This window comes from Magnetococcales bacterium (genome assembly GCA_015228935.1).
Classification (GTDB): domain Bacteria; phylum Pseudomonadota; class Magnetococcia; order Magnetococcales; family DC0425bin3; genus HA3dbin3.
This window is the reverse complement of the sequence record JADGCO010000028.1, coordinates 1-45196: the sequence shown is the minus strand read 5'-3', so window position 1 is coordinate 45196 and position 45196 is coordinate 1. Positions and strand designations below refer to the sequence as shown.

Here is a 45196-nt window from a genome sequence, read left to right as displayed (position 1 = left end):
TGTGTACTCAGCGACACCACCGATACGACAATTACAGCCAACTTTACTGTGACCTACATGCCCTGATTTCCTGGCATGCTTTTGCGGTTGATGGCGTTTTGTCCAGGGATGTTCATGTATTCGATGGCAGGTGTCATGCGTCAGGTGGTGCTGGAATGGGAAGCCAGGATGGCATCACCTGACTGTGGGTTTTTCGGGCAGGCGGCAAAGGGTTTTGGTTGATATTGGCTGATTGAATGCCCGGGTGTGCGGGTGGTGGCAAAGAGATGTTGCGCAAGTATCTGGTAGGGCTTCTTTTTGGTGGTTCACTTGCCCTGTTCATGTGGGGCTTTCTCAAATCCCAGGTGGAAGTCAGTGGTGAGGCTTCGCTCCTGGGGTTGGTCAAACGCCTGCATGATGCCAGTGCCGCCAATGCCGTTCTCTGCATCGCCGGGGAAGATGGGTGCCAGGCCATTGAAGATTGCAGCCAATTGCGAATTCTTCTGCCACCGCGCAGCATCTCCGGCAGCTATCGGGTGGAGGAGAAACCCATAGCACCCTGGGAAGCAGCCACTTGCACCCTGACCCATACCGGGATCGACATGTCCGTCAAAGTCAGAATTACCGGGACCCGCGCCCATTGAGTCGAAAGCGTGGCCCGTCCCGGAGAGGGCAGGAGGGTCCGATGCGATCCATCCGTGCAGAATGCGGCTTCACCCTGATCGAATTGATCATGGTGATCGTCATGATTGGCATCCTGGCGGTTTATGCCGCAGCCAAGTCACCCGGCAACATCATGGAATTGCGCAGCAAGTCCGATCAGTTGGCCATGGATATCCGCCAGACCCAGGCCCTGGCCATGTCCAATACCGGCAGCGGTGATTATACCATCCTGCGAACCGCGACCGATACCTACGAAATTCGCGATCCTTTGGGAACTACTCTTTCCACAGCGACTCTGAGTGGTGTAACCCTCTCCAATTTTACCGTCACTTTTGGCGGGCGAGGTGAGCCAACGACCGGGACCACCACCATCACATTGACCATGGGAACGAGTACCGCCACGGTGGAAGTGGTGGCCACTACAGGTCTGGTGCGCTGAAATGAAAGGAAGATTTTCCATACCATCGACAAAAGGTTTCACCCTGATCGAACTGATCGTGTTCATCGTCGTCGTGGCGGTCGTGATGGCAGGCATCGTACCACTCTATCTTCAGGTGACCCTGGGATCGAAAAATACCCGGGAAATGCTTCAGGCACAATATCTGGCCCAAGAACGCATCGAGCAAATGGAGGCTGAAAAATCCAAGGGGGGCGGGTTTACCAGTGTGACAACCACCAATTTTCCGAATGAGACGAATATCAATATCGGGGCCAGCCTGAATTTTGATCGGACAGTGGCTATCCAAGGTGCAACCCTGGCCGGAGGTACCTTGACGTGTGATGGGACCAATTACACGAGTGGCGATTACAAGTGCATTTTTGTACAGGTATACCGGACCGGAACAACGGCGGCCAATGTGTTGGGTGCGGCACAGACCATCATCACCAACTATTGATGGGATCGTCATGATGCGGCGTGTGGGAAAAAGGACTGGATTTACCTTGATCGAGATGGTCATCACCATCACGCTTTTGGGAATCCTCATGAGTGCCGGGGGGAGCATGTTGGCCGATGCCTATCGTGCCTATCTTTCCAGCATGCACCTGACCCCCATCCCATCCCAGGCCAAGGCGATCATGGAGAGAATGATCCGGGAGCTGCGGGGCGGCACGGCATCCACCGTGACCCAGCCAAGCGGCTCCGGCAGTATTCAGTTTACCAATGATCAATCCGCCACGGTCAACTTCAATCAAAGCGGTGCATCCGCCACGACCATCTATATGATTCTCAGCGGTACCTCAAATGCCCTGGCGGAAAATATCAAACAAAACTCTCTCAGTTTTACCTGGAACAGCACGTTAAAGCTTGTCACAATCAGTTTTACCATACAAAAAACCTTGAGCGGGCTGGGTGGATCCACTGTGGATGTCCCTTTTCGGACCTCCGTTTTTGTGAGGAACTAGTCATGGGTACGAAGAAAAAAATACAAAACAGGCAGCAGGGGTCGTTGGTCATTGTGGCCATCGTCCTGATGACGGTGTTGGGGGTCATCGGGGTCGTCATGTCCAAAATGTATGTGTCGGGCAACAAAGCCAGTGCGGAAAACGTATCGGGTGACAAGGCATTGAATCTGGCTGAAGCCGGTACCCAGTCGATACTCAAGCAGTTGAAGGATAAAAATTGCGATCCGACCCAGCTCTCAGGGGCAGTCCAGAGTGGCAGCGACGTTGTGGTGACGCAGACCATCGCCGGTCAGGGACAATTCTCGGCAACCTTCAAATCCACAGGACCAAGTCAGTGGACCGTGACCTCGGCTGGCACCAACAATCGGCGCGTCACCGAATTTCCTGGCTTGTCATGTGGCAGTTCCAGCAGTGGGTCCTGCGATTATGGCGTTATCGGCAACAGCCTGTTGTCAGTGGATAAGAATAATGCAACGATCAATGGAAATACCATTACGGCATGTAACGCTTCTTCCTCGGACAAGGACGATAGCAAATCCGGGGATAGCAAGTCTGGGGATAAGGATAGCGGGAAGTCCAGTGAACTCCCGGATCACTTGTGGAAGAAATGGTTTGGGTCGCTTGTGATAAAACCCGCCTTTGCCGAGAGCAAGGATAAAGACGATGGCAAAAGTGGCGGTAGCGACAAGAGTGGCGATAGCGACAAAAGCAGCAGCACCAGCGCCAGTTGTAATGTCTTGACCAAAGCCGGCAAGTTGGAATCAGGTACTGTCGCTATACCCGCTTTGTCCGCCTTTGTGGCCAGCACTGAGGCCAGTGGTGACGTGACCGTCAGCAGTGATACATCCAGGGGAACCGGTGAGTATAAAACAGTCACGATCAACAATAACCAAGCCCTCACTTTCAATGTGTCAGGTGGGACATACAAAATCAAGACTCTGACTCTTGGCAATGGTGCGACACTGAATATGGCCCCTGGGACATATTATATTTCCACACTGACTGCGAATCAGAATTCAAAAATCAAAGTCACGCCAAACGGTGTTGTTAAAATATACGTACAGACTGCGGACATACAGAACAATGTCGAAATCAACAAGGGAGGAACTGTTGCCAATCTTGGTATCTATTATTATACCGAGTTTAAATCCAAAAACGGCGCGGACATCGACGCTGTGATCTATGCATCTTCCAGTACTGCAAAATCCGAATTTGACAACAATGTGAAGTTGCATGGATCGGTCATTTCGGCAGGTGAGGTCACACTGAACAAAATCGCGATCACCTTTGATGCTGCCGTGACGACAGCGGTGGCGTCGCTCGCCCCGGGCGTCACCTGCACGGGCGGCAGCAGCAGTGGTGGTGGCACCATCACCCCCGGGTCGTGGAAAGAAAAATTTTGAGATGCAGGGTCACTCGATCCCCGCATGAATGAGTGAACATCTCCCCGGAAGCATGCTTCCGGGGAGATTGCTTTTGGTGTGTCAGGTGGCACAATCAAAGGGCGGAATTCGTGGTCATGAAAGTTTGTCTGTCGTATCTGGAGAAGGCATGAAGCCGACGATTGTTTTTCATGGAAATTGCCAATCATTGGCTTTTTACGCAATGGCCATCAAGGATCTGGAACTGGTCGAGCAGTATACCATCGCGTTGCTGCGGGTTTCGGATGATCCTGAACCGGATCGCCAATTTGAAATACTCAGCAATGAACCAGCCACAGCCAGGGAACTCTTGTCGAACTGTGCATATTTTTTTCAACAAAAAAGCTTTTGGGAAAATACCTGCGACTACGCGGACCGGCTGCCGTCCCGGTGTCGCAAGGTCAGTTTTCCCATGCTCTCCCTTGAGCTGCTGTGGCCCTTTTTCATGTATCGCCCCTATCCGCGACCTTTTGGCCGCGAAGACAATCGACGTGGCCATGGGGATCGGAATTTACATAACCTGATCAAAAAAAAGTTGCCTCCCCTGGAAACCCTGGCCCGTTTCATGACGACAGATATCAAAAAATTATTGGATCTGGATCGTTCCCGTGATCTCTTTTTCGACAAGCTGCGTGCCCTGGACAAGGAAGTGGATATACCGGTGGCCGGCTTGATCGAGGATCTTTTTTGTTCCAGACAATTGTTCCTGGACGCCACGCATCCGACCGCTCCCCTGTTTTATTACGTGGCCGCCAGACTTTTTCATCATGTTGGTCTCATGGAAAAAAATATCGATCATAACTGGGAGGGGCATTTCAGTTTCACTCCCACTTTTCCGATCCATCCTCAGGTGATTGATCATTACGGGCTGCAATGGGTGAATCATGGTACTCGTTATGGTTTTCATGTACCCAAGCCCTACATGAACAGCGTTTATGTCGAAAAATACCAAACCTGGGATGGGGATTATGGATATCTGGCAGGTCTGCGTCGGCATTTGGAAATGCCGGATGCAACCCTCTGTCTCGGCGAGGGAGGGTCTGAGCGGATCCACTCCCTGCACGGGGAAGTGGCCTTCTGGGATGCCCTGCCAAAAGGACCCATGGCCAAAACAATCGCTGCCTGGCAAGCTGAATTGTTGACAGTGCTGGGCGATTATCATCTCCGTGCGGGGGAATTGGATCAGGCCAGAGCCTTGTATCAACGAGCCATGGAACAAAATACCGCGATCCATTCCCTGCTGCCTTCGCTGTTGAAGTTCCTGGATCGGGAAGATCGTTTTGATGAGGCCTTGACGCTGTTGATTGGTTTTATCAATGGTCCCAATTTTTATTATTGTTCTCATGATGAAAAATTATTTCTGGCGGATTCTTGTGTCAAGTTTTGTGAGGCTCTGGCGAAGCAATGCTCGGCAGTCAATGATCCGAATCGCTCGATGTTTCTGCAACGCAGCATTCCGTTGGTAAACGCCTGCCTGAAGCGCATCATGGAGGTTGCGGAGAGACAAATCGTGCCGCCTCTGGAAAACCTGGCCAAACGTCTGGGCCAATCCGGGGACCCGGTTGGCCAAAGTGTTCAGGGGATGATCTGGTCCTATGAGCCATTTTATGGAAAAGATGATCAGGCAAATAATATAAAGGATTCAATCTGAAAATTTCCGGGCAGCCTGTGGGGTGCTACTGAGTTGTCGCACATTTGGATGATCATCCTGCCGATCCTCTCCGGTTATTGCGGGGTTGGCTACGAAGTGTTGTTCGGGCGCGTCCTGGGTAACCAGGCCGGGGACCAGTTTGTCGTCAGTGCTGCCATTTTGATCACCTTCCTGTGTGGTATCGGTATTGGTGCGGTGTGGGCCTATCGTCTCTGGCGCTGGCTGTGGGCCATTGAACTTGCCATTGGCCTGTGTGGTATCGCCTTTGCCTTGGGTGGCGACGGACTCCATGCCGCCCTCTATGCCCCACCCCTGGTGTTGGGAAGATCGCTCCAAACCTCGATTCTGTTTTTGATCCTCCTCCTGTCCCTGCCCGCCATCCTGATCGGCTGTACACTGCCCCTTATGGCGGGTTATTTGGAACAACGTCTGGGAGGACACAATCCGTTTGCCCGGGCCTATGCCCTCTACAATCTGGGGGCCATGGTCACGGTCCTTGTGGTCGAGTTTTTTCTGGTCACCCGGTTTGGCCTGCGGATCACTTTGCTCTCCCTGGCAGGGGTCAATATTCTCACGGCCATCCTGTTGTGGTTCTTTTTTGCCCGGGAACGACACAATCCCCCGCCCGTCAGGGCACCAGCAACCGTTCCTCCCCATGTGCTGGCCAGTCTGGTCCTGGCGAGCATGGCCTCGGCCATCTTCCAGTTGCTCATGGTCAAACTGACCGAGTTTGTCTACGGTCCCTTCCGGGAGAGCTTTGCCCTGGTTCTGGCCGTCATTTTTCTGGGGTTGACCCTGGGTGCCTGGGGGGTGCAACGGTGGCGGTGGCGGTATGGCACGGCCCTGCTGCTGACCATCGTCGGCGTGGGCTGGTTGTTGTTGACCTTCTCGGACCTGAGCGCTCTTTATGCGCAATATGTCACCCTGTTTGCCGCCATGGGCCAGGCGGGCGGCCTCTTCTGGAAGAGTGTCATTCTGATCCTGCTTACGGGCCTGATCGCCACCGGGTATGGTGCCCTGCTTCCCGCACTGTTGAAAGAACATCTCCACCTGGCACGGGATGCAGGCCACTGGCTCTTCATCTCCTCCCTGGCCAATGTTGCCGGGTTTCTCGGCATGGTGTTTTTCCTGCACGTCCATCTGCGCTATGGAGAAATACTGGTCGCCATCGCCCTGCTGTCGCTTATTGCCTGGGGAATTCAACACACCTCCCGACTGCCCAGGCATGCTTTCCCGGTACACCTCCTGGCTGGAATCCTGATTGCCAGTGCCACCCTGACGGCGACCTGGGAATATTTTTGGCAGGAAAATCATCTTTTTGTCGGGCATCGCCATTACGGAAATCCCGAAAAGCTCCGCAAGGCCCGTGCCGACCTCCAACAGGTGGCCAGTTATACCCATGGCCGGGATCTCCTGGCCATCATCCATCTTGATCAAAGACCCTATTTTCTCATCAATGGCTACATCAGCATTCCCCTGGATCTGGCCTCCGAAACCCTGGTCGGGGCCTATGCTGCCGTGCATGCCCCACGGACCGGGAATGCCCTGGTGTTGGGCGTGGGATCCGGCAAGAGCGCCGGTGCCGTGGCCCGCCTGTTCCAGCACACGGATGCCGTCGAGATCAATCCCGCCGTCCTGGAACAGTTGCCGCGCATGGAGCCTTACAATCAAAATCTCAGCCAGGTGACCAACATTCGCTACATCCTCGATGACGCCATCCATTTCACGCAAAGGTGTTCCCGGACCTATGATCTGGTGGTCAATACCGTCACCTCGCCGCTCTACTTTAGTTCCTCGAAACTCTATACGATTGATTTTCTGGATGCCGTCCGGCGTTGCCTCGCCAACGATGGGGTCTACATGACCTGGGTGGACAATCGCGTGGGCGAAGAGGGTATCCGCATCATCTTGAAAACCCTGGAATCCCGTTTCAAACACGCCGGATTGGCCCTGGTCCGTTCCGGCTATTTTCTCATTCTGGCCTCCCAGGAACCCTTGCGTGTCCATCACCCGGACCTCGTGACCCGGGAAGCGGTCTTGGCGCGTTATTTCACGGACAAACTGGTCACCCTGCCGGCATGGATTCCCTATGCCCTCTTGACGACCCGACCGTTCGCTTATGTCGCTGGACAGGATATCCCTCTCAACACCCTGGACCGCCCCGTGCTGGAATTTGCCATGGCTCGCCCCCATGCCCGGGGATACGATCTTTTTCAGAAGTGGCTCAAATCCCAAATGCGCCTGGAAGATGTCCAAACAGTCTGGAATGACAACGATACCTGGAATCCGGCCCATCTGGTGCTGCACACCCGCGCCCTGGACAATAAATCTGCCTACGCCCAACGCTGGCAGGAACTGGCCACGGCCCGGGACGACCAGTTTCAGCACCGTCTCGACGCCGCTCGCACCATGCTGGACGAAAAACGACAACAGGTCCAATCGCCATGATCCATGCAGATTTTGATTCAGTTGGTTACGATCATCTTTCCGAAAGGATGCATCTGGAAGGATTTTGTGGTCTAATGGAGTGAATACTTTTTTGGAGAACTTGCCTGCTTCTGGAGAATTTAAATGGTGACGGTCAGTGTGGTGCAGGCCAAAGCACACATGGGTGAATTCACATATTCTCCATGGAGCAAGCCAAGTGTTCAATTGTTGCGGGAGATGAGGGACGAAGATTTGTAGATGTTTTATTTTGGATTTTCAATAGGGTTTATCATACTGATAGGGTGCCATGACACACGATCCAGAAGAAATTGTCCGACGGCGGACTTTTGCCATTATTTCCCACCCTGATGCCGGAAAAACCACCCTGACTGAAAAATTGTTGCTGTTCGGGGGGGCCATTCAGTTGTCCGGAGAGGTGCGGGCGCGGGGACAGCAACGCCGCTCGGCGCGCTCCGACTGGATGAAGGTGGAACGGGAGCGGGGCATCTCCGTCTCGGCCTCGGTCATGACCTTTGAATTCGGCGGGTGCATCTTCAACCTTCTGGACACACCAGGGCATGAGGATTTCAGCGAGGATACCTATCGCACCCTGACGGCGGTCGATTCCGCCATCATGGTCATCGATGCGGCCAAAGGGATCGAAGAACAAACCCGCAAATTGTTCGAAGTGTGCCGCTTGCGCAATGTGCCCATCATGACCTTCATCAACAAGATGGACCGGGAAGGTCGGGATCCGTTCACCCTGATGGACGAGGTGGAACAGGACCTGGCCCTGGAAGTGGTCCCGGCCACCTGGCCCATCGGCATGGGACGCGAATTCCTGGGCTGTTATGACCTGGTGAATGACCAGTTGCTCTTCATGGAACGAGGCCGCAACGATCATGTTCCGGAAGCCATTGCCTGTCAGGGATTGACCGATCAACGCCTGGATGAACTCCTGCCGCCGGAAGCGGCCCAGGGGTTGCGGGACAACGTGGAGATGGTGCGCGGTTTGTGTCCGGAATTTTCCCTGAACTCCTATCGCGACGGGCACCTGACGCCGGTATTTTTTGGCAGCGCCCTGTATAATTTCGGCATTCGGGAACTCCTGGAAAGCGTGGTGCGTCTGGCCCCGCCGCCGCGCCCCCAACCGGCCCGGGAACGTCTGGTGGATCCGGGCGAGGAAAAAGTGACCGGATTTGTCTTTAAAATCCAGGCCAACATGGATCCCAAACATCGCGACCGGATTGCCTTTCTGCGCATCTGTTCCGGGCATTTTCGGCGGGGTGGCAAGTTGCGGCATGTCCGGTCAGGGAAGGTGCTGACCATCCACAACCCTTTGCTCTTCCTGGCCCAGGATCGTGGTCTGGTGGAGGATGCCTGGGGGGGGGATATCATTGGCATTCCCAATCACGGCAATCTGCGCATCGGGGATACCCTGACCGAGGGAGAGGAGTTGCATTTTACGGGTATTCCCAGCTTTGCCCCGGAATTGTTGCAGAAAGTGCGGGCCGATGATCCCATGCGCGCCAAGCATCTGGGGCGGACCCTGTGTCAGATCGGCGAGGAGGGGGCAGCCCGGGTTTTCAAGACCAATCTGGGGTCGGAATGGATCATCGGTGTCCTGGGCAGCCTGCAATTCGAGGTGCTGGCCGACCGGATCCGTACCGAATACAACATCCAGGTCCATTTCGAGGGAACCTCACTCCACACGGCCCGCTGGGTGGAGTGCGACGATCATGCCATGCTGCAATCCTTCAAGGATGCCAACCTCTCCAGCATGGCGGAAGACCATGATGGCGCACCGGTGTTCCTGGCCCGCAATGCCTGGCATTTGGACAATGCCGGTCGTGAGTGGCCAAAAGTGCGGTTTCTGAAAACCAAAGAACAATCACAAGAAAAATAAAAAAAGAAAAGTAACTATTCAGCCTCCCCATTCAAAACGTTTGCAAAACTGGGATGGGGGTCCAGGGGGAAGGGCTGTGCCCTTCCCCCTGGCGGGGTTTGGGGCGGAGCCCCAACAAAGTCTTTTGTATCAAATCCTTTTTTTGCAAGGGTTCTGAATAGATACAAAGAAAAAACGAATAAAAAATTGGGATGGATGTCCAGGAGGAAGCGGCTCTGCCCTTCCTCCTGGTGGGGTTTGGGGTGAAGCCCCAACAAAATGATCATTCCAGATTTATCGTCTGCAATTGGACGGTTATGCTGAGCAAGAATCAGATATCGAACGGATTTTCCAGAATGATGGTCTGGAGACGATCCGGCCCGGTGGAAACAATGGCCACGGGGAGTTCGATCAGTTCTTCGATCCGGCGGATATAATCCCGGGCGGCCTGGGGGAGTTTTTCAAAACGGTCCACGCCCAGGGTATTGGCTTGCCAGCCCGGCATCTCTTCGTAGACCGGGGTGCATTCGCCGAGGAGGGCCGGATCACTGGGCATGTGGTCGGAGGGTTCGCCGTTGTTGCGGGTATAACCGGTGCAGATCAGCAACTTGTCCAGACCATCCAGGACATCGAGTTTGGTGATGGCGAGTCCGGTCAGGCTGTTGGTGCGGATGGCGTGCCGGATGACCACGGCATCGAACCAGCCGCAACGACGTGCCCGGCCCGTGGTGGCACCAAATTCGTTGCCTTTTTTGGAGAGATGGGCACCAACGGCATCGTTGAGTTCGGTCGGGAAAGGACCACTGCCGACGCGGGTGGTGTAGGCCTTGGAGATGCCCAGGATGTAGTCGATGTCGGTAGGCCCCAGTCCGGTGCCGTTGCAGGCGTTGCCAGCGACGGTTGAAGAGGAGGTCACATAGGGATAGGAGCCATGATCGATATCGAGCATGGTGCCTTGTGCCCCTTCGAACAGAATGGCGGCGTTGTCGCGGATGCGTTCACTGAGAAAATGACCGACATCGCCGACAAAGGGAGCCATGCTGTCGGCCATGCGCAGGTAATCGTCGCGGATCGTCTCCAGCGCGAAGGTGGAAGCCTTGTAATAATGTTCCAGCATGAAGTTGTGGAGGGAGAGATTTTCCCGGAGTTTCTCTTCGAAAACCGGGCGATTGTAGAGGTCTCCGACCCGGATGCCTCGGCGGGCAACCTTGTCTTCGTAGGCCGGGCCGATGCCGCGTCCGGTCGTGCCGATTTTACCTGCGCCTTTGAGTTTTTCCCGGGCCAGATCCAGTTCTCGATGGTAGGGCATGATGACGCTTGCCAGGGGAGAGACCATGAGATTGTCACCGTTGACCGGGATTCCCTGGCTGGTGAGTTCCTGGATTTCCTGAAGCAGGGCAGAGGGTTCCAGGACCAGGCCATTGCCGATGATGCACACTTTGCCCGGATGCAGGATACCGGAGGGGATCAGGTGCAGGACATATTTTTTTCCGTTGATCACCAGGGTATGGCCGGCATTGTGTCCACCCTGATAGCGGGCGACGACGTTGGCACTTTCGGTCAGGAGATCGACGATTTTGCCTTTCCCCTCATCTCCCCACTGACTTCCCACGATCACGACATTGGCCATGGTTCACCCGTTTTGGCGTCAAATTGTTCCTGAAAGAAAAGAGATGCCGACCCGTCTGAGGTCGCTGGACCAGTTCCGGGCAAGTGGCATTGGATCAAACAAACAAGGATTGACGAATCGAAAAGCAATCCTCGCTTTCCCAGTCCGGGGGGATTCTAGCGGAAGCCATCGCCAGTCGTAAACCCATCCTGGTGTTTCCAGTGGGATTTTATTTGGTGGATTGGGTATCCGGCCATGGTTGCGACCGGTTTTTCCTGGAGTCTCTTGTGCCGCAGGGGGCGAATGTCCCATTGTGCTTCTATACACAAAATATTGATTCAACGATGAATTTTGATCATGGGCGACATGGCGGAGGAGTTGGTCAGGCCCCGGTGACACGGAGCAGGGCGAAGATGGCCATGACAATGGCACCAGCAACGCCGACCATCCAGCGTTGATTTTCGGCCTGCATTCTGGCCATGTCGCGTTGCAGGCTGGCCTGCATGGTCTCCAGGTCGCGTTTCAGATCGTTACGCAGGGACTCGATTTTGCCATCCATTTCCTTCAGACCGCGTTTCAATTCGGCGCGAATGGCTTCAAGTTTGTCATCCATTTCTTTCATGTCGCGTTTCAAGTCTCCACGCATGATTTCCATATTCCGTGCCAAATCGGCACGCAGGGACTCGATTTTGCCATCTGCTTCCTTCAGATCGCGTTTCAAGTCTCCATGCATGATTTCCATATTCCGCGTCAAATCGGCGCGCAGAGACTCGATTTTGCCATCTGCTTCTTTCAGATCGCGTTTCAAATCGGCACGCAGGGACTCGATCTTGCCATCCGCTTCCTTCAGATCGCGTTTCAAGTCTCCACGCATCGCTTCCAGGTCGCGTTTTAATTCGGCACGCATGGACTCAATATTCAGGTGAAGCGATGCAACATCCTGTTTGGTTGCCAAACGGTCTTCCAGGAGGGTCAACAGGGCTTCGGCCTGAATCTCGGCCTGGACTTCCGGGACACCGGCCTCCCGCAGTCGTTTGACGTAGGTATGCGTATCGAAAGTGATCATGGTGTGCGACATGACAGCCTCCATTGAATGTTCGCAAGATCATAGCACATCGTTGTTTGGATTGGAAACATTGAGTGTAAAAAAATGGCTTGCCATGGACGGGTCTCCTTGGGTATATGAAAAAACGTGTGCGTTTTTTTCTTCAGCAGCGTAAGGAGGGAAATCATGAAAAAGTCCATTGCCGTGCTGGGTGTTGCAGCCATGCTCGCCATGGGAACAATGGCAACTCCTGGTTCCAGCGAAGCCTGGTGGGGTGGTGGTCCAGGCTATGGTTGGGGTAATTATGGCTGGGGAGGCGGTCCTGGCTACTGGGGCGGTGGTCCCGGTTACTGGGGTGGCGGTCCTGGCCATGGTTGGGGTGGTTGGAATGGTGGTTGGAATGGTGGTTGGGGTGGTGGCTGGGGCAACGGTTGGGGTGGTGGTCCCTGGGGTTGGTGGTGACCAGGGTGACCAGACAGCCATGAGCCACAGACAGAAATTGTGACTCCTGTAGCTTTCAAAAGGGATTGGACCATGGTCCAGTCCCTTTTTTTATGGCAATATGGGTGTACATATATTGCCGGGAATTTATATCGATTCCGGGAATCGGGTTGAGTTGCGAAGTGGAAAGAAAATCAGGAGGCCAAGATGAAATCAATTTATTTGACCATTATCCGGCTGGGAATCTTGTGTCTGATCCTCGGAACCGGCCCGGCCAAGGCTGGCGAACAAGAAGCGGAAGGCTGGTCCTCTGAAGGGTGGGCACAATGGCATACTCTGCGGGGCGAACATCCTTTTGCCAGGACCGGCACCCAACTCTTTTTTGGCCAGGAAGGTCCCATCGACAGTGACGGCGACGGGGTTCCGGATGAGGACGATGAATGTCCCAACACAATGAAAGCCTTGCGCGTGGATGCAAAAGGGTGCCCCGTGGATGAAGATATGGATGGTGTCCCGAACGACAAGGACCAATGTCCCCATACCCCGCTGGGTGTCAAGGTGGATTCCTTCGGATGCATTCTTGACTCCGATGGCGATGGGGTCAATAACGACCAGGATAAATGTCCGGATACCCCAAAAGGTGTCTCCGTCACTTCCGAAGGATGTTGGGTGATCAAGGATGTCGATTTCCGGACCAATCGCTGGGAAATTCCGGTCAGTGCCTACAGCTCCCTGCAAAGTGTCGTTCGGGTGCTGAAAGAAAATCCCGGGATGAATTTTGAAATTCAGGGACATACGGACAGTCAGGGCACGGACAAGATCAATCGGAGGCTCTCCAATAAACGGGCCGAGGCAGTCAAGGCCTTCCTGGTCAAGCGCGGTATTCCCAAAGATCGTCTGACGACAAAAGGATACGGTGCCAGCCATCCCATTGCGGACAATTCCACCCAAACCGGTCGGGCCATGAATCGCCGGGTGGAACTGAGACAGACTCCGTAATACGACGAAGCACCACCGGATTGGTCCGAGAAGCAATGGATCGATCCGATGCGGCTTTCGTCAGACATCGAATTCCGGGTTTTACCAAGGCAGTTGCGCCAGAACTCGAATCTCTTTGTCTGCAAACGGGCCAAAGTGTGTTTTTGGTATGGAAATCGGTTGAAAAAATGGTATAAAGTCTCGCTTCGGCTTTTCTGAGCAAGCCAGAATGGCTTGTTGACAGGGTGGCGTGGTTCGGCTTTCTGAAAATTAAAATGAAATTTTGCAACAAAAAAAAAATGAAGGAGGAGAGATGAAACTGTTGAAATACTCGGCGGTCCTCGGCTTGGGCGTGTTTTCCCTGGTTCTGGGGTCTGATTTGTCCGTGGCAGGTCCGCTGCAAGAGGGCTGGATGTCGCAGGGTTGGCCGCAGTGGCACCCACAGAAGGGTGCCCGTCCCTTGTCAACTGTTGGAACCCAGGTCTACTTCGGTGAAGAGTCCTGGCGAGATAGTGATGGCGATGGTGTTCCCGATGGAACCGATCAGTGTCCCGATACCCCGAAGGGAACGAAGGTGGATGCCAAGGGGTGCCCGGTGAGAGAGCCGGAGCCTGCCGCGCCTGTTGCCCGCGGGATTGAGCCTGATCGTGATTCCGATGGTGATGGTGTCCCCGACAAACGGGATCAATGTCCCGATACGCCGCGTGGCACAAAAGTAGACAGTCGTGGTTGTCCATTGGATGTCGATAGCGATGGTGATGGCGTTGTGGACAGACTTGACAAGTGCCCGGATACACTCAAGGGTGCATCTGTCACTTCAGAAGGGTGCTGGGTGATCAAGAATGTCAACTTCCAGACCGCACGTTGGGACATTCCTGCCAGCGCACATGCATCCCTGAATGAAGTGGTCAAGGTGTTGCAGGCAAACCCGGGTCTCAAATTCCAGATCCAGGGACATACGGACAGCCGGGGCGGCCCCAAACTGAACGGACCCCTCTCCGAAAAACGGGCCAAGGCCGTGCAGGACTATCTGGTGAAACACGGCATTCCCGCTGGCCGTTTGTCGGCCAAGGGGTTCGGTGCCACACACCCCCTCGCAGACAATAAAAAACCCGCCGGCCAGGCAGAAAATCGCCGCGTGGAGTTGAAAGAAGTTCGGTAATTCCCGGTAGATGGATGCAAAATGGCTCCGTGGCTCCCCGAATCTTGAGGGGTCACGGAGTCATGGTGCGTCATGTGTCACAAAAACAAGGCGGGCTGGTTCAATCCAGCCCGCCTTGTCGTTTGTACCGAGGCGAATAATAATTACCAGATTCTGGGTTGGAAAGCCGCATCGTTGGCCAGACGAACGGAGTCACCGGATTGGACGATGACAAACAGACCCTGCTTCATGGCAAACTGTTCCACACCCTGGCCAATCACGATTCCGGCTACCGCACCCATGATGCGTCTGTTGGCATATTCCGGATAAAATTCCTTGAATTCAACCAGTCTGTCCGTATGATGCCGGACATCTTCCACCTTCAATTCGCTTTTCACTTCCACGGCCACGATGGCTGTGTCGTTGATCACAAGCAGGTCGATTTCCATGTGGCGATTGCCGGGCAGAGATGCCTTGGTGCGTGGATGTACTTTATGGACAGGAATACCGCGCTCCATGAACATGGTTTCACAGGCCGGGGCCACCAGACCTTCGACAAACTCTCCCCAACGACCACCCAACCGGCCAATCTGAATTGAAACCTCCTTGATCTTTCGGTCGGTTTCGGCACTGCTTTCCTTCATTTGCCTTTCAGTTTCGGCACTGTTTTCTCTCAGGATTCGTCTGGTTTCCTGGAGGTCACGCTCCAGTTCTCTGGACCTGGCTTCGGCTTCCTTGGCTCTGGCTTCTGATTCTTTTTTGAACTTGGCTTCTGCTTCCTTGGCTCTGGCTTCTGATTCTTTTTTGAACTTGGCTTCTGCTTCCTTGGCTCTGGCTTCTGCTTCCTTGGCTCTGGCTTCTGCTTCCTTGGCTCTGGCTTCTGATTCTTTCTTGAACTTGGCTTCCGACTCTTTGAAGAGTCGATTGGTTTCCTCGAACAGTTTCCAGATATCATCGATGGTCAGGGATTGAGACATGGATTCCCTCCTGGCAACAAGTAGCGATATTCCTTCATCATAGGATAGCAGAAATTTTTCTCCATAGGGAATATTATTGATACGTTGTTTTCATAGCCATTCGATCCCTCGTGGACTTGCCGGACACCGAGGATCATTTTTTCCATTCGACAACTGATATAGTTGCCTGATTTGCTTCCTTGCCGCTCCTTCGGCCATTTTTATATCTGCATGGAAACCGTAAGATTATCAATAAAATTATTAGTTTATACAGGAAAAAACGCAGGAAGAAAATAATTTTTGTTGCAGCACAGAAGGGCTTGACAGGGGGCGGAGGGAATGATTACCATGTACCTACACCAGTTATAAGGAAAGTTATAGGGAAAGCCAATGCGATTGCTTGAATAATACTGCCCTTTTTATGTCGTCCATTGTTAAGGGTTTTATATGAATGGTTACATGGTGGTGAGAGGCTTTTTCATGTTCGGTCTGACATTTCTTTTCAGTTCTTGTGTTTCTGACAAGTCGTATCGCCCAGTAACCGACGCTTCTCTTCCCAAGGAAGAAAGGTGTTTGTACCCAGGTGAAGTGCAACAGTCGGGTGAAGTGCAACAGTCAAACTTTGAGGTCTGCACGTATAAGGATGATGGCAAAGAATATGAATATGTTGTTGGGTATGTTGAATTTGATGACCAGGGATGGTTCCAGGATGTACGACAGAAGGATAATCTGCTCCATAGGCTTCGAAAGTACCATGAACAGAAAAATGAAGAATTATTGATCGTGGTATTTGCGCACGGATGGAAACACAATGCCGATCAAAATGATGATAATGTGAAGCATTTTCACATGCTTCTCAAGGATCTGGACATGAACGAGAGAGTCGCCAAAAGTATCGATGGGCGAAAATCTCGCAAGGTGGTTGGAGTGTATCTGGGTTGGAGAGGGGCATCTCTCTCCCTGCCAATTCTGGAAAATTTAACGTTTTGGACACGTAAAAATGCGGCTGAACGTGTCGGGGACAGATCAGCCAAACAGTTGTTGATGGAACTGAATCAATTCAGGAGCTATTGCAATAATTGGGATTCAAGTGACCGGCTTGCCGGCCCGGATCAAACCCAGCTTGTGCTGATCGGGCATAGTTTTGGTGGGCTTATCATGTATCATGCGCTTCACAGCGAGCTGATGGGGCGTGCTTTGCAAATTCGACCTGATCGTCATTATCGAATGGCGAAAAGTTTTGGTGACTTCATTTTGTTAGTGAATCCGGCGTTCGAGGGTGCTGCCTATGAACCCCTCTGGCAGGTTGGGAATACACGTTGTTACTCTGAAAAACAACGCCCAATTCTGGCGATAGTCACTTCAGAAACGGACTATGCGACTAAATATGCGTTTCCGCTGGGTCGTTTTTATACGTTGACCCAGTCGGCACCTCACCCGGGTGAGCGCGAGACTGTTTTTAAAACAGTCGGCCATCTGGGGCGCTATCAAACGCACAGGCTTTTATCAAAAGAGACTCAAGTCGAATCAAAGCATCATGAGAGACAGTTCGAGGCAGCACAAAAAAGAGTTGCCAACTTGAAGGTGCAACCACATGTATCGACCAGACAACTGCCGCAAGCCGAATTTTATGGTGGCACTCTTGAATGGCTTGGCAATCCCCAGGGAAGGGATCATTTTCCATACCTGGTTATTACAGCCGATAAAAAAATAATCGATGGTCATGGCGATATTTGGAACGCAAAATTTCGCGACTTTATGTTGGATTTCGTAACAAAGCAAGTGATAGAACCTGTTCCTGACAAGGATGAATCAAATATTGACAACAAATGTCTTGCCCTCGAGTAACAGTCTTGTGGATTTTTTGTTTAATTCTATCGAATTTATCTTGAAGATTGGCCTGTTGGGATTGTGTGGGAATGGGTCGATCAGTGGTATTACGGGAGACTTTCTACGTATTTTGATCCCGATTCTGTCCAGTTGATCCTATCTGCCTGATGGCAACCTGTTCTCCCCCCTGTTGTTTGGCCAATTCTGCCAGATGGTCGTGGTGAGTCAGGAACAGGATTTGTGTTGAACGGGCCAATTGCAGCAGGACATCGAAACCTGCACGGGACCGTTGATCGTCAAAATTGACAAACAGATCGTCGGCGATGAAGGGCAGGGGTTCGTTGAGTTGGCCATACTCTTCGATGATGGCCAGGCGCAGAGCGAGATAGAGTTGATCCTGGGTGCCATCGCTCATGCCGGCAACCGGGCAGGTGGTGTGGTCGTCGCGCAGACCGAAGAGGATCGGGGTCTCTTTCTGGTCATATTCGGCACGAAAGCCGGCAAAGCGGTTGCAGGTGAGCAGGCGAAACAAGTGACCGGCCCGTGCCAGGATCGGACCCTGGCGTTCCTGGCGATAGTGGTCAATGCCTGTTTTCAGAAGAAAGGCTGCCGTGCGCAACACCATCCAGCGTTGGGCATGTTGGCGCAACAGGGTCTGGGCGTTGCTGACTTCCTGATTGGCCACGGCAGCGCCTCGGCCTTTGGTCAGCTCTCCCAGGCGGGTACGCAGCTCCTGGACTCGTTCGCCGGCCTGGGCGCTGGCCGAAAGGAGTGCTTCCAGACTTTGGGAAAGTTGATCGATTTCGGCCCTGATCTGGTCTGGATCCATGCCGGCTGTTTCCGCCAGTGCTTGCTCCAGGGTGGCACCATCGGCCTCGCTGACAATCCGCCCGGTCAGCTCCTGTTCCCGGTGGCGCAGAATGCGCTTGCGTTCTGCCTGTTCGATCCGTGCGGCGAGTTCATCCAGGGTGGGTGCGCCGGCCTGCTCCTGCAAAGCCTGGAGGGTGGTTGAGGCCTTGGCCATTTCGGTGGCGGCTTCCTGGCTGGCGGTGGCGGTTTTGGTGGCGCGGCGGTGCAGATCTTGTTTGCGGCGTGCTTGTTCGCTGTCCGATGCCAGGGTATCGAACAATTTTTGGGCCTTAACAAGCACATCCTTGTTAGCGCTATCCGGGGCCGATTCATTATCGCTCACGGGAAACACGCTGCTGGCCAGGGTTTCGACCCAATGGGCGTAATCCACCTCATCCTGGCGAATGGCCTGAATCCGCTCGCCCAGATCGCGCCATTTTTCCGCCTCCTGGCGAATGTCCCGCCAAATGGCCAGGGCCACGCCGGCGGCTTCAGCCGAGGTGCCTTCGTCCAGACCCAGATTGTCCATGGCCAGGATCCAACTGGCCTGCAATTTTTCCTGGCGTTCGGTCACATCATCCAAGCGCCTGGTTTCACGTTGCAGCAGGGTGGTACACCGCGCCTGCTCTGTCTGTAAAGCCGACCAGGTTGCGTTTGCCTGTTGCAGGCTTTCCAGCACACTCCGGGCGTGTTGGAGGATGGCGGACAGAGGGGCAGACTGGTCGCGCAAGGGGGACGGAGAGGCCAACGCCTGCAGCAACGCCTGCCGGGATTTTTCCATTTCCTGGTGCAGGGTCGTGGCTTCAGCACGGGCGGTGAGCAGGCTTTCCAGGTGACGCAGCAGGCCTTCGCGTTGCCCCATCCAGGCGGTCATTTCCGGGGGCCAACCCGGCTCGCCAGCCAGAAAATTCCATTGCTGCCGCCATTGGGTCAGCAGGGTATCGAAAGCCTGGCGGGTGGCCTGAAGTTCCGTGCCGGCCTGGGTGAGGTCGCGCTGGGCCACGGCGAGTTCCTCTTGCAGGGCAGCGTGCCGGGCCAGGCGGGTGGCCTCCACGACGCGCCGGTCGGCCAGATGGTCGGCAGCCAACAGTGCCCGTACATGCTGTTCCGCCAGAATGGCCGGGGCCGGATCATCCGCCAACCAGTGACCTTCAACCAGATAACGCTGAATTTTTTGCCAAAACCGATCCCGCATGTGGCGGGCCTCGGCGATGGCTTCCGGGGTGGGAATGGTCGCATCGGTGTGGAGTCTGGCCAGGGCATCGATGGCTTTGTCGCGTTGTTGGGATGCGGTTTTCAGGCGTTCTTCGGCCTTTTCCATGCGGCGGGTCAGGGTTGTGAACTCTTTTTCGAAACGGTGCAACGTGGCTGCTACAGGCACCGGAATCCGGGCCAACTGCTCCACATCCCCCTTCCAGAAGGTGAGTCCGGCCAAGCCATCCTGAAGACGCCGTTCCAGGTTGGCGACGGTCACCTCGACCTGCTGCAAACGTCCCGGCAGGTCACCCTGGGCCTGGACTTTTTCCACCACCAGCCGCAGGGGAGTTGGATCGGCGGGTTCTGTCAGATTGGCCAGTTTTCCCTGGATACGTTGCAGGTCGGCAGCGGCCTCCTGGACCCGTTCCCGGGTGCGTTTTTCTTCCGTATCGAGTCGGGTCCAGGCGGCAATCAGGCTTTGGACCTCCTCCAGGTCCATCCCGGAGGGTGCCTTTTGGATCACCTCTGTGGCACTCCAGGATTGCTTGAGATCGCGGGCCAGTTTTTCCAGACGTTCACCGCTCTGCTGGCGCAGACCGAGCAGACCCGGTAAATCCTTGCGAGCTTTGAGAACCGCGCCACGCCCTTCATGAATCGCCTTGATTTCATCGGCATGGGCCAGCAGGGGTTGGTTGATCTGCAAGGCATCGATTTCTTTTTGAAGTGCCGAGAGTTCCGTTTCCCGTTCCCGATAGCGCTCACGACTGCGTTGCAACTGCTCCAGGGCTTGTTGATGGCGTTGCGGGGTACTTTCCGGCAAATCAGGTGCCGTGGCCACCTGGAGCAGCTCCGCCCGGACCTGGGCCAGATCCCGTGCCAGGGGAAAAATGCGGCGCATTCGTTCCAGGCGATTTCTGGCCTCCGTGAGCTGCCGGGAGGAATCGCGAATATGGCCCTGTTCCTGTTCGGCGGCGGTCAGTTCCTTCTGCAACTCTTGCCACTCGCCGGCTCCGACCAGCAACTGGTTGACCTGGCGGCGGGCATCATTCCAGGCATCCAGGGACTGATAGAAAGGGAGGGCACTGCGTTTGCGGCTGGTGTAGATCGATCTGGCTTCCTCGTCGAGTTCCTTCTGGAGGGTCACCAGATCCCGCATGCCGCCGGCTGCGCCAAAAATCATTTCACCCAGGCGGCCTTCGGCGGCGAGCATCCGGTTGCCGCCGGTGCGCAAGGAGTCCTGGCTGAGTCCGAACAGATTGTTGAACAACTCCCGATCCGCCCCTCCCAGAAAGGGGAGCAAAGCGCCATCAGGCAGAGGATTGCCGGCAGGGTTTTGCAGGGTATTGCCCCGGCGTTTGACCCGTTGAAAGGCGAGTTGTTCACCCCGGCTGGAGAGCAGGTGGGCACCGATTTGCAGGGTGTCGTAGCTGTGGATGAAATTGCGGCTGGTTCGTTCGGGAATGCCAAACAGGAGATCCCCCATGGCCTCGCGCAGGGTCGATTTGCCGGCCTCGTTGCGTCCCAGCAGGATGACCAGGCCCGGATGTTCCTGGGTCAGGTCAATTTCGGTGCCGGTAAAATGGCCATAGCGGGTGAGGAGCAGGCGTTGGATGCGCATCAGGTCCCCGGTTCCTGGAAGTCAATATCGGTGGCAATCAATTGGTCCTGGAGGGTGAGGAGCAGGCGTTGGATGTGCATCAGGTCCCCGGTTCCAGCAGGCGATGTTCGAGCAGGGTCATGACCTCGTCGATGACGGGTTGGATCCCTTCCTGTTGCAGAATTTCTTCCGTAAATTCAAGGCTGCGGGCTGCACTTGGGAGGCGTTGGGCCATTTCCAGATACTCCTGAATCAGGGGTTCGATCACCTGGGGGGTGTGGGCCAGGTCGCGCATGATCTTCAACAGGGTACCGGTTTCGTCACGGCGTTCCGGATTGGCATCCTGGATCGGGCGGGGCCGGGTGGCAATCTGGACTTTTTCGATCCAGATGCCTTCGCCGATCATGTCGGTCTTGGCCTGACAGGCGGCGGTCAGGGCGACCGGATCGTTGCGCAAATAGCCATGGAGGGGGGTCTCGCCCTGGAACACCAGGCGCAGACACAAGGGGTGTCCGGGATCGTGTTCCCAGATTTGGCGGCAGGCCTGTTCCATGCGGGTCAGGGCGGCTTCGGGATCCGTAAGCCCAGTGACATCGACGGGAACCAGCTCCCAGCGAAACAGATCCACGGCCTCGAAGCGAATTTCCTGCACCCGGCCATCCTGAACCGTGACCAGATTGAAGCCTTTGGGGCCGGTTTCGCGAATATGGCGGCCCTGGAGATTGCCCGGAAAGACAATATACGGATCGGTGTGGAGAATTTCCCGGGTATGGACATGTCCCAAGGCCCAATAGTCATAACCTTTGGCGATCAGATCGGCAGGGGTGCAGGGGGCATAGGGTTCGTGGTCTGCGCGGCCCGAGACAGCCGTATGCAGGAGTCCGATATTGAAATAGCCCGGTTCGGGTGGCGGATACTCCGGGACCAGATTGTTCGTGACGGCCCGGGTGCCGAAACTCATGCCGTGCAGGACCACCCGCAACGAGTCCAGGCGGTAACTCTGGCATTTTTTATGCGAAAAAACATGGACATTCGGGGGGAGGGGCAGGGAACGGGTGATTTGACTGGCGGCATCGTGGTTGCCGTGCAGGAGATAAAGTGGAATACCGGCGCGATGCAGGCGTCCGGCCTCGCCGGAAAAAAAGAGACCGGTGTTGAAATCCCGCCACTCCCCATTGTACAAATCCCCGGCAATGAGGACAAAATCAACCGGCTCCGCCAGGGCACGTTCCACCAATCGGGAAAAGGCGATGCGGGTGGATTGGACCAGGGCGGCATGGGGGGCTTCGGGGCGGGGTGCCAGGCCGGAAAAGGGGGTGTCAAGATGAATGTCGGCACAGTGGATGAATTTCATGCGCAACGCCAAAAAAAATAAAAAAAAGAGGGGGTTTGGGGGATTCATCCCCCAAGGTTTTGTTTTTTTTGCACAAGGGGTATCGTATTCTGGCAGTTTAGACGTTGGCAAGAGTGGATCGTTTTTTTCAAGTCGTTTTTTCGAAAAAATACACATTGCCAAAGAGGATGCAGTCTGGCAGCGGTAGAGCGGCTAGAATAAGACAACGTTTCACGTTTTCAGGGAGTCAGTCAGGTAGACTTCATAGCGGACGGTGCGGCCCACGATTTCGTAGGATGGGCGTTGTTGGGCGAGGGGTTCGGCGCGGCGCGGGCGTTTGACCACGACCCTTTGCCGGGCGCAGCGCCGGGCTGCCAAAAAAAGGTCCTGGGCATCGGCATCTTCGCCGACGATGGCCCGCAGGCGGCGCATGCCTTTACGCACCAGGGCTGATTTGGTGCGGGGGGGATGCATGGGATCCAGATAGATCACATCAGGCCTTGCGGCATCGTCCAGGCCGGAGTTCAGCCAGTGCAGGGAATCTCCCTGGGAATAAAATAAATTTTCCTGGACGATAGGGGCGAGGAGGGGATGTTGCCGTGCCCGCTCCAGGCCATCTTCCAACAGGGCGGCAATGATGGGCGATCGTTCCATCATGGTCACTTTGCACCCCAGCAGGGCGAGGGCAAAGGCGTCACGACCCAGTCCGGCAGTGGCATCGAGTATGTTGAGAACCGTTTTGCAGCGGCGCATCCCCATGGCGACAGCCAGATCCCGTTTGCGTCCCTGGCCAGGCCGATGCCGATCTTTCAAGGCCTCCGGGTCAAAAAACACATAAACCGGTCCATCTGCCTTGGGACCGGTTTCCCGCAATTCCCAGCGATCCGGTGTACGGGTCAACAGGAAGGCGACATCCATGCTTTTCGGCGCGACCAGAGGAAGATGCAACGCGATGGCCAAGGGTTTTGCCAGGGGCATCAAAGATGGCTCCGTGGCGGTTACAGCGATGGCTCCCGGGGGCAGGTCGGCGATGGTATTCAACAGGCCACCACTAATTGCTCTTGCCGCCCCGTACCGGCCAGACAAAGCTGCTGCCACTCTTTCCACCATAATCCACGATGCCGCTATCGAATTTCAATCTCCAGGCATCGGAAGGAGTGTATGCGAATGTGGAACTGACCCAGTAGTAATCACTGCCACCACTTTGCACGTTGGTGAACGGGTGCCCGGATGTCAAGGCGGGAGACGCATAGCTCAAATTCATCAGGCTGTTCAGTTCGACCGTGTTGGGCAGGCGCCAATTTCCGGCAACGGAATTATCGCTCAAATTGCAGGAACCACTGGCCAGGGTATTGGCTGAAGAGAGAGCGGAACTCCAGCTTGTACTGCCAAAGCAATTGGCATTTCTCAGCCAGATCAGACCGGTCACGTTGTCGGTGACCGTGCCATCGCCACTGTTGGTAAAACGGGCAGCATCTGTGGTTTTTCCAATCCCTTTTTGCAGAGCGCCATCCTGGTTTGTTCCTGTGCAAGGGGTCGTTGATCCATCGGCCAAATAGCAGATAATCTGCCCGGTTCTTTGAACAATCGCCTGATTGTCAACAACTTCCGACCCGCGTTTGTTCCGAACAGGCCAAATACGGTAAGACGTCAAAGCTTTATCGTAGTAGGATGAGACTGCATTGAAGAAGTGAACCCCCCAGGCATATGTTGTGTAACTTGTAGCTGTGTATGTACTGCTTGAGATATAGGATGCGTTCGTATATATGTTAGAGAACGGATGCGATGCCGGCAGGAGTGGGACTGATGTCGGGGGTGAACCGTACACTGGTACCCGACTATAGTCAATCAAACTCTGCAACTCGAAACGGTTTGGCAGACGCCATTCCCCTGCTGCCGAGCCGTCGGTCAGGCCGCCACTACAGCCATTATTACTCAAAGAATTTGCACTGCTCAAGGCTGTTGTCCAATTGCTCAAAGCAGAAAAGCAGGTTCCAGGATCTTGCAACCAAACCAGACCGGTCAGGTTATCGGTAACCGTGCCGTTACCGTTGTTGGTGAAGCGGGTTGTCGGCCAGGTTACTCCTTTTTGCAGTTCCCCATCCTGGCCGGTACCCGAGCAGGATATGGATGTGCCCGATGCATTGTAACATGTGGTCGAACCCGTTTTGGGCACGACGCTGCACACCCTGTTTTGAAATCCGGCGAATGCCGACGAGCGGTAGGTGCTTGCCGAAACACTTGAACGATTGAAGCTGCTGGTCACCACATGGTCGTCATAAGACCCGGAGACTACACGGGTCTCCTTGTCAAATTTGAGAGTGGCGCTCTCGTTGTTGCCATCAAACCTGCCGTCGGATCCATCCCTGTCGGCATCTGACGGGCCACCGCTGACCAGAACAAAAGGGGCGTTGGCTGGGTTGCTGGTGCCGTCCGCATCGACAGTGTACAAGTATGAGGTAGAAGAAGCCTGCGCGTTGACCACCGCAGAACAGAGGTTGGTTTTGCTCGGAGAACTGTTTGGATTGGTCAGGTCAATGAAGCCACCAATACTTTCCACGTATATGGAATAGCGGACAGTGTTGTTGTAACCATCCTTGCCGGAAACCAGTCCGATGGTTCGATAAGGCACATTGCCCGACGGATTGCCGAGACTGGCCACTGGACAGTTTTCATTGCCATCGTTGTCTGTGTCAGGACAGGGCAGACGACCGTTGGCGATGGCAAACCCTTCAATCGCATCTCGCATGGCCATCAAGGTTCGTTCATTGGCAGTGGCCTTGTCCAGATTGACCAGACCCGGAACACGGGGTAACGCCACGGCGATGATGGACCCGATTGCTACCATGGCAAATGACGCCCAAAACAGCATGCTACCAAGTGCCGGGTGTCCGGAATCGGATGTTGCAGGCAAAATTTTCATAGAGGATTGTTCTGGCTGGAAAGTGGAGTGTGACAGGTTCCCGTTGCGGGTTGGACCATGCCTGGTCAACCTGCGGCGTCATGATCGTGTCGGGGCTGGAGTTTTCTCAGGCACCATGAGATTTACTGATTCAGCATGCCAGGGGATGGCACACACCCGACCCATTGCATCAATTCGGTCCCGGATCAGTTTAATCAGGTCTTGACGGCAGAAGGCTCCTCCATATCGATCTGCGTGTCAAGATGTTTTCTATCGTGCCTCCGTTTGGTTGAATTTCGTTCAAGAGGGTATATTTTGCCGGGTTGGGACCCAAGCAAAGGGGTAACCTGAAAAAAATCGGTCCAGGGGATTATTCTGTGATTCTCCCTTGACAGGGGGAGATACGGAGATTGAAGATTTCAAACACGAAAAAACAACAAGGAATTATTGTGAAACACGAAAAAATCATCGCCTTTCAGGGTATGCGCGGGGCCTACAGCGAACAGGCCTGCCGGGAAAGATTGCCGGAATACGACCTGCTTCCGTGCCGGAGTTTCGAGGATGTCTTTCTGGCTGTGGAGGAGGATCGGGCCGCTGTTGGCATGATCCCGGTGGAAAACAGCATGGCCGGCGTGGTGAGCGACAGCTATGACCTGCTGGCCGTCAATCAGTTGCGTATCATCGGTGAACACTACCTCCTGGTGCGCCACTCCCTGCTGGGCCTGCCCAATGCCACCCTGGACGGGATCCGGGCCGTCTACTCCCACCCCCAGGGGCTGGCCCAATGTCAGGCATTCCTGAAACGGTATGATTGGGTGCGGTTTTCGGTTTACGATACCGCCGGAGCCGCTGCCGATCTGGTGGCACGGGGCAATCCCGCCGAGGTTGCCGTGGCCTCCGAATTGTGCGCCGGTTTGTACGGGTTGCAGGTCCTGAAGCGCGATATCCAGGATTGTCGCATGAACACCACCCGCTTCATCCTGATCGCCAAAACCGAAGTGACACCCCCTGCCGATCTTCCCAGCAAGACAAGCCTGCTGTTCGAAGTGCGCAACATTCCTGCCGCTCTTTACAAATGCCTGGGCGGTTTCGCCACCAATGGCGTCAACCTGACCCGCCTGGAATCCCGGCCCGTGCAAGGCACTCCCTGGGCCTACCATTTTTATCTGGACTTTCAGGGACGCCCGGAAGACGCATCGGTAAAAAATGCCCTGGAAGAGTTGAAATTTTTTACCACCAACATTAAAATGCTCGGTTGTTACCTGGAATCGAAAAAGCCCGAACCCCCGCAAGGAGTCGATCCGGCATGATTGCCTACCCCCATCTGGATCCGGTCATCGTGCAAATCGGTCCGCTGGGGATCCGGTGGTACGGGTTCATGTACACCCTGGCCTTCATCCTGGGGTGGCCGCTCCTGAAACACCGCGCCCGCCGCCTCATGCCGGACTTGAGCCAGGATACCCTGGGCGATTTGGTGGTCTGGATTTTGTTGGGAGTGATCCTGGGCGGTCGCTTGGGATATGTCCTGTTTTACCAGTTTTCCCATTTCATGTCCCATCCCCTGACCCTTTTCAAGGTCTGGGAAGGGGGCATGTCGTTTCACGGCGGTCTCATGGGCGTTTTGCTGCTGAGTTATATTTTCTCCCGGCGACGCGGCATTTCCGGTCTGGCCCTGGCCGACATGGCCATTCCCATTTTTCCGCTCGGTCTTTTTTTGGGACGCATCGGCAATTTCATCAATGGCGAGTTGTGGGGCCGGACCACCGACCTCCCCTGGGGCATGGTCTTCCCCGATGCCGGACCCCTGCCACGCCACCCGAGCCAACTCTACGAGGCCTCTCTGGAAGGGGTCGCCCTGTTTGTCATCCTCTGGTGGCTGGGGCAGCGTGCCCGACCCCGGGGGTTCATGCTGGGTACCTTCCTGGCCATGTATGCCCTGTTCCGGTTTTTGGTGGAGTATGTCCGGGAACCCGATATTCAACTCGGTTATCTGAGCCTGGGCCTCACCATGGGCCAATGGTTGACCATTCCCATGGCTGTCATTGGCCTGGGCATGGTGGGATACGCCCTGCGTCGCCCCCCGGACGGAGACCCACCCCGGCGGACCTGACTTGAACGTGCATTGCCAGCAAGCCGCATCTGACCTGGAGAGTGGTCCGCCGCAAGCTTCATCCGACCTGGCAGGAGATGCGCCGCAAGCTTCTTCCGACTTGGCAGGGGATGCACCGCAAGCTTCTTCCGACCTGGCAGGGGATGCGCCGCAAGTTTCATCCAACCTGGCTGGAGATGATGCGCCGCAAGCTTCATCCGACTTGGCAGGAGATGATGCGCCGCAAGCTTCATCCGGCCCGGATGTACATCCGCTACAAGCCTCCCTGGAAGGGTTGCCGGAGTTGCCCGGCGTCTATCGGTTTTTGAACGCCGGTGGCGAAGTTCTCTACGTCGGCAAGGCCAAAGTGCTGAAGCGCCGGGTAGCCTCCTACTTTGTCCGCACCCATGCCCAACTGCGCATCCAGGTGATGATCCAGCAGGCCCGTGGACTGGAAATCACCGTGACCGCATCGGAAAACGATGCCCTGGTCCTTGAAGCCAATCTGATCAGACAGTTGCAACCCCGCTACAATGTCCTCCTCAAGGACAGCAAGTCCTATCCCTACCTGCATCTCACCACGCAACAGGTCTTTCCCCGCCTGACCCTCTATCGCGGCGGACGTCAGGAGGCCGGCAAATATTTTGGTCCTTATCCGTCGGTACAGTCGGTGCGGGAAACCTTGAAATATATGCAAAAAATATTTCCCATACGCCAGTGCGAAGACGGGCAGTTCCAGAGCCGCAAACGTCCCTGTCTGCAATACCAGATTCGTCGCTGTGCGGCCCCCTGTTGCGCCCGGGTTGCCCCGGAAGCGTATGCCAACTGGATTCGGGAAGTGGTCCTCTTCCTGGAAGGGCGGGATCGGCAATTGGTCCAGGAACTGGAAAAAACCATGTGGGAAGCCTCCTGCAAACATGATTTTGAAACGGCCATTCTTCTGCGGGACCGCGTGCGGGCCATCCGGCATGTCCAGGAACAAAGGCGTCTCGATCTGGAACCGGATGACGACCTGGATGTGGTGTGTCACAGGGAACGTGAAGGTATCCACGCCGTGCAGGTGTTTTTCATTCGTGCCGGAATCAATCTGGGCAACCGGGGCTTTTTTCCGGAAAATACCACCGGTGTTCCGGATGCCGAGGTGCTGGAGGCCTTTTTGATCCAGTTCTATGCCGACAAAAAACCTCCCACGGAAATCCTGGTCAACCTTGCAACACCCGACCCGGAATGGCTTGCCCATGCGCTGGGGACAACGATTCGTTTGCCGCAACGCGGGGGAAAACGTCGCATCCTGGAAATGGCCATTGCCAATGCGGAAGAGGCCCTGACCCGCCGTCTGAGCGGTGCCGCCGAAAATCGCCGCCGCCTGGACGAGCTGGCCGAAATCCTTGACCTGGACGGACCCCTGGAACGGATCGAGGCCTGTGATGTGTCCCATTTCCAGGATCGCCATGTCGTCGGATCTCTGGTGGTGTTTGGTCCGTCTGGATTCAACAAAAACAGTTATCGCCGATATGCCCTGACCGATCCCCGCCTGTGTGACGATACCGCTCGTATGGCCGCCATGCTGCGTCGTCGGTTTGCCGCCCTGCAAAAGGCACCGCCGGAAACCTGGCCCGATCTGCTCATTCTGGATGGTGGCCTGGGGCAGTTGCATGCCGTCATGGCTGTGGCCCGGGAGATGCAGATGGAACAGGTGGCCATCTGTGCCATGGCCAAGGGTGTGGAGCGGAATGCAGGAAAAGAGCGGCTCTTCTTGCCGGGAAAGGAGTTGCCCCTTATACTGCCTCCAGAGTCACCGGTTCTGTTCCTGTTGCAAAACATTCGGGATGAGGCCCACCGTTTTGCCGTCGGCTATCATCGGCACAAGCGGGGGCGTGAGCAGATTCGTTCAGGGCTGGATGCCATTCCCGGTGTCGGCAGTAAACGCAAACAGACACTGGTCCGTCACTTTGGCTCTGTCAAGAATCTGCGCCAGGCCACCGTGACCGAGTTGGCTGCCGTCAAGGGGATATCCCCGGGTCTGGCAGAACAGATTCATGCATTTTTGCACAGTGAAGGGTAATTGGCATCAACCATGGCCTGGAATCATCTTCCCAATTTTTTGACGGCCATCCGGATCGGCTTGATCCCGTTTTTTGTGACAAGCCTCTATCTGCCCGGAACCTGGGGAAAGGTTTTGTCAGCCATCTTCTTTTCCCTGGCGGCCATCACCGATTGGGCCGACGGCTACGTCGCCCGGCGCTGGGGCCTGCTCACGCCGTTTGGCAAGTTTTTCGATCCGGTGGCCGACAAACTGCTGATCATCTCCGCCCTGATCCTGCTGGTGGCGGAAAATCGTGCCCCGCTGGTCCTGGTCCTGTTGATCACCGCCCGGGAAATCACCATCACCGGCCTGCGCGAATACATGTCCGGCCTGGGATCATCCGTTCCTGTTTCCGGCCTGGCCAAATGGAAAACCGGCTTTCAAATGGCCGCCATCATCATGTTGTTGCTCCAGGATGGTCTGTTGGGACTCCCCCTGACCAAGCCGGGACTCCTCTGTCTCTACATCTGCACCGTCCTGACCCTGCAAACCGGCTATCAATATCTGGCCCAGGCCTGGCCCCAAATCCGCTCCAGTATCTGAATTTCTTGGATTAAAAAATCTTGTTGGAAAAAGTTTCGAGGAGGGTTGACGCGAGTCAATTATTTTTTTATAACTGAGAAGATCCGTTGGAGATCATTGCCAAATGGGCCGTTGTGCGCGTGTTGGGTCTGGATTGGACAGACTGGAACGGGTTCTGGTTCGGCCACGGCATGTTTGGGTCCGCCGGTTTGGCAGAAAGTCTCTGTGGTATACAGGCAGCAATCGTGGATCGATGTGGATGGGTGTTCTTTGTGCGGGAGTAGCTCAGGGGTAGAGTGCAACCTTGCCAAGGTTGATGTCGGGGGTTCGAATCCCCTCTCCCGCTCCATCCTGTTCCACCAGAGGAACAAGGATGGATCTGCTGCAAGAGGAACGTTTTGAGAGTGTGGCCGGGTGGCGAAGTGGCCTAACGCTGAGGTCTGCAAAACCTTTATTCGTGGGTTCAAATCCCACCCCGGCCTCCAAAATCTTCTGCAATGCCTGTTTGCCTCCGTAAAGTGCGCGGGAGTAGCTCAGGGGTAGAGTGCAACCTTGCCAAGGTTGATGTCGGGGGTTCGAATCCCCTCTCCCGCTCCAATCCACTTGCCGTCTTGACTTGTTGGTTCCGGCTTCCACTCCGTGCAGAAATCCCCGTCGGCGCTTGTTCATATCCGAAAACGGGATTTTTTTCGGGCATACCCCGGTTGCGCAATTCTGACATAAAGAAAATACCAGAGATTCCAGACGGAAAATGAGGTCATGACACAATTATCGGAACAAGCCGTTCACTCCAGCTTAAAGGATTTCACGAATGTTTTACCCTGACGAAAAAGTTGCCGTTTTCATTGATGGATCAAATCTGTATGCCGCCATTCGCTCGCTTGGGTTTGATTTCGATTACAAAAAATTGCTCGACTATTTCCACGCCCGTTGCCGCCTGGTGCGCGCCTACTACTACACGGCCCTCGGTGACGATCAGGAATATTCACCCATCCGCCCCCTGGTCGATTGGCTTGCCTACAATGGCTATACCGTGGTTACCAAACCCATCAAGGAATATGTCGATCCGGTGACCGGAAATAAAAGAACCAAAGGCAATATGGATATTGAAATTGCCGTCGGCATGATCAGCATGTCTCCCTATTACGACCACGCCGTACTTTTTTCAGGTGATGGCGATTTTCGCTCCATCGTCGAGGCCGTCCAGAATCTCGGCAAACAGGTCACCGTGGTCAGCTCCCTGGTGACCCATCCTCCCATGATCGCCGATGAACTGCGACGCCAGGCCGATGAATTCATTGAGTTGGATTCCATCAAGGACAGTCTGATCCGGCGACCGGCCTGAACAGGTATCCGGCCAACAGACAGGCTCGCATGGTATGGTCATTGGGAAAAAATCGAGTTTTTCTCCCGTGACCCCTTGCATATCGGGATTAAATTCCTATATGTACTTTTGCGAAACCAAACCCATGTCAAAGGGCTTTGCTTTCCTGGCAGGGTCGCGATCCCGGAATCAGCGGTTGCCGGCCTTGACGATTCAATAATGGATTATATCCGCCTGGCGGGAGCATTTTGAAAGGATTGGAACCATGGGAAAGAGAGCCTTCCTGTTTCCGGGGCAGGGTGCCCAGGCCGTGGGTATGGGGAATGAGTTGCTGGCCTGCGGTGGACCAGTCGGAGATTGCTTCGCAGAAGCCGATCAGGTGCTGGGTTTTTCCCTGAGCCGGTTGATGCAGGAAGGCCCGGAAGATCAGTTGACCCTGACGGAAAATACCCAGCCGGCCCTGGTGACGACCGCCATGGCCGCGTTTCGGTTGATCGTTTCCAGGACCAATTGGCGCCCGGATTATGTGGCCGGCCACTCCCTGGGTGAATATGCTGCTGTCTGTGCCACAGGCGGATTCGCCTTCGCCGAAGCCATCGCCCTGGTCAGGCTGCGAGGCCAGGCCATGCAGAAAGCGGTTCCAGTCGGTGAAGGTGCCATGGCCGCCGTCCTCAACATGCCCGCCGCCCAGGTGGATGCCATCTGCCAACAGGTCCAGAAAGAAACCGGTGGCATCTGCGTGACAGCCAATTATAACACCCCCGTGCAAATCGTCATCTCTGGACATGAATACGCCGTGAAGAAGGCCGTGGAAATGGCCAAAAGCCAGGGAGCCAGAAAGTCTGTCATGCTCGCCGTGTCCGCCCCCTTCCACTGCCCGCTCATGGAACCTGCCGCTCGGCAAATGGCCACGGCCATGGAAAAAATCTCTTTCCAGAATCTTTCCGTTCCCCTGGTTTCCATCGCAACAGGTCAGGAAGTGACCTCCGGTACCGAGGTCCGCAAACTCCTCGTGCAGTCCATTACCGCCCCGGTCATGTGGGAAGCGGTCATCCGCCGCATGCTCGCCCTGGGCGTGGATATGTTCATCGAGGTGGGAACCGGAAAAGTCCTGAGCGGCATGCTGAAACGCATCGACAAAAGTCTGGTCGTCTACAATGTGTCCGGTCCGGAAGATTTGGCAAATCTGCCGGCTGCCTGATCCCTTTTCACCCTGGCGGACTTGAACAGGAAGTCTCATGCTCGACAATCGCGTTGCCCTTGTCACCGGATCAACCAGCGGAATTGGCCTGGTGACGGCGTTGGAACTTGCCCGACGCGGGGCAAAAATCATCATCACCAGCAACGAAGGCCAACGGATTCCGGAAGTCCTGGAACAGGTTCGCGCCCTCTCCCCCGACTCGGAAGGGTATGAAGCGGATATCGCCTCTCACGCCCGTCTCGAAGAGGTGGTGAAACTGGCCACGGAACGCTTCGGACGGATTGACATTCTCGTGAACAACGCGGGTATCACCCGCGATAATCTGCTGATCCGCATGAAAGACGCCGAGTGGGAAGATGTGTTGAAAATCAACCTCTCCAGCGCCTTCTATCTGACCCGTCTGATCCTGCGCGGCATGATGAAAGCCCGCTACGGACGCATCGTCAGCGTTGCCTCGGTGGTCGGGGCATCCGGAAATGCTGGCCAGGCCAACTATGCAGCCAGCAAGGCAGGATTGATGGGGTTTACCAAAAGTCTGGCCCGGGAAGTGGCGTCACGCGGTATCACAGCCAATTGTGTGGCTCCCGGTTTCATCCAGACACGCATGACCGATGTTTTGAATGCCGCAGCAAAGGAAGCCATGCTGGCGCAAATTCCACTGGGTGCCATGGGGCGGCCAGAGGATGTGGCCCATGCCATTGTCTTCCTGGCCTCGGATGAGGCCAGTTACATCACAGGGGAAACGATTCATGTCAATGGCGGAATGTACATGACCTGAAGAAACAGTAATATTAAAACACGATTGAGTGCGGTAATTGACCGGTTTCCCCGTGATGGCACCTTGGTTTTCATTATCCAAAAGATGGAAATAGAAGGGAAAAAATCTCATGAGCGATATTGCACAACGTGTCATCAAGACCGTGATTGACCAGTTGGGTGTGGATGCAAATCAGGTAACCGAAGAGTCCAATTTCGTGGATGACCTCGGCGCAGACTCGTTGGATACGGTTGAACTGGTGATGGCCCTGGAAGAAGAGTTCGGCTGCGAAATTCCCGACGAGGATGCCGAAAAAATCACGACCGTCAAACAGGCCATTGAATACATCAAGGCCCATATCAATTCCTGAAATAAACCAATCAATATTTGCAGCGTCGGTTCCGCTTTTCATCCAGTGTGAGCCGACGCTCTTTTTCTGGGAGTGCTTCCTGTGGATCGGAGAGTGGTCATTACCGGCGTGGGTCTCATCACCCCATGTGGCTTCGGAAAAGAAAAAACCTGGTCCGCTCTGGTGGCCGGGCAATCTGGCATCGGTCCCATCACCCGCTTCAATGCCGAAGAATATTCGACACGCATTGCCGGCGAATGCCGGGATTTCAACGCTGAAGATTGGATCCCGAAAAAAGAAGTCAAAAAAATGGATCTGTTCATCCACTACGGTCTGGTCGCCGCGCAGCTCGCCTGGGAAGACAGTGGTTTGACCGTCAGGGAAGAGAGTGCCCCTCGCTTTGGTGTGGCCATCGGTTCGGGAATCGGCGGGTTGATCTCCATCCAGCACCAGGCATGGGCCTTGAAAGAAAAAGGTCCGCGCCGTATCTCTCCCTTCTTCATACCCATGTCCCTTGCCAACCTGATCTCCGGGCATGTGGCCATCAAATACGGACTCAAAGGCCCGAACCATGCCGTCTCCACCGCCTGCGCCACCGGCAGTCATGCCATCGGTGATGCCATGCGGATCGTCAAGCGGGGCGACGCGGATGTCATGCTGGCCGGTGGTGCCGAAGCCGTCATCTGCGAGCTGGCCGTCGGCGGATTTGCCGCAGCCAAGGCCCTCTCCAGCCGCAATGACAATCCACAAGCCGCCTCGCGTCCCTGGGATCGGGATCGGGACGGGTTCGTCCCCTCGGAAGGAGCCGGTGTGGTGGTCCTCGAAGAACTGGAAGCCGCCAAAAAACGGGGAGCCACGATCTATGCCGAAGTGTGCGGATATGGCCTGTCCGGTGATGCCCACCACATCACGGCACCCGATCCAGATGGCGATGGGGCCGCACGCTGCATGCAATCCGCCCTGAACGATGCCCGCGTCTCGCCGGATAAAATCGGGCACATCAATGCTCATGGTACCTCCACCCCGCTCGGCGATGTCGTGGAAACCCTGGCCATCAAACGGGTCTTTGGCGCGGAAGATGCCAAACGAATCCTGGTCTGCTCCACCAAATCCATTACCGGCCATCTCCTGGGAGCTGCCGGAGGGGTCGAAGCCATCTTTACGGCCCTGGCCCTGCAAAACGGTGTCGTGCCCCCCACCATCAACCTGGACAACCCGGGTGAAGGGTGCGATCTGGATTATGTTCCCAACGTCGCCAGAGAAAAAAATATTGAATATGCCATCTCCAACTCCTTCGGATTTGGCGGCACCAATGCGTCGCTCGTGCTGAAACGCTTTACTTGAGATTTCCTTGAAACAATTCCTCAACAAATGGCGATTCGTCATCCTGGGAGGGGTTCTTCTCGGTGCGGTCGTCTTTGGGGCAGCCTACAAGGAGTTCGAGAGTTTTCAGGCCTACAAGGTGCCGAAGCCGGTCGAAGTGACCATCCAGAAAGGGTGGGGAATACAAAAAATTGCCAGTGAACTGGCCCGGCTCCAGGTTGTTTCGTCCCGGTTCTGGTTCATGGTGCTGGGGCAGTTACAGGGAGCGGGTTTCATCCAGGCGGGTTACTACCGGATCGAACCGGGTGAAACGGCCAGCTCAATCCTGGAGCGCCTGCGGCGGGGTGATGTCGCCAAGGGAAAATTGGTGATTGCCGAGGGGTTGACGGTCCGGGAAATTGCCGAACATCTGAAAAAAGCCGGTTTGCAGGAGATCGCCGCCAGCATGGGCGATGCCACCCTGCCGCAACGCCTGGGGCTGGGAAGCCACTCCCTGGAAGGGTATCTGTTTCCAAATACCTACCAGTATCGCATGAAAGATCCCAAGGATGATCTTCTCCAGCGCATTGTCGCCCGCGGCAAAAAAATTCTTGACCAGGAGTGGTTGAACCGCCCGCCCGGGTTTGCGTTGTCACTTTATGAAACCCTGATTTTTGCCTCGATCATTGAAAAAGAGACCGGCAACGCCGCAGAACGGAAGCACATTTCCGGGGTGTTTCACAACCGGTTGCGACGCAAGATGAAACTGCAAAGCGACCCGACCGTGATCTATGGAATTCCCGATTACAACGGCAACATAACCCGGACGCACCTGCTCACGCCCACCCCCTACAACACCTACACAATCCAGGGTCTGCCCCCCACGCCCATCTGCAATCCGGGTCAGGCTTCCATCCATGCCGCCCTGCACCCGCTGGAGACCGAGGATTTGTATTTTGTTGCCCGAGGTGACGGAACGCACGTTTTTTCCAAAACCCTGCCGGAACACAATAAAAATGTTGCTCGTTTCCAGCATCCGGGTGGCGGATGACGGCAGGGTTGGTGGCCATTGCCGGGCATCGGGAGGCCATGACGCGCCTGCGTGGTTTTCTGGCGGAAGATCGATTGCCGCATGCCTTGATTTTTTGTGGTCCCTCCGGGATCGGCAAGGCAACGGTCGCCCGGGCGTTGACGGCGGCGCTCTTTTGCCGGTCGCAGACCCGGGATGATGACGTGGGGTGTGGTACCTGTGGTCCCTGTCTCAAGGTCAGGGAAAATCACCATCCAGATTATGTCCAGGTTGAATTGTTACCGGAAAAAACCCGTATTTCGGTGGATCAAATCCGGGAAGTGTGCGGTTTTCTGGCATTGACCCCCCTTGAGGCCCGCTTGAAGGTGGCCCTCATCGACGACGCCGCCCTGATGAATGAAGCCGCTGCCAATGCCCTGCTCAAAACCCTTGAAGAACCCTCTGCCGGAACCCTGCTTATTCTCAGTACCAGCCGCCCGGGCAGCCTGTTGCCAACGATCCGGTCGCGGTGTCAGGTGATGCGATTTTTTCCCCTGCAACGGGAGGAGCTGTTGCAGGTGGCGAGGCAGACGCCAACCCTGGCCGGAATCGATGGCGAAACCCTGGAGGAGGCCATTTACCTTGCCGAGGGGAGTGCCAGCCGTCTGTTGCAGTTATGCACGGGAGAGCTTAAAGATTACATCAAACGGTTTCGCACGGATATGGATAACCTTCCGCAACGCCATCTGGCGGATCTTTGTGTCACGGCGGCCTATTGGGGAGATCGTGAGCGGTTTCCATTTGCCCAGACCTTTCTCATGGCCTGGTTCCGGGATAGAATCCAGGCGACGATTTCCGGGTGGCGGACAGAAGGTTCGGAGACCCGGGTGTTGAACCTGATCCGCAAAAGCCGGGACCTGTTTGCCCAGGCCGAGGAGTTCAACCTCAACCGGCAAATGGTTCTGGAGACACTGTTCATTCATCTGGCTCGCTGGCAGGGCGCATCTTTCTGACCGGAGACCCATCCCGTTATTTCATTCGCATTCAAGCTCGGCACCCCGATGAATCACGCAAAAACATGGCCTCACACGCACTCTGCAACGGATGTACCTTCACCGGAATTTTCGTTTGCCGCCCTTGTGGAACATGTGGATGAGCCGGAAGATCTGTCAGCCGACATCTCCTTGAATGTGGAAAGCGAAACCGAGGCAATTCCTGAAAATTCCACCGAAATGATTTCGGAGCCAATCGAACGGGAGGCGTCAGAGCCTGTCGTTCAGGGAGACGTCTGGCAGATTGTCGGACTCCGGCTGCCCAACTCCTGCATGGTGTACCGGGTCGGTGCCCGATTGCCAATGTTGCGTTCTGGAGACCCGGTGGTGATTGATACCCGGCATGGCGAAGAGAACGGTACGGTCATTTTTGCCGCGTATCAGGAAGAGGCCCCACCTCCAGAGCGCCTGTTTCCCGGACCGGTCCTGCATATCAAACGGGTTTTCAACCGGTCGGATCACGATTTCCAGAAATGGCGGCAGGAGAGGGAAATTCGGGCACGGGTACTCTGCAAGGAGAGTATTCGTGAGTTGGGTCTGGGTATGAAACTCTCCAAGGTCACTTTTTTGCCGGGCGGCACCAAGGCCATTTTTTATTTTACGGCGGAAAATCGAGTTGATTTCAGGGAGTTGGTCCGAATCCTGGCCCGGCATTTTCAGGTGCGGGTGGAGATGCGGCAGATTGGTGTCCGGGATGAAACCCGGTTGCTGAGCGGTTTGGGACCGTGCGGGCAGATTTTTTGTTGTGCCGGACATTTGGAAAAATTTCATCCGGTATCGGTCCGCATGGCCAAGAATCAGGAGCTGTCCCTCAATCCGGATGCCATCTCCGGGGTGTGTGGCCGTTTGATGTGTTGTCTGGGTTTTGAAAACGATCTGTACCGCACGTTGCGCGGCACCCTGCCCAAAGTCAACTGCCTGATGCGTACCCGGGATGGACGGGAGGTGCAGGTCCGCAATGTGCATCCCATTCGGGGCATGGCGGATGTGCAGTATCACGACGAAGTGGGCGGCAAAGGCGTCTTGCCTATTGCTGAACTGAGTTATATCAATCCCGAAGATGTCCCGATAAACCCCGGTGTGGAAAAAGACGAAGAAGATCCTGTCGCACAGGAGGAAGAGCCGGACTGTCCGGCGACGGTTCAAGCAGTCAATCCCGGGCAACCAGAGGAAGATGACCCGATTGCCGTGCCCGAGAAGGAAGAGTCTGCCCCCGGGATGAGTGCGGAAGCCACAGAAAAACGCCGGCGGCGCCGGCGGACCCGCAGAAAGAAAGGTCCTGAAAAGCAGGTCAATTCCAACAAAACGGCTGCCGGTGCAACCGGAGGGAAAGAGTCAGGGGGGAAATGAGCAAATGTCGGATCCCATGATTTTTGCGGACAGCCATGCCCACCTTGATTTTCCGGATTTTCAGGGCGAGTGGGAGCAGATATTTCTGGCGGCCCAGGCTGCCGGGGTGGGGTATGTCACGTCTGTGGGGACGCGGCTGGCCGAGGCCGGGCGGCTGTGTGCCATGGCGGAAAAATTTCCCCATCTGTATGCGAGCGTCGGGGTTCATCCCCATCATGCCCGGGAAGAGACGGTTGTGGCCCAGACAATCCTGGAGCATTCTGATCATCCCAAGGTGGTTGCCATTGGGGAGACCGGTCTGGATTATCATTATGATCACAGTCCGCGTTCCCTTCAGGAGGCCAACTTTCGCGAACACATTCGCGCCGCCCACATTGCGGCGCTGCCCCTGATTGTGCATACCCGGGAGGCCGAAGCGGCCACGCGGTTGATCCTGGAAGAGGAGGGGATTCCAGGGCGGGGAGGGGTCATTCATTGCTTTACGGGTTCGGAGGAGTTGGCCGATTGGGCCTTGGCACGCGGTTTTTATCTCTCTTTTTCGGGTGTCCTCACCTTTCGCAATGCGGAAGCCTTGCGCACGATTGCGGCCAGAGTCCCCCTGGAGCGCATTCTGATCGAAACCGATTCCCCGTATCTGGCTCCCGTACCGTTTCGTGGCAAGCGCAATGTGCCGGCGCATGTGATTCACGTTGCCCGGGCATTGGCCGAGCGGCGGCAGGTTCCACTGGCAGAAATTGCCGCTGCCACGACCCATAATTACCAAAAATTATTTCGGATCGCTGCGGCGACAGAAGGGTTGCTGCCGTCGGCCACCCCGCAGACTCTGGCCTATACCATTGGCCGAGGACTCTATCTCAACGTCACGCGGGGTTGCACGTTGCATTGTCAATATTGCCCCAAGTGGCGTGATGAACCGCAGGTTCACGTTTACGACCTGAGCCTGACCCGCAACCCGACGGCGGCGGAGTTGATTGCGGCCCTGGGGGAGGATGTGGCTTCTTATGACGAGGTGGTTTTTTGCGGATTTGGCGAACCCACCCTGCGCTTGGCGGTGATTCTCGAAGTGGCTGCCGAGATCAAGCGCCGGGGTGGCAAGCGGGTCCGTCTCAACACGGATGGTCTGGCCAATCTGGTCTATCGGCAGGATGTGACCCCCAGATTTCGTGGCCTGATCGATGCTGTTTCCGTCTCCCTGACCGCACAGGATCAGGAGACCTACGACCGTCTCTGTCAACCCGCACTGGCCGGTTCCTACCAGGGAGTGCTTGATTTTCTCCGCCTGGTTCGGGCATACGTACCCCATGTCACCGCCACGGCCATCGAGGGGGCCGCAGGGGTGGACATTCCTGCCTGTCGGCGGATTGCCGAGGGCCTGGGGGTCCATTTTCGCACCCGTTTTCTGGACAGGCTTGGATAGATTTTGTTCCCTCTTCCTGGCCAACCGCGTGGGGTCAGGTGACCAGGAGAGGGCGGCAAGGTCGCACCGAGAGGTCTTGGCGACCTATAAAAAAGTTATCAACTCAACTGTAATTTTTCCGGGGCGGTTCCGGGACGCATTCGAGATACTGCTTGCCCAGTTCCTTGAACAGGGCATTCAGGCTTTTCACGACCAGCTCAAATTCGTTGATCGATTGGTTCAAGACACGATTCCGGATCACCGGTTTGTCGATGCGTTCCATTGGACTCTCCCTGCTGCCTGATGGTTCTCCCTCTTGCTCCCTGACCAATCTATCGACCAGCACGGACAATTTCTTGAATGAAATTCTTGCAATTGAGCAGGCGTGCAGGACAATCCTGGATTTTGGCAAATTTGTTTGTTATTGTTTTTTCATGGAGAACCCTTTGCGGAAAAAAAATGTTCCAGCAAGAGGGAGAGAGAAAGGGGTGCCGCCATGAAAATTCTGGTCATCGACGACGACCATCTTGTCAATGTGCTGATTGCCGAGATATTGCACGAGGATGGCTATGAAATTTTGCAAGCCTTTGATGGTCCAAGTGGAATTGAACGGTTTCAGGCCGACGGTCCAGACCTGGTGATCCTGGACGTCTACATGCCCAACATGGATGGGTGTCAGGTGGCTCGCGAAATCAAACGGCTCAGCGTGCAGCGCTTCGTGCCGATCCTTTTTCTGACGGGCATGACCGATGCCTACGATCTGGCGCAGTGCCTCGATTCGGGTGGCGATGACCTGATTTCCAAACCTTTCAATCAAAATTTGCTGGAAGCCAAGCTCCGGGCCTGGGAACGCAACCTGAAGGTCATTCGCTCCCGGGAGGAAGCCAACCGTCAGAGCGGATCGCCCACAGTCCATTTTTCCGGTTCAGTGGGACAGATTTTAACGCCCGAGGAAATACAGGATTTGCGGAAGATGTAAAAGAGGCAGGAAGAGAGGCAGGAGGTCTTTCTTTCTCCTCCGGTGGGGATCCGTGAATACCCCACCGGAGAGTCGTTTTGCCCAGCTTTTCGTCAGGCACTCTCTGCTTGAGGAGAAATCTGAGTGTTTTGAACCCGCTGTTTGGCCGGCAGCCTGGCAATCGCTTCCCTCAGTTTGAGGAGCTTGCGATGAACCCTTTGGGCATCTTCCAATGTCTTGAGTCCCACCACCACGTATTGCCGGTCATCCAGGTCGTAGATTCTGAAATCGTTCTTTTTTGCTATGATGTGAAAGTCCATCGCTGTTCATCTTTCATGCAGAACGGATTGGTGGGTGTTCAATGCCGGTAAATGCAGCTTCTGTTCCATGTGGAAGGTTTTGATTAATCATTTTAATATCAACAATTTATAAATGGTGTTCACGATGGGTGTCAAGAAATCGGCTCAAATTGCCCCTCCGGAGGGGTCGGGAGGGAGAGTTGGTGTCGGAAAACTGGCATTGGCCGGCTGGGCCGTTTTTCTGGTGCTTGCGCTGTGGTCCGGGACGGGATGGAGTGCATCCCCCTCTCCCAAAGAGGCCAATCCAGCCAGGGAGTTCCAAGAAGCCGTGCTGGCCCTCAAAAATGGCTTTCCGAGCATGGCGTACAATCTTTTCCGACGGTTGGCAGAGAAAGGGGATCCACGTTCCCAGTATCTGGTCGGACGCATGTTGGAAGACGGGTTGGGGGTCGCCAGGGATCCCATGCAGGCCGCCCCATGGTATCGCAAGGCCGCCCAACAAGATCATGTCGAGGCCCAGGCCCGTCTGGGATTTTTATATCTGGGCGGCACAACGGTACCGCAGGATGATGCCGAATCCTTGAAGTGGTTTCAGACGGCAGCCGAAAAGGGTGGTCATCCCGTGGCCCAGGCCTACCTTTGTTCACTCTATGCGGAGGGGAAATCTGTCCAGGCCAATCAAAAGTTGTCCATGGATTGGTGTCGGAAAGCTGCGGAACAAGGTGTTGCCGCCGCACAAACCATGCTGGGATTTCATTACGCCCTGGGCAGGGGATCTCCACCGGATCCGGTCGCGGCCCGTAAATGGTTCGAACTGGCGGCAAGGCAGGGTCACGCCCAGGCCAGCAAGGCCCTGGCCGAAATGGATCGGGGAGAGAGTCACAATCCCGGCAATACCATGCCAGAATCTGTCACACAGCCGGTTGAAAAGACAGAATCTGTCACGGCACCCATGCCCAGGATGTGGGAGTAAACTCGGTCAGCGGATAACAGGAAGAAGCTCTTCAGCCATCAGGCGGTTGGCTTCCAAAACCATCTGAATGGCCTCTTCGAGGTTATCCCGAGTTTCCTGCAAGGTCTTACCCTGTGTATTTGCCCCAGGCAGTTCTTCCACAAAACCGATGAAGCCTTCCGGTACTCTTTTGAATACCGCCGTCAGTTGCATGATCATTTCAATGTGTCCCTATTCAGCATCCAGCGATGACCACCCATGAACAGTTCTATTCCGTGGGCGTGTCTGAAACACGACAGGGTTCATGGCCTATTGGATCGGGATGGGGAGCAAGGGAAATCAGGGAGGGGGAGTCCCATTCCCGATCCAATCAATCTGTCGCAGGCGTGAATTCCTGAATCGGAAAAGGGAGCAAGAGGAGTCAGGGAGGGGAGACCCTCTTCCGGATTCAGTTCATGACAGAGCTGTATGGTGTCAGGCTACACGCTGATATCTTGACGCTGTCAATAATGTTGCACTCCTGGCGATTTCTGGGTGTTGACCCGCAAAATCAACCGTTTCCATAACGGTCATGCCTGGCATGGCAGAAATGTTTTCCAGGGGGTCGCAGCCTGAGCCGTTGGTTTGCTCCTCATTCTTGACGACCAGCAAGGGGCCGACGATGCTTTCCAAAGCACGCCAATGTGCCCAGGTGCTGTCGTCTTTTCTCTCCGACCAGCGGAGCAGGCTCCGTAGTTCCGCGCTCAGGAGGGGATGCAGGGATTCATTCGGCTGGAGATCAGGCATGTTCCTAAAGGGTCCTTGGCCCATTGCAGGCAATTTTCGGTTCGACTGACAAGAGTCACGAAAATTCAAGCAATTTACGGGCCAATATTATGAATCCCTGGGCATTGCGGCACGCGCGTCCTCAGGATACAGGCCGGTTGCTCTGGAGCAACGCCGACCCTTCGCCCCCAATCCGGGTGGCCACAAGGTCAATGATGACGCCATACACGCCACCGGCAACCAGGGTGAGAACGAATATCATCCAGGGGCTTGCCATGGGGTTTCCGGGACCGGCCAAGGCTCCGGCAGCCAGGGGGAGCGACACCATGACGCCCAGGCATGATCCCCGCACCAATGGACGAAAAGGAAAGCCCAGCACCGGATGGGTCGTATAGGCCCCGGCCAGGGCCACGACCAGGCCGATCAGAATGCGATCCGTCATGATGGTCCAGAAAATGGGGTGGGTGAGGGAGGCCAGTTCGGGCTGGTGCTGGGCGGCCAGTCGAATGCAGAGATATCCGAAGGCGGCACCCAGGCCGATGGCGATCATGAAGCGTTTGGCGGCTGGTTTGGCGGACATGATGAGACCTCCATGAAACAGGATGTTGATGTTGTCGTGTATCTGTCGATGTGAACCAATCATGGTTACGGTGACTTGCCGACGAGCAGACCAGTCATGGTTTCCACATGAGTGACCAGTTCGTTGACCTGCTCCTGAAGTTCTGACCAAGTAAAAGGTTCATCATCGTAAAGTGTATAACGAAATTGAACTGCAAACGGGTTTAATTCTTCCAAGAAAAGAAACGGGGATACATCCTCCCCTGCTTTTTCCAAAGCGGAAAGCAACAATCTCAAATCATGGGTCTTGGGTGAAATCACTTGACACCAATTCAACCATGCTTTCAGAGACTTCTCTACAGCTTGTTGCAAATGAAATCCGACAGCTTCTGATTCCGGGTCAACGGCTTCAGCAAGAATTTTGGCTGATCTGAGATCCTTGCGTGCCATCAGGAGCAAGGTTTTTGTCGGCTCGGGGTCTTTCATAGAGTATTCTGCCTTCCCGCATGGCATGATAGATCACATGGTCAAACACTTCTTCATAGTGACGTGCTTCCTTTTCGGTAAAGACCAGAATATCTTTGGGAACATAAAACTGTTTCAAAGCCGACCAAAGCCGCACCGCCTCTTTCCGGCGGCTGCGTGTTGGGCCGAAGGGGGCTTCCTCAATCACCAGCAGATCGACATCGGAATCAGGACGGGCAGTGTTGCCGGCCCGTGATCCAAACAACACGATGCGTATCGGATCGACTTCCTGTACAATGGTTTGCACCATTTCCTGAAGCATGTCATCGGTTACTTCATAGCCTGTTTGCATCATTTTTCTCTTGTACTCGGCATCCCGGAATTTCTCTCAAGCCGGCATTTTTTCAGGGATTGGATCATTTGGACAGCATTTTTTCCAGTACCGGCCAGACATTGTCCAGGACAAGCCGATATCCCTTGGGATTGGGATGGATACCATCTTCCAGATTCAGATCAGGCTGGCCGGCCACGCCGAGCAGAAAAAACGGCAACAAGGGGGTGGCGTGTTTTCTGGCCAGTCGGGGATAGACGGCGGCAAAAGCCCGGGAATGGGTCTCGCCATAGTTGGGAGGCACCTGCATGCCGCCAAGCAGGACGGGAATGTTTTTTTCCCGCAGACGGGTCAGAATCTGGTCAATGTTGTACTCCATCCGTTCCAGGGGCAGTCCCCGGAAACCATCATTGGCACCAATGACCAGGATGACCAGAACAGGATTGCTGCGCAACGTCCAGTCGAGACGCTGTAATGCCCCGGCAGTGGTATCACCGGAAACCCCGGCATTGATCACCCGATGAGGAAAGCTGCGTTCCCGCAGACGTGTTTCCAACAGGGCCGGATAACTCTCTTCCCGGGAGACGCCCAGCCCTGCCGTCAGGCTGTCACCCAGGCACAAAATGGTCGGGGGGTCCTTGTCCTGGGATGCGGCGGTCCTGATGGTTCCAACGAGCAGGATCAGCAGGGTCAGCAGGACAAAAGAAGGGATCCATCTGGAAGTCCAGATAGAAAAAGAAGGGACACGGCTGGAAATCCAGCTTGAAAATAAAGAAGATCGTTGCCAGAATGGTTGCATGATTCACTTGGACTCCGTCACCTATTCAATTCCCCATGGTCCCGACACAATTGTGATCCTGCGCGGGGTTGATCTGCATGTCAATCCCGGTGAGGTGGTTGGTTTGATGGGACCCTCGGGCAGTGGCAAATCGTCGCTGCTCGCCTTGCTGGCCGGGGTGGAACGACCGGTCTCGGGTCGGGTGGAGGTGGATGGCCTGGATTTGGGAAGCCTGGATCCGGATCGTTTGGCGCGGTTTCGGCGCGAACGATTGGGGATGGTTTTTCAGGCCTTTCATTTGCTGCCCTCTTTGACGGCCCTGGAAAATGTGGCCTTGCCGCTTGA

Annotated in this window: 44 protein-coding genes and 3 tRNA genes; 32 read left to right on the top strand and 15 right to left on the bottom strand. The window is 55.3% G+C overall.

The features are described 5' to 3' along the window. Positions 1-266 precede the first annotated feature (266 nt). From HQL65_08885 to HQL65_08850, 8 genes are all read left to right on the top strand, one after another. Entirely contained in the window at positions 267-623 is a 357-nt protein-coding gene (locus tag HQL65_08885) for a hypothetical protein (protein ID MBF0136341.1), read from the top strand. 41 nt (positions 624-664) lie between these two features. Beyond that, positions 665-1081, top strand: a complete 417-nt coding sequence (locus HQL65_08880) for a type II secretion system protein (GenBank protein MBF0136340.1) — start codon at positions 665-667, stop codon at positions 1079-1081. A gap of 1 nt (position 1082) precedes the next feature. Continuing rightward, positions 1083-1538: a prepilin-type N-terminal cleavage/methylation domain-containing protein gene (locus tag HQL65_08875; GenBank protein MBF0136339.1), complete on the top strand. Its 456-nt coding sequence runs from the start codon at positions 1083-1085 to the stop codon at positions 1536-1538. 10 nt (positions 1539-1548) lie between these two features. Beyond that, positions 1549-2046, top strand: coding sequence for a prepilin-type N-terminal cleavage/methylation domain-containing protein (locus tag HQL65_08870; GenBank protein ID MBF0136338.1), 498 nt, complete (start codon positions 1549-1551; stop codon positions 2044-2046). Positions 2047-2048: 2 nt separating this feature from the next. Continuing rightward, entirely contained in the window at positions 2049-3449 is a 1401-nt protein-coding gene (locus HQL65_08865) for a hypothetical protein (GenBank protein ID MBF0136337.1), read from the top strand. Between the two features lie 148 nt (positions 3450-3597). After that, positions 3598-5118 (top strand): hypothetical protein, encoded by a 1521-nt coding sequence (locus HQL65_08860; protein MBF0136336.1) that lies wholly within the window; start codon positions 3598-3600, stop codon positions 5116-5118. A gap of 33 nt (positions 5119-5151) precedes the next feature. Continuing rightward, positions 5152-7566 (top strand): spermine synthase, encoded by a 2415-nt coding sequence (locus HQL65_08855; protein ID MBF0136335.1) that lies wholly within the window; start codon positions 5152-5154, stop codon positions 7564-7566. A 286-nt stretch (positions 7567-7852) separates the two neighbouring features. Then, a complete protein-coding gene (locus tag HQL65_08850; GenBank protein ID MBF0136334.1) occupies positions 7853-9451 on the top strand; it encodes a peptide chain release factor 3 in 1599 nt (532 codons plus the stop codon). 310 nt (positions 9452-9761) lie between these two features. Here the strand turns inward: HQL65_08850 and HQL65_08845 are convergent, their stop codons facing one another. Both HQL65_08845 and HQL65_08840 read right to left on the bottom strand, forming a co-directional pair. Then, positions 9762-11060: an adenylosuccinate synthase gene (locus HQL65_08845; protein MBF0136333.1), complete on the bottom strand. Its 1299-nt coding sequence runs from the start codon at positions 11058-11060 to the stop codon at positions 9762-9764. Positions 11061-11421: 361 nt separating this feature from the next. Then, positions 11422-12117 carry a DUF1640 domain-containing protein gene (locus HQL65_08840; protein ID MBF0136332.1) on the bottom strand — a complete coding sequence of 232 codons (696 nt, stop codon included), beginning with the start codon at positions 12115-12117 and terminating at the stop codon, positions 11422-11424. Positions 12118-12270: 153 nt separating this feature from the next. On the opposite strand from HQL65_08840, the gene HQL65_08835 reads away from it, so the two are divergent. The 3 genes from HQL65_08835 (at position 12271) to HQL65_08825 (ending at position 14665) form a co-directional block, all read left to right on the top strand. Next, positions 12271-12546 (top strand): hypothetical protein, encoded by a 276-nt coding sequence (locus HQL65_08835; GenBank protein MBF0136331.1) that lies wholly within the window; start codon positions 12271-12273, stop codon positions 12544-12546. A gap of 186 nt (positions 12547-12732) precedes the next feature. Continuing rightward, positions 12733-13524, top strand: a complete 792-nt coding sequence (locus HQL65_08830) for an OmpA family protein (protein MBF0136330.1) — start codon at positions 12733-12735, stop codon at positions 13522-13524. Positions 13525-13816: 292 nt separating this feature from the next. Beyond that, positions 13817-14665: an OmpA family protein gene (locus tag HQL65_08825; GenBank protein ID MBF0136329.1), complete on the top strand. Its 849-nt coding sequence runs from the start codon at positions 13817-13819 to the stop codon at positions 14663-14665. A gap of 143 nt (positions 14666-14808) precedes the next feature. Here the strand turns inward: HQL65_08825 and HQL65_08820 are convergent, their stop codons facing one another. Then, positions 14809-15621 (bottom strand): DUF3782 domain-containing protein, encoded by an 813-nt coding sequence (locus HQL65_08820; protein ID MBF0136328.1) that lies wholly within the window; start codon positions 15619-15621, stop codon positions 14809-14811. A 426-nt stretch (positions 15622-16047) separates the two neighbouring features. Here HQL65_08820 and HQL65_08815 point away from each other — a divergent pair, with 426 nt between their 5' ends. After that, positions 16048-17448, top strand: a complete 1401-nt coding sequence (locus HQL65_08815) for a hypothetical protein (protein MBF0136327.1) — start codon at positions 16048-16050, stop codon at positions 17446-17448. 103 nt (positions 17449-17551) lie between these two features. On the opposite strand, the gene HQL65_08810 is transcribed toward HQL65_08815, so the two are convergent. Further along, the gene (locus HQL65_08810) at positions 17552-21094 is read right to left on the bottom strand and encodes an AAA family ATPase (GenBank protein MBF0136326.1); all 3543 of its coding nucleotides are present in this window, start codon (positions 21092-21094) and stop codon (positions 17552-17554) included. A gap of 79 nt (positions 21095-21173) precedes the next feature. Continuing rightward, positions 21174-22427 (bottom strand): DNA repair exonuclease, encoded by a 1254-nt coding sequence (locus tag HQL65_08805; protein MBF0136325.1) that lies wholly within the window; start codon positions 22425-22427, stop codon positions 21174-21176. Between HQL65_08805 and HQL65_08800 the strand changes: the two genes are divergently transcribed. Continuing rightward, positions 22426-22614 (top strand): hypothetical protein, encoded by a 189-nt coding sequence (locus HQL65_08800; protein ID MBF0136324.1) that lies wholly within the window; start codon positions 22426-22428, stop codon positions 22612-22614. The genes HQL65_08805 and HQL65_08800 overlap by 2 nt on opposite strands. Positions 22615-22637: 23 nt before the next feature. On the opposite strand, the gene HQL65_08795 is transcribed toward HQL65_08800, so the two are convergent. Further along, positions 22638-23384, bottom strand: a complete 747-nt coding sequence (locus HQL65_08795) for a class I SAM-dependent methyltransferase (protein ID MBF0136323.1) — start codon at positions 23382-23384, stop codon at positions 22638-22640. Positions 23385-23457: 73 nt separating this feature from the next. Then, on the bottom strand, positions 23458-25254 hold the full coding sequence (locus HQL65_08790) for a DUF1566 domain-containing protein (GenBank protein ID MBF0136322.1): 1797 nt from the start codon (positions 25252-25254) through the stop codon (positions 23458-23460). A 536-nt stretch (positions 25255-25790) separates the two neighbouring features. Here HQL65_08790 and HQL65_08785 point away from each other — a divergent pair. From HQL65_08785 to HQL65_08710, 16 genes are all read left to right on the top strand, one after another. Further along, entirely contained in the window at positions 25791-26618 is an 828-nt protein-coding gene (locus HQL65_08785; protein MBF0136321.1) for a prephenate dehydratase, read from the top strand. Further along, on the top strand, positions 26615-27418 hold the full coding sequence (locus HQL65_08780; GenBank protein ID MBF0136320.1) for a prolipoprotein diacylglyceryl transferase: 804 nt from the start codon (positions 26615-26617) through the stop codon (positions 27416-27418). Before HQL65_08785 ends, HQL65_08780 begins: the two co-directional genes overlap by 4 nt. A 1-nt stretch (position 27419) precedes the next feature. Further along, positions 27420-29462 (top strand): excinuclease ABC subunit UvrC, encoded by a 2043-nt coding sequence (uvrC, locus tag HQL65_08775; protein MBF0136319.1) that lies wholly within the window; start codon positions 27420-27422, stop codon positions 29460-29462. Between the two features lie 12 nt (positions 29463-29474). Further along, a complete protein-coding gene (gene pgsA, locus HQL65_08770; GenBank protein ID MBF0136318.1) occupies positions 29475-30026 on the top strand; it encodes a CDP-diacylglycerol--glycerol-3-phosphate 3-phosphatidyltransferase in 552 nt (183 codons plus the stop codon). A gap of 253 nt (positions 30027-30279) precedes the next feature. Then, positions 30280-30354, top strand: a tRNA-Gly gene (locus tag HQL65_08765). 59 nt (positions 30355-30413) lie between these two features. After that, positions 30414-30490: transfer RNA gene (locus HQL65_08760), tRNA-Cys, on the top strand. A gap of 37 nt (positions 30491-30527) precedes the next feature. Then, positions 30528-30602 (top strand) — tRNA-Gly (locus HQL65_08755). Positions 30603-30816: 214 nt separating this feature from the next. Further along, positions 30817-31350: an NYN domain-containing protein gene (locus tag HQL65_08750; GenBank protein ID MBF0136317.1), complete on the top strand. Its 534-nt coding sequence runs from the start codon at positions 30817-30819 to the stop codon at positions 31348-31350. Between the two features lie 244 nt (positions 31351-31594). Then, a complete protein-coding gene (fabD, locus tag HQL65_08745) occupies positions 31595-32530 on the top strand; it encodes an ACP S-malonyltransferase (GenBank protein ID MBF0136316.1) in 936 nt (311 codons plus the stop codon). Positions 32531-32567: 37 nt separating this feature from the next. After that, positions 32568-33308 carry a 3-oxoacyl-[acyl-carrier-protein] reductase gene (fabG, locus tag HQL65_08740; GenBank protein MBF0136315.1) on the top strand — a complete coding sequence of 247 codons (741 nt, stop codon included), beginning with the start codon at positions 32568-32570 and terminating at the stop codon, positions 33306-33308. A gap of 109 nt (positions 33309-33417) precedes the next feature. Further along, the gene (acpP, locus tag HQL65_08735; GenBank protein ID MBF0136314.1) at positions 33418-33657 is read left to right on the top strand and encodes an acyl carrier protein; all 240 of its coding nucleotides are present in this window, start codon (positions 33418-33420) and stop codon (positions 33655-33657) included. 81 nt (positions 33658-33738) lie between these two features. Beyond that, the gene (gene fabF, locus HQL65_08730) at positions 33739-34980 is read left to right on the top strand and encodes a beta-ketoacyl-ACP synthase II (GenBank protein ID MBF0136313.1); all 1242 of its coding nucleotides are present in this window, start codon (positions 33739-33741) and stop codon (positions 34978-34980) included. Between the two features lie 7 nt (positions 34981-34987). Next, positions 34988-35989, top strand: coding sequence for an endolytic transglycosylase MltG (gene mltG, locus HQL65_08725; GenBank protein MBF0136312.1), 1002 nt, complete (start codon positions 34988-34990; stop codon positions 35987-35989). Next, positions 35986-36960 carry a DNA polymerase III subunit delta' gene (gene holB / locus HQL65_08720; protein MBF0136311.1) on the top strand — a complete coding sequence of 325 codons (975 nt, stop codon included), beginning with the start codon at positions 35986-35988 and terminating at the stop codon, positions 36958-36960. Before mltG ends, holB begins: the two co-directional genes overlap by 4 nt. Positions 36961-37008: 48 nt before the next feature. Continuing rightward, positions 37009-38349 carry a hypothetical protein gene (locus HQL65_08715; protein ID MBF0136310.1) on the top strand — a complete coding sequence of 447 codons (1341 nt, stop codon included), beginning with the start codon at positions 37009-37011 and terminating at the stop codon, positions 38347-38349. A gap of 4 nt (positions 38350-38353) precedes the next feature. Continuing rightward, positions 38354-39766, top strand: coding sequence for a YchF/TatD family DNA exonuclease (locus tag HQL65_08710; GenBank protein ID MBF0136309.1), 1413 nt, complete (start codon positions 38354-38356; stop codon positions 39764-39766). Between the two features lie 103 nt (positions 39767-39869). On the opposite strand, the gene HQL65_08705 is transcribed toward HQL65_08710, so the two are convergent. After that, positions 39870-40028, bottom strand: a complete 159-nt coding sequence (locus HQL65_08705) for a hypothetical protein (protein ID MBF0136308.1) — start codon at positions 40026-40028, stop codon at positions 39870-39872. A gap of 213 nt (positions 40029-40241) precedes the next feature. Here HQL65_08705 and HQL65_08700 point away from each other — a divergent pair, with 213 nt between their 5' ends. Beyond that, a complete protein-coding gene (locus tag HQL65_08700) occupies positions 40242-40724 on the top strand; it encodes a response regulator (GenBank protein MBF0136307.1) in 483 nt (160 codons plus the stop codon). Between the two features lie 92 nt (positions 40725-40816). Here HQL65_08700 and HQL65_08695 read toward each other — a convergent pair whose 3' ends face one another. Beyond that, positions 40817-41023, bottom strand: coding sequence for a hypothetical protein (locus tag HQL65_08695; protein ID MBF0136306.1), 207 nt, complete (start codon positions 41021-41023; stop codon positions 40817-40819). A 124-nt stretch (positions 41024-41147) separates the two neighbouring features. Here HQL65_08695 and HQL65_08690 point away from each other — a divergent pair, with 124 nt between their 5' ends. Continuing rightward, the gene (locus HQL65_08690) at positions 41148-41975 is read left to right on the top strand and encodes a sel1 repeat family protein (GenBank protein MBF0136305.1); all 828 of its coding nucleotides are present in this window, start codon (positions 41148-41150) and stop codon (positions 41973-41975) included. A gap of 6 nt (positions 41976-41981) precedes the next feature. Here HQL65_08690 and HQL65_08685 read toward each other — a convergent pair whose 3' ends face one another. From HQL65_08685 to HQL65_08660, 6 genes are all read right to left on the bottom strand, one after another. Next, positions 41982-42173, bottom strand: coding sequence for a type II toxin-antitoxin system HicB family antitoxin (locus HQL65_08685; GenBank protein ID MBF0136304.1), 192 nt, complete (start codon positions 42171-42173; stop codon positions 41982-41984). 255 nt (positions 42174-42428) lie between these two features. Continuing rightward, a complete protein-coding gene (locus HQL65_08680) occupies positions 42429-42740 on the bottom strand; it encodes a hypothetical protein (protein MBF0136303.1) in 312 nt (103 codons plus the stop codon). 121 nt (positions 42741-42861) lie between these two features. Beyond that, the gene (locus tag HQL65_08675; protein MBF0136302.1) at positions 42862-43299 is read right to left on the bottom strand and encodes a hypothetical protein; all 438 of its coding nucleotides are present in this window, start codon (positions 43297-43299) and stop codon (positions 42862-42864) included. 65 nt (positions 43300-43364) lie between these two features. Beyond that, complete coding sequence (locus tag HQL65_08670; protein ID MBF0136301.1) at positions 43365-43727, bottom strand: HEPN domain-containing protein; 363 nt, start codon at positions 43725-43727, stop codon at positions 43365-43367. Then, entirely contained in the window at positions 43687-44094 is a 408-nt protein-coding gene (locus tag HQL65_08665) for a nucleotidyltransferase domain-containing protein (protein MBF0136300.1), read from the bottom strand. The genes HQL65_08670 and HQL65_08665 overlap by 41 nt, the downstream gene beginning before the upstream one ends. 64 nt (positions 44095-44158) lie before the next feature. Beyond that, positions 44159-44872 carry an arylesterase gene (locus HQL65_08660; protein MBF0136299.1) on the bottom strand — a complete coding sequence of 238 codons (714 nt, stop codon included), beginning with the start codon at positions 44870-44872 and terminating at the stop codon, positions 44159-44161. Between HQL65_08660 and HQL65_08655 the strand changes: the two genes are divergently transcribed. Next, positions 44871-45196 (top strand): ATP-binding cassette domain-containing protein (locus tag HQL65_08655; protein MBF0136298.1); only part of this gene is annotated, 326 nt, incomplete at its 3' end. The genes HQL65_08660 and HQL65_08655 overlap by 2 nt on opposite strands.

Excerpts from the sequence above, each read along its gene's own strand:
- HQL65_08885 (MBF0136341.1), top strand. The coding sequence starts at position 267 with ATGTTGCGCAAGTATCTGGTAGGGCTTCTTTTTGGTGGTTCACTTGCC.
- HQL65_08880 (MBF0136340.1), top strand. The coding sequence starts at position 665 with ATGCGATCCATCCGTGCAGAATGCGGCTTCACCCTGATCGAATTGATC.
- HQL65_08875 (MBF0136339.1), top strand. The coding sequence starts at position 1,083 with ATGAAAGGAAGATTTTCCATACCATCGACAAAAGGTTTCACCCTGATC.
- HQL65_08870 (MBF0136338.1), top strand. The coding sequence starts at position 1,549 with ATGATGCGGCGTGTGGGAAAAAGGACTGGATTTACCTTGATCGAGATG.
- HQL65_08865 (MBF0136337.1), top strand. The coding sequence starts at position 2,049 with ATGGGTACGAAGAAAAAAATACAAAACAGGCAGCAGGGGTCGTTGGTC.
- HQL65_08860 (MBF0136336.1), top strand. The coding sequence starts at position 3,598 with ATGAAGCCGACGATTGTTTTTCATGGAAATTGCCAATCATTGGCTTTT.
- HQL65_08850 (MBF0136334.1), top strand. The coding sequence starts at position 7,853 with ATGACACACGATCCAGAAGAAATTGTCCGACGGCGGACTTTTGCCATT.
- HQL65_08845 (MBF0136333.1), bottom strand. The coding sequence starts at position 11,060 with ATGGCCAATGTCGTGATCGTGGGAAGTCAGTGGGGAGATGAGGGGAAA.
- HQL65_08840 (MBF0136332.1), bottom strand. The coding sequence starts at position 12,117 with ATGTCGCACACCATGATCACTTTCGATACGCATACCTACGTCAAACGA.
- HQL65_08835 (MBF0136331.1), top strand. The coding sequence starts at position 12,271 with ATGAAAAAGTCCATTGCCGTGCTGGGTGTTGCAGCCATGCTCGCCATG.
- HQL65_08830 (MBF0136330.1), top strand. The coding sequence starts at position 12,733 with ATGAAATCAATTTATTTGACCATTATCCGGCTGGGAATCTTGTGTCTG.
- HQL65_08825 (MBF0136329.1), top strand. The coding sequence starts at position 13,817 with ATGAAACTGTTGAAATACTCGGCGGTCCTCGGCTTGGGCGTGTTTTCC.
- HQL65_08820 (MBF0136328.1), bottom strand. The coding sequence starts at position 15,621 with ATGTCTCAATCCCTGACCATCGATGATATCTGGAAACTGTTCGAGGAA.
- HQL65_08815 (MBF0136327.1), top strand. The coding sequence starts at position 16,048 with ATGAATGGTTACATGGTGGTGAGAGGCTTTTTCATGTTCGGTCTGACA.
- HQL65_08810 (MBF0136326.1), bottom strand. The coding sequence starts at position 21,094 with ATGCGCATCCAACGCCTGCTCCTCACCCGCTATGGCCATTTTACCGGC.
- HQL65_08800 (MBF0136324.1), top strand. The coding sequence starts at position 22,426 with ATGCGCAACGCCAAAAAAAATAAAAAAAAGAGGGGGTTTGGGGGATTC.
- HQL65_08805 (MBF0136325.1), bottom strand. The coding sequence starts at position 22,427 with ATGAAATTCATCCACTGTGCCGACATTCATCTTGACACCCCCTTTTCC.
- HQL65_08795 (MBF0136323.1), bottom strand. The coding sequence starts at position 23,384 with ATGCCCCTGGCAAAACCCTTGGCCATCGCGTTGCATCTTCCTCTGGTC.
- HQL65_08790 (MBF0136322.1), bottom strand. The coding sequence starts at position 25,254 with ATGGTAGCAATCGGGTCCATCATCGCCGTGGCGTTACCCCGTGTTCCG.
- HQL65_08785 (MBF0136321.1), top strand. The coding sequence starts at position 25,791 with ATGCGCGGGGCCTACAGCGAACAGGCCTGCCGGGAAAGATTGCCGGAA.
- HQL65_08780 (MBF0136320.1), top strand. The coding sequence starts at position 26,615 with ATGATTGCCTACCCCCATCTGGATCCGGTCATCGTGCAAATCGGTCCG.
- pgsA (MBF0136318.1), top strand. The coding sequence starts at position 29,475 with ATGGCCTGGAATCATCTTCCCAATTTTTTGACGGCCATCCGGATCGGC.
- HQL65_08750 (MBF0136317.1), top strand. The coding sequence starts at position 30,817 with ATGTTTTACCCTGACGAAAAAGTTGCCGTTTTCATTGATGGATCAAAT.
- fabD (MBF0136316.1), top strand. The coding sequence starts at position 31,595 with ATGGGAAAGAGAGCCTTCCTGTTTCCGGGGCAGGGTGCCCAGGCCGTG.
- fabG (MBF0136315.1), top strand. The coding sequence starts at position 32,568 with ATGCTCGACAATCGCGTTGCCCTTGTCACCGGATCAACCAGCGGAATT.
- acpP (MBF0136314.1), top strand. The coding sequence starts at position 33,418 with ATGAGCGATATTGCACAACGTGTCATCAAGACCGTGATTGACCAGTTG.
- holB (MBF0136311.1), top strand. The coding sequence starts at position 35,986 with ATGACGGCAGGGTTGGTGGCCATTGCCGGGCATCGGGAGGCCATGACG.
- HQL65_08715 (MBF0136310.1), top strand. The coding sequence starts at position 37,009 with ATGAATCACGCAAAAACATGGCCTCACACGCACTCTGCAACGGATGTA.
- HQL65_08710 (MBF0136309.1), top strand. The coding sequence starts at position 38,354 with ATGTCGGATCCCATGATTTTTGCGGACAGCCATGCCCACCTTGATTTT.
- HQL65_08705 (MBF0136308.1), bottom strand. The coding sequence starts at position 40,028 with ATGGAACGCATCGACAAACCGGTGATCCGGAATCGTGTCTTGAACCAA.
- HQL65_08700 (MBF0136307.1), top strand. The coding sequence starts at position 40,242 with ATGAAAATTCTGGTCATCGACGACGACCATCTTGTCAATGTGCTGATT.
- HQL65_08695 (MBF0136306.1), bottom strand. The coding sequence starts at position 41,023 with ATGGACTTTCACATCATAGCAAAAAAGAACGATTTCAGAATCTACGAC.
- HQL65_08690 (MBF0136305.1), top strand. The coding sequence starts at position 41,148 with ATGGGTGTCAAGAAATCGGCTCAAATTGCCCCTCCGGAGGGGTCGGGA.
- HQL65_08685 (MBF0136304.1), bottom strand. The coding sequence starts at position 42,173 with ATGATCATGCAACTGACGGCGGTATTCAAAAGAGTACCGGAAGGCTTC.
- HQL65_08680 (MBF0136303.1), bottom strand. The coding sequence starts at position 42,740 with ATGCCTGATCTCCAGCCGAATGAATCCCTGCATCCCCTCCTGAGCGCG.
- HQL65_08675 (MBF0136302.1), bottom strand. The coding sequence starts at position 43,299 with ATGTCCGCCAAACCAGCCGCCAAACGCTTCATGATCGCCATCGGCCTG.
- HQL65_08670 (MBF0136301.1), bottom strand. The coding sequence starts at position 43,727 with ATGGCACGCAAGGATCTCAGATCAGCCAAAATTCTTGCTGAAGCCGTT.
- HQL65_08665 (MBF0136300.1), bottom strand. The coding sequence starts at position 44,094 with ATGCAAACAGGCTATGAAGTAACCGATGACATGCTTCAGGAAATGGTG.
- HQL65_08660 (MBF0136299.1), bottom strand. The coding sequence starts at position 44,872 with ATGCAACCATTCTGGCAACGATCTTCTTTATTTTCAAGCTGGATTTCC.